This window comes from Actibacterium sp. 188UL27-1, assembly GCF_016901225.1.
Taxonomy (GTDB): domain Bacteria; phylum Pseudomonadota; class Alphaproteobacteria; order Rhodobacterales; family Rhodobacteraceae; genus 188UL27-1.
In genome coordinates, this window is record NZ_JAFEUL010000006.1 from 169,844 (window position 1) to 222,972 (window position 53,129).

The 53,129-nt window shown below is 60.8% G+C and carries 68 protein-coding genes (2 of these 68 running past the window's edge); 24 read left to right on the top strand and 44 right to left on the bottom strand.

All coding sequences use genetic code 11. The annotated features are described in order from the left end of the window. Positions 1-505, top strand: the 3' portion of a protein-coding gene (locus IU397_RS10395; protein WP_204413133.1) for a hypothetical protein. It extends 95 nt beyond the left edge of the window; 505 of the gene's 600 nt are visible here — the last part of the coding sequence; its start codon lies beyond the left edge, outside the window; it ends in the stop codon at positions 503-505. A 141-nt stretch (positions 506-646) separates the two neighbouring features. On the opposite strand, the gene IU397_RS10400 is transcribed toward IU397_RS10395, so the two are convergent. Beyond that, positions 647-1,393: an SDR family NAD(P)-dependent oxidoreductase gene (locus IU397_RS10400; protein ID WP_204413135.1), complete on the bottom strand. Its 747-nt coding sequence runs from the start codon at positions 1,391-1,393 to the stop codon at positions 647-649. 324 nt (positions 1,394-1,717) lie between these two features. Between IU397_RS10400 and IU397_RS10405 the strand changes: the two genes are divergently transcribed. Further along, complete coding sequence (locus IU397_RS10405) at positions 1,718-2,260, top strand: sigma-70 family RNA polymerase sigma factor (RefSeq protein WP_239479719.1); 543 nt, start codon at positions 1,718-1,720, stop codon at positions 2,258-2,260. Further along, positions 2,257-2,892, top strand: a complete 636-nt coding sequence (locus tag IU397_RS10410) for an anti-sigma factor domain-containing protein (RefSeq protein ID WP_204413139.1) — start codon at positions 2,257-2,259, stop codon at positions 2,890-2,892. Before IU397_RS10405 ends, IU397_RS10410 begins: the two co-directional genes overlap by 4 nt. A gap of 50 nt (positions 2,893-2,942) precedes the next feature. Here the strand turns inward: IU397_RS10410 and IU397_RS10415 are convergent, their stop codons facing one another. The 9 genes from IU397_RS10415 to IU397_RS10450 form a co-directional block, all read right to left on the bottom strand. After that, positions 2,943-3,758 carry a substrate-binding domain-containing protein gene (locus IU397_RS10415; protein ID WP_204413141.1) on the bottom strand — a complete coding sequence of 272 codons (816 nt, stop codon included), beginning with the start codon at positions 3,756-3,758 and terminating at the stop codon, positions 2,943-2,945. Further along, positions 3,755-4,468: an ATP-binding cassette domain-containing protein gene (locus tag IU397_RS10420; protein WP_204413149.1), complete on the bottom strand. Its 714-nt coding sequence runs from the start codon at positions 4,466-4,468 to the stop codon at positions 3,755-3,757. Before IU397_RS10420 ends, IU397_RS10415 begins: the two co-directional genes overlap by 4 nt. After that, positions 4,462-5,166, bottom strand: coding sequence for an ABC transporter permease (locus IU397_RS10425; RefSeq protein ID WP_204413151.1), 705 nt, complete (start codon positions 5,164-5,166; stop codon positions 4,462-4,464). Before IU397_RS10425 ends, IU397_RS10420 begins: the two co-directional genes overlap by 7 nt. Positions 5,167-5,178: 12 nt before the next feature. Further along, positions 5,179-5,304 carry a hypothetical protein gene (locus tag IU397_RS23610; protein WP_255569791.1) on the bottom strand — a complete coding sequence of 42 codons (126 nt, stop codon included), beginning with the start codon at positions 5,302-5,304 and terminating at the stop codon, positions 5,179-5,181. 41 nt (positions 5,305-5,345) lie between these two features. After that, complete coding sequence (locus IU397_RS10430) at positions 5,346-6,620, bottom strand: c-type cytochrome (RefSeq protein WP_204413153.1); 1,275 nt, start codon at positions 6,618-6,620, stop codon at positions 5,346-5,348. Positions 6,621-6,623: 3 nt separating this feature from the next. Beyond that, complete coding sequence (locus IU397_RS10435) at positions 6,624-7,835, bottom strand: formate dehydrogenase subunit gamma (RefSeq protein ID WP_204413155.1); 1,212 nt, start codon at positions 7,833-7,835, stop codon at positions 6,624-6,626. 347 nt (positions 7,836-8,182) lie between these two features. Beyond that, positions 8,183-8,704: a phosphoribosyl-AMP cyclohydrolase gene (locus IU397_RS10440; protein ID WP_204413157.1), complete on the bottom strand. Its 522-nt coding sequence runs from the start codon at positions 8,702-8,704 to the stop codon at positions 8,183-8,185. A 386-nt stretch (positions 8,705-9,090) separates the two neighbouring features. After that, the gene (locus tag IU397_RS10445) at positions 9,091-9,867 is read right to left on the bottom strand and encodes a gamma-glutamyl-gamma-aminobutyrate hydrolase family protein (protein WP_204413159.1); all 777 of its coding nucleotides are present in this window, start codon (positions 9,865-9,867) and stop codon (positions 9,091-9,093) included. A gap of 182 nt (positions 9,868-10,049) precedes the next feature. Next, positions 10,050-10,478, bottom strand: a complete 429-nt coding sequence (locus IU397_RS10450) for a heme-binding protein (RefSeq protein WP_204413161.1) — start codon at positions 10,476-10,478, stop codon at positions 10,050-10,052. A 277-nt stretch (positions 10,479-10,755) separates the two neighbouring features. Between IU397_RS10450 and IU397_RS10455 the strand changes: the two genes are divergently transcribed. The 4 genes from IU397_RS10455 to IU397_RS10470 all read left to right on the top strand — a co-directional run bounded on the left by IU397_RS10455 (position 10,756) and on the right by IU397_RS10470 (position 12,058). Beyond that, positions 10,756-11,421, top strand: coding sequence for an FkbM family methyltransferase (locus IU397_RS10455; RefSeq protein ID WP_239479720.1), 666 nt, complete (start codon positions 10,756-10,758; stop codon positions 11,419-11,421). Positions 11,422-11,511: 90 nt separating this feature from the next. After that, positions 11,512-11,679, top strand: a complete 168-nt coding sequence (locus IU397_RS10460) for a hypothetical protein (protein ID WP_204413165.1) — start codon at positions 11,512-11,514, stop codon at positions 11,677-11,679. Continuing rightward, a complete protein-coding gene (locus IU397_RS23845; protein ID WP_204413167.1) occupies positions 11,631-11,858 on the top strand; it encodes a LysE family transporter in 228 nt (75 codons plus the stop codon). The genes IU397_RS10460 and IU397_RS23845 overlap by 49 nt, the downstream gene beginning before the upstream one ends. Next, positions 11,765-12,058, top strand: coding sequence for a LysE family transporter (locus IU397_RS10470; protein ID WP_204413389.1), 294 nt, complete (start codon positions 11,765-11,767; stop codon positions 12,056-12,058). The genes IU397_RS23845 and IU397_RS10470 overlap by 94 nt, the downstream gene beginning before the upstream one ends. 162 nt (positions 12,059-12,220) lie before the next feature. Here IU397_RS10470 and IU397_RS10475 read toward each other — a convergent pair whose 3' ends face one another. Beyond that, on the bottom strand, positions 12,221-12,784 hold the full coding sequence (locus tag IU397_RS10475; protein ID WP_204413169.1) for a peptidylprolyl isomerase: 564 nt from the start codon (positions 12,782-12,784) through the stop codon (positions 12,221-12,223). Next, positions 12,777-13,277, bottom strand: coding sequence for a peptidylprolyl isomerase (locus IU397_RS10480; protein ID WP_204413171.1), 501 nt, complete (start codon positions 13,275-13,277; stop codon positions 12,777-12,779). The genes IU397_RS10475 and IU397_RS10480 overlap by 8 nt, the downstream gene beginning before the upstream one ends. Positions 13,278-13,398: 121 nt before the next feature. On the opposite strand from IU397_RS10480, the gene pgk reads away from it, so the two are divergent. The 3 genes from pgk to IU397_RS10495 all read left to right on the top strand — a co-directional run bounded on the left by pgk (position 13,399) and on the right by IU397_RS10495 (position 16,477). Beyond that, positions 13,399-14,601, top strand: coding sequence for a phosphoglycerate kinase (gene pgk, locus IU397_RS10485; protein WP_204413173.1), 1,203 nt, complete (start codon positions 13,399-13,401; stop codon positions 14,599-14,601). Then, complete coding sequence (locus IU397_RS10490; RefSeq protein ID WP_204413175.1) at positions 14,594-15,364, top strand: SDR family oxidoreductase; 771 nt, start codon at positions 14,594-14,596, stop codon at positions 15,362-15,364. Before pgk ends, IU397_RS10490 begins: the two co-directional genes overlap by 8 nt. Before the next feature lie 183 nt (positions 15,365-15,547). Beyond that, on the top strand, positions 15,548-16,477 hold the full coding sequence (locus IU397_RS10495; protein ID WP_204413177.1) for a class I fructose-bisphosphate aldolase: 930 nt from the start codon (positions 15,548-15,550) through the stop codon (positions 16,475-16,477). A gap of 80 nt (positions 16,478-16,557) precedes the next feature. On the opposite strand, the gene IU397_RS10500 is transcribed toward IU397_RS10495, so the two are convergent. Next, positions 16,558-17,169: a hypothetical protein gene (locus IU397_RS10500; protein ID WP_204413180.1), complete on the bottom strand. Its 612-nt coding sequence runs from the start codon at positions 17,167-17,169 to the stop codon at positions 16,558-16,560. A gap of 187 nt (positions 17,170-17,356) precedes the next feature. On the opposite strand from IU397_RS10500, the gene IU397_RS10505 reads away from it, so the two are divergent. Continuing rightward, entirely contained in the window at positions 17,357-17,659 is a 303-nt protein-coding gene (locus tag IU397_RS10505; protein WP_204413182.1) for a septum formation initiator family protein, read from the top strand. Here IU397_RS10505 and IU397_RS10510 read toward each other — a convergent pair. Continuing rightward, on the bottom strand, positions 17,656-17,976 hold the full coding sequence (locus IU397_RS10510; protein WP_204413184.1) for a hypothetical protein: 321 nt from the start codon (positions 17,974-17,976) through the stop codon (positions 17,656-17,658). The two genes, IU397_RS10505 and IU397_RS10510, sit on opposite strands and share 4 nt — an antisense overlap. A gap of 189 nt (positions 17,977-18,165) precedes the next feature. Between IU397_RS10510 and pdhA the strand changes: the two genes are divergently transcribed. From pdhA to queF, 6 genes are all read left to right on the top strand, one after another. After that, complete coding sequence (gene pdhA / locus IU397_RS10515; RefSeq protein ID WP_204413186.1) at positions 18,166-19,182, top strand: pyruvate dehydrogenase (acetyl-transferring) E1 component subunit alpha; 1,017 nt, start codon at positions 18,166-18,168, stop codon at positions 19,180-19,182. Next, the gene (locus IU397_RS10520) at positions 19,182-19,583 is read left to right on the top strand and encodes a hypothetical protein (RefSeq protein WP_204413188.1); all 402 of its coding nucleotides are present in this window, start codon (positions 19,182-19,184) and stop codon (positions 19,581-19,583) included. The genes pdhA and IU397_RS10520 overlap by 1 nt, the downstream gene beginning before the upstream one ends. A 17-nt stretch (positions 19,584-19,600) precedes the next feature. Next, positions 19,601-20,965: a pyruvate dehydrogenase complex E1 component subunit beta gene (locus IU397_RS10525; RefSeq protein WP_204413190.1), complete on the top strand. Its 1,365-nt coding sequence runs from the start codon at positions 19,601-19,603 to the stop codon at positions 20,963-20,965. A gap of 8 nt (positions 20,966-20,973) precedes the next feature. After that, the gene (locus IU397_RS10530) at positions 20,974-21,396 is read left to right on the top strand and encodes a hypothetical protein (RefSeq protein WP_204413192.1); all 423 of its coding nucleotides are present in this window, start codon (positions 20,974-20,976) and stop codon (positions 21,394-21,396) included. Positions 21,397-21,410: 14 nt separating this feature from the next. Next, complete coding sequence (locus tag IU397_RS10535; RefSeq protein WP_204413194.1) at positions 21,411-22,721, top strand: pyruvate dehydrogenase complex dihydrolipoamide acetyltransferase; 1,311 nt, start codon at positions 21,411-21,413, stop codon at positions 22,719-22,721. A gap of 74 nt (positions 22,722-22,795) precedes the next feature. Next, entirely contained in the window at positions 22,796-23,260 is a 465-nt protein-coding gene (gene queF / locus IU397_RS10540) for a preQ(1) synthase (RefSeq protein WP_204413196.1), read from the top strand. Between the two features lie 121 nt (positions 23,261-23,381). Here queF and cysE read toward each other — a convergent pair whose 3' ends face one another. From cysE to fabD, 26 genes are all read right to left on the bottom strand, one after another. Further along, positions 23,382-24,203 (bottom strand): serine O-acetyltransferase, encoded by an 822-nt coding sequence (cysE, locus tag IU397_RS10545; protein ID WP_204413198.1) that lies wholly within the window; start codon positions 24,201-24,203, stop codon positions 23,382-23,384. A 166-nt stretch (positions 24,204-24,369) separates the two neighbouring features. Beyond that, positions 24,370-24,765 carry a hypothetical protein gene (locus IU397_RS10550; protein WP_204413200.1) on the bottom strand — a complete coding sequence of 132 codons (396 nt, stop codon included), beginning with the start codon at positions 24,763-24,765 and terminating at the stop codon, positions 24,370-24,372. Continuing rightward, positions 24,765-25,472, bottom strand: a complete 708-nt coding sequence (locus tag IU397_RS10555; RefSeq protein WP_204413202.1) for a DUF2793 domain-containing protein — start codon at positions 25,470-25,472, stop codon at positions 24,765-24,767. The genes IU397_RS10550 and IU397_RS10555 overlap by 1 nt, the downstream gene beginning before the upstream one ends. Next, complete coding sequence (locus IU397_RS10560) at positions 25,465-29,379, bottom strand: glycoside hydrolase/phage tail family protein (protein WP_204413204.1); 3,915 nt, start codon at positions 29,377-29,379, stop codon at positions 25,465-25,467. The genes IU397_RS10555 and IU397_RS10560 overlap by 8 nt, the downstream gene beginning before the upstream one ends. Further along, entirely contained in the window at positions 29,379-29,816 is a 438-nt protein-coding gene (locus IU397_RS10565; RefSeq protein WP_204413206.1) for an NlpC/P60 family protein, read from the bottom strand. Before IU397_RS10565 ends, IU397_RS10560 begins: the two co-directional genes overlap by 1 nt. Continuing rightward, a complete protein-coding gene (locus tag IU397_RS10570) occupies positions 29,813-30,703 on the bottom strand; it encodes a DUF2163 domain-containing protein (RefSeq protein WP_204413207.1) in 891 nt (296 codons plus the stop codon). Before IU397_RS10570 ends, IU397_RS10565 begins: the two co-directional genes overlap by 4 nt. Continuing rightward, a complete protein-coding gene (locus IU397_RS10575) occupies positions 30,700-31,332 on the bottom strand; it encodes a DUF2460 domain-containing protein (protein ID WP_204413209.1) in 633 nt (210 codons plus the stop codon). Before IU397_RS10575 ends, IU397_RS10570 begins: the two co-directional genes overlap by 4 nt. A gap of 178 nt (positions 31,333-31,510) precedes the next feature. After that, entirely contained in the window at positions 31,511-32,176 is a 666-nt protein-coding gene (locus IU397_RS10580) for a phage tail tape measure protein (protein WP_204413211.1), read from the bottom strand. Beyond that, on the bottom strand, positions 32,176-32,346 hold the full coding sequence (locus IU397_RS10585; protein WP_239479721.1) for a rcc01693 family protein: 171 nt from the start codon (positions 32,344-32,346) through the stop codon (positions 32,176-32,178). The genes IU397_RS10580 and IU397_RS10585 overlap by 1 nt, the downstream gene beginning before the upstream one ends. Positions 32,347-32,363: 17 nt before the next feature. Further along, entirely contained in the window at positions 32,364-32,684 is a 321-nt protein-coding gene (locus tag IU397_RS10590) for a gene transfer agent family protein (RefSeq protein ID WP_204413215.1), read from the bottom strand. Beyond that, a complete protein-coding gene (locus IU397_RS10595) occupies positions 32,684-33,097 on the bottom strand; it encodes a phage major tail protein, TP901-1 family (RefSeq protein ID WP_204413229.1) in 414 nt (137 codons plus the stop codon). The genes IU397_RS10590 and IU397_RS10595 overlap by 1 nt, the downstream gene beginning before the upstream one ends. Before the next feature lie 49 nt (positions 33,098-33,146). Then, positions 33,147-33,557 (bottom strand): DUF3168 domain-containing protein, encoded by a 411-nt coding sequence (locus tag IU397_RS10600; RefSeq protein WP_204413231.1) that lies wholly within the window; start codon positions 33,555-33,557, stop codon positions 33,147-33,149. Then, on the bottom strand, positions 33,554-33,892 hold the full coding sequence (locus IU397_RS10605; RefSeq protein ID WP_204413232.1) for a phage head closure protein: 339 nt from the start codon (positions 33,890-33,892) through the stop codon (positions 33,554-33,556). The genes IU397_RS10600 and IU397_RS10605 overlap by 4 nt, the downstream gene beginning before the upstream one ends. 8 nt (positions 33,893-33,900) lie before the next feature. Further along, positions 33,901-34,482: a hypothetical protein gene (locus IU397_RS10610; RefSeq protein ID WP_204413235.1), complete on the bottom strand. Its 582-nt coding sequence runs from the start codon at positions 34,480-34,482 to the stop codon at positions 33,901-33,903. 158 nt (positions 34,483-34,640) lie between these two features. Next, the gene (locus IU397_RS10615; protein WP_204413237.1) at positions 34,641-35,834 is read right to left on the bottom strand and encodes a phage major capsid protein; all 1,194 of its coding nucleotides are present in this window, start codon (positions 35,832-35,834) and stop codon (positions 34,641-34,643) included. A 41-nt stretch (positions 35,835-35,875) separates the two neighbouring features. Beyond that, complete coding sequence (locus IU397_RS10620) at positions 35,876-36,445, bottom strand: HK97 family phage prohead protease (RefSeq protein WP_370541652.1); 570 nt, start codon at positions 36,443-36,445, stop codon at positions 35,876-35,878. Positions 36,446-36,448: 3 nt separating this feature from the next. Continuing rightward, the gene (locus IU397_RS10625) at positions 36,449-37,636 is read right to left on the bottom strand and encodes a phage portal protein (protein ID WP_204413249.1); all 1,188 of its coding nucleotides are present in this window, start codon (positions 37,634-37,636) and stop codon (positions 36,449-36,451) included. A 269-nt stretch (positions 37,637-37,905) separates the two neighbouring features. Beyond that, positions 37,906-39,249, bottom strand: a complete 1,344-nt coding sequence (locus tag IU397_RS10630) for a DNA-packaging protein (RefSeq protein ID WP_204413251.1) — start codon at positions 39,247-39,249, stop codon at positions 37,906-37,908. Beyond that, a complete protein-coding gene (locus tag IU397_RS10635; protein ID WP_204413253.1) occupies positions 39,179-39,535 on the bottom strand; it encodes a hypothetical protein in 357 nt (118 codons plus the stop codon). The genes IU397_RS10630 and IU397_RS10635 overlap by 71 nt, the downstream gene beginning before the upstream one ends. 158 nt (positions 39,536-39,693) lie before the next feature. Next, entirely contained in the window at positions 39,694-40,848 is a 1,155-nt protein-coding gene (gene mltG / locus IU397_RS10640) for an endolytic transglycosylase MltG (RefSeq protein ID WP_204413262.1), read from the bottom strand. Beyond that, on the bottom strand, positions 40,848-42,110 hold the full coding sequence (fabF, locus tag IU397_RS10645) for a beta-ketoacyl-ACP synthase II (protein WP_204413266.1): 1,263 nt from the start codon (positions 42,108-42,110) through the stop codon (positions 40,848-40,850). The genes mltG and fabF overlap by 1 nt, the downstream gene beginning before the upstream one ends. A 395-nt stretch (positions 42,111-42,505) precedes the next feature. Continuing rightward, positions 42,506-42,739 carry an acyl carrier protein gene (locus IU397_RS10650; RefSeq protein ID WP_204413267.1) on the bottom strand — a complete coding sequence of 78 codons (234 nt, stop codon included), beginning with the start codon at positions 42,737-42,739 and terminating at the stop codon, positions 42,506-42,508. A gap of 308 nt (positions 42,740-43,047) precedes the next feature. Continuing rightward, entirely contained in the window at positions 43,048-43,785 is a 738-nt protein-coding gene (gene fabG / locus IU397_RS10655) for a 3-oxoacyl-[acyl-carrier-protein] reductase (protein WP_204413269.1), read from the bottom strand. Positions 43,786-43,891: 106 nt separating this feature from the next. Further along, entirely contained in the window at positions 43,892-44,614 is a 723-nt protein-coding gene (locus IU397_RS10660) for a bifunctional 2-polyprenyl-6-hydroxyphenol methylase/3-demethylubiquinol 3-O-methyltransferase UbiG (protein ID WP_204413271.1), read from the bottom strand. 231 nt (positions 44,615-44,845) lie between these two features. Then, positions 44,846-45,403: an ankyrin repeat domain-containing protein gene (locus IU397_RS10665; RefSeq protein WP_204413273.1), complete on the bottom strand. Its 558-nt coding sequence runs from the start codon at positions 45,401-45,403 to the stop codon at positions 44,846-44,848. Between the two features lie 68 nt (positions 45,404-45,471). Beyond that, a complete protein-coding gene (fabD, locus tag IU397_RS10670; RefSeq protein WP_204413275.1) occupies positions 45,472-46,401 on the bottom strand; it encodes an ACP S-malonyltransferase in 930 nt (309 codons plus the stop codon). 176 nt (positions 46,402-46,577) lie between these two features. Between fabD and IU397_RS10675 the strand changes: the two genes are divergently transcribed. Genes IU397_RS10675 through IU397_RS23285 form a run of 4 tightly spaced genes read left to right on the top strand, consistent with a single transcriptional unit; the run spans position 46,578 to position 48,863 of the window. Continuing rightward, a complete protein-coding gene (locus IU397_RS10675) occupies positions 46,578-47,786 on the top strand; it encodes a cytochrome b/b6 domain-containing protein (RefSeq protein ID WP_204413276.1) in 1,209 nt (402 codons plus the stop codon). A gap of 26 nt (positions 47,787-47,812) precedes the next feature. After that, a complete protein-coding gene (locus tag IU397_RS23850; RefSeq protein WP_370541655.1) occupies positions 47,813-47,905 on the top strand; it encodes a ubiquinol-cytochrome c reductase iron-sulfur subunit N-terminal domain-containing protein in 93 nt (30 codons plus the stop codon). Between the two features lie 15 nt (positions 47,906-47,920). Beyond that, positions 47,921-48,436, top strand: coding sequence for a ubiquinol-cytochrome c reductase iron-sulfur subunit (locus tag IU397_RS10685; protein ID WP_204413278.1), 516 nt, complete (start codon positions 47,921-47,923; stop codon positions 48,434-48,436). 55 nt (positions 48,437-48,491) lie between these two features. Beyond that, the gene (locus IU397_RS23285) at positions 48,492-48,863 is read left to right on the top strand and encodes a GFA family protein (RefSeq protein ID WP_239479722.1); all 372 of its coding nucleotides are present in this window, start codon (positions 48,492-48,494) and stop codon (positions 48,861-48,863) included. An 81-nt stretch (positions 48,864-48,944) separates the two neighbouring features. Here the strand turns inward: IU397_RS23285 and IU397_RS10695 are convergent, their stop codons facing one another. From IU397_RS10695 to IU397_RS10705, 3 genes are all read right to left on the bottom strand, one after another. Further along, positions 48,945-49,343, bottom strand: coding sequence for a hypothetical protein (locus IU397_RS10695; RefSeq protein ID WP_204413279.1), 399 nt, complete (start codon positions 49,341-49,343; stop codon positions 48,945-48,947). Positions 49,344-49,457: 114 nt separating this feature from the next. Beyond that, complete coding sequence (locus IU397_RS10700; protein WP_204413285.1) at positions 49,458-50,288, bottom strand: B12-binding domain-containing protein; 831 nt, start codon at positions 50,286-50,288, stop codon at positions 49,458-49,460. Positions 50,289-50,506: 218 nt separating this feature from the next. After that, positions 50,507-51,079: a YceI family protein gene (locus IU397_RS10705; protein WP_204413287.1), complete on the bottom strand. Its 573-nt coding sequence runs from the start codon at positions 51,077-51,079 to the stop codon at positions 50,507-50,509. Between the two features lie 249 nt (positions 51,080-51,328). Between IU397_RS10705 and rpsF the strand changes: the two genes are divergently transcribed. Genes rpsF through rplI form a run of 3 tightly spaced genes read left to right on the top strand, consistent with a single transcriptional unit; the run spans position 51,329 to position 52,595 of the window. Next, entirely contained in the window at positions 51,329-51,688 is a 360-nt protein-coding gene (rpsF, locus tag IU397_RS10710; protein WP_204413289.1) for a 30S ribosomal protein S6, read from the top strand. Between the two features lie 28 nt (positions 51,689-51,716). Next, positions 51,717-51,944: a 30S ribosomal protein S18 gene (rpsR, locus tag IU397_RS10715; RefSeq protein ID WP_011569173.1), complete on the top strand. Its 228-nt coding sequence runs from the start codon at positions 51,717-51,719 to the stop codon at positions 51,942-51,944. 12 nt (positions 51,945-51,956) lie between these two features. Further along, positions 51,957-52,595, top strand: coding sequence for a 50S ribosomal protein L9 (rplI, locus tag IU397_RS10720; protein WP_204413290.1), 639 nt, complete (start codon positions 51,957-51,959; stop codon positions 52,593-52,595). 100 nt (positions 52,596-52,695) lie between these two features. Here rplI and IU397_RS10725 read toward each other — a convergent pair whose 3' ends face one another. Next, positions 52,696-53,129, bottom strand: the 3' portion of a protein-coding gene (locus tag IU397_RS10725) for a hypothetical protein (protein ID WP_204413291.1). Its footprint extends 94 nt past the window's final position; the window shows 434 of its 528 coding nt (coding positions 95-528); its start codon lies beyond the right edge, outside the window; its stop codon occupies positions 52,696-52,698.

The following is a 53,129-nucleotide window of genomic DNA, read 5'->3' on the forward strand; positions in this document are numbered from 1 at the left end:
CGATGCCGATGACGTGCCTGAAGTCGTGCGGAAATACGAAAACCCCGAAAGCCCGGATGCCCTGCCAGGCGCCATCAGCCTGGCCCGCCATGACTGCTTGCATGTGATCCTGGGCCGGGGCCTCCATGTCCAGGACGAGGCGTTCATCATTGGCGTCACCATGGGCGCCGACACGACGATGACCGGCGCAATCACCGAAGAATTCATCCACATCTCCACCACGCTCTACCCAAAGGTCTGGCGCTTTCAGCCCGATCATATTGCCAGCTACCGCCTGGGCGTGGGCTTCGGGATGGACAACCTCAAAGGCGCAGACCTGCACCTCACGGCGTGGGAGGCAGAGCCCCACCAAAGCCAAACGATCGCGGCCCTGCGCCGTGACCTAGGCCTGAGCAAGCCCGAAATGCGCGCCTATTACCGCAAAGAAGAACTGCTGGTTCCCGGCACCCGCGCGACCCGTCGTCTTGACACATCCGGCCACCGCCAAGACCGTGACCTGACCTGACGGACCACACCCAGCCCCTTCTTATTGTTGCAAATATTCCCGCCGGAGGCCCAAAATCAAACAGGCGCGCCGCGCCTGCCCGGCCCAATGCCTTGGGCCAGCGGCTATGCCGCTTCGCCCCAGGGGGGGGGCACCCCCGTCTCAGTATGTGGCACGCCCTCCGGACAGGTCGAACACACCGGCCGTCGTAAAGGAATTCTCGGCACTTACCAGCCAGACAACCATACTGGCCGCCTCCTCCACTTCCAAAAATCGGTTGCGGGGGATTTTCGACAGCATATAGGTGATGTGCTCTTCACTCATCTGATCAAAGATCGGGGTGCGCGCCGCCGCCGGTGTTACGCAATTCACGGCGATATCATGGCCCGCCAGCTCCTTGCCCAGGGATTTCGTGAAGCCGATTACCCCGGCCTTGGACGCGGAATAGGCACAGGCATTTGGATTGCCCTCCTTGCCGGCAATGCTTGCAATATTCACGATCCGCCCGTAATTCCGGCCCTCCATGCCCGGCACCATGGCCCGATTCACCAGAAACGTGCCCGTCAGGTTCACGGCGACGATCTGCTCCCACGCCGTCAGTTCATAGGCGGCCACCGGCGCGTTGGGCCCGGCAATCCCGGCGGAGTTGACCAGGATATCGACCCCGCCAAACTTAGCCTCGGTCGCGGCAAGCGCATCGGCCACGGATCCGGCATTCGCCACATCGCACGGTACCGCTAACAGGTCGGGCCCGAGCTGCGCACAGGTCACCTCATTTCGCGCAAGATTGGCATCCCAGCTGGCCACACGGGCCCCAGATAGGTACAGCCGCCGCAACACCGCCTCCCCCAATCCCTGGGCCCCGCCCGTCACCACGGCCACCTTGCCTGTCAGGTCATACGTGTTCATCGCGATCCTCCCCGCCATCCCCCTCCTTGGATACCGCGTGAACCGATCATCCGCCACCATTGGCGATCAGGCCCAACCCAATGCCTGCCAAAGGCGCACCCCGATGGCGCGAGCGGAGCATCAATCCAGGACCGTCAGGCGTGCTAAGCGGTTAAAATCACGCCAAAATGACCAGACGATTGGCGCATTTTGCAATCCAGTGCTGCCCAAACTCCACGCGTCGGCCCGGTTACCGGCCGCGCCTCTTGCCCATTCGCCAGACATGCGTCACCTATGATCCCGCCGCGTTCGCGATCCTGGAAACCGGCAAATGGGGCGCTGGTTTTGACACCAACCGATGAGATTTCCGAGCTGTTGACCCGCGTGGCCCTGCAGGATCGTGGCGCATTTGACCGGCTTTATGCCACGGTTTCAGCGAAACTCTTTGGCGTTCTCATCCGTATGCTCAAAGATCGCGAATTGGCCGAAGACACTCTGCAGGATGTGTTTATCAAGATCTGGCAAAAGGCAGACAGGTTTGTGGGCGCCAACGCGGATCCGATGGCCTGGCTGATCGTTGTGGCCCGCAATCAGGCCATCGACAAGCTGCGGGTCAGACGGGAACAGACCACCGATCTGGGCACCGCAGAACGGATGACAGATCCCGACCCGTCCCCTGAACAGCTGGCCGTGGCATCGGGCGAGCGGGCCCGGCTGGCCAATTGCCTGGCCCGTCTGGAACCACGGCGGGCCGAAGCGGTACAAGCCGCCTATATCGAAGGATACACTTATCAGGAGCTCGCGGATCGCTACGGCACGCCCCTGAACACCATGCGAACTAGGCTGCGCCGCAGCTTGCAAACGTTGAAAGATTGCCTGGCCGAATGACGGAGCCGACGCCCCCCGAAGATGACAACACGCTGGCCGCAGAATATGCGCTTGGCGTGCTGGACGCGGCTGGCCGCGCCCAGGTCCAGGCGCGCATCAAGGTCGACAGGGATTTCGCCGAACTTGTGATGGATTGGGAGCATGAATTTGCGCCACTCAACGAGACCTACGCGCCCGTCGAACCACCCAACCGCATAAAGCGGGCCATCGATGAACGGCTCTTTCCCAAAAAAGATGACCGGATCTGGATGTGGCGGGGTCTGGCCTGGGCTGCAGTGTTTGCCGCTGTCATCGCCCTGGCGATCCTGCCCCGGATCGGAGGGGACAATGCAAGCCATGTCGCCCGGCTCACCGGCGATGACTTTGCAGTGACCGCCCGCCTCACCGGGGACCGGATCACGATCGCCGCGCGCTCCGGCGTTGTTCCCACGGGCCGCTCCCTGGAATTGTGGGTGATCGCGGGGGATGCCGCACCCGTCTCGCTCGGCCTGGTCGGGCAAAACCTGCACTCCCTGGCGCTGCCAGTGGTCGATGGCACCACGCTTGCCGTCAGTTTGGAGCCAACGGGCGGATCGCCCACCGGTGCCCCGTCTGGCCCCGTTGTCGCCACAGGCCCCCTGATCGGGCTTTAGGTTCGCTGTCTGGGTGTGACGCGGTTCTGCCCTGCCGGATTATGGGGGCTCTATTCCCGCGCCCTGGCATTTGGAACAAACAACCGCGTCCCCGCGATCTGATAATCGCCGATCATGGTCTGGCCCGCTGCACTGGTCAGCCACTCCTCAACCCGCTGGGCGCTGTCATGGGCAACATGGGCGTGAAGCTGTGGTGAAACCGGTAGATAAGCATATTGATTAAAAAGGGCGGCATCGCCCTCAAACAGGATCGCCTGCCCCGCCTTGTTACCGAATTTCAGCCAGGTGGCGCGGTCCGACAGGACATAGGCGCCCATCCCGACAGCGGTGTTCAGCGTGGCACCCATGCCCGCCCCGGCCGCGCGATACCAATCCGGCGAGGCATCGGTCACGTCCACACCCGCCGACGCCCAAAGCGCCAATTCCCGGCGATGGGTGCCACTGTCATCGCCACGGCTGACAAAAGCTGGACGGGTCTGGGCGATCTTTTGCAGCGCCTCGGCCACAGTGGCAGCATCCTTGACACCCGCCGGATCATCCTCCGGTCCGATCAGGACAAAGTCGTTATACATGATCTCTCGCCGATGCGTGCCATAGCCCTTCGCCACGAACACCTCCTCCGCCGCCTTGGAATGCACCAGGATGGCGTCGACATCACCCGCCTGCCCCAGCTTCAGCGCCTGTCCCGTACCAACGACAAGCAACTGAACCTCGATCCCGGTCTCCTGCGTAATCCGCGGCAACAGCACTTCGGCCAGACCCGAGTTATGAAAGGACGTGGTCACGGCCATCCGCATCGTCTCGGCCTGGGCCGCGCACGTCATCAACACCGCCACCACCGCAAAGATCATCCAGCGCAAGGTCATTCCAGAATATCTCCGTTCAAAAAGGCGGCCGCCTCGGGGGTGACGGGGGCATCCAAGAACCCGGATGCGGGCCCGTGCTCATGTATCCCTTTGTTATATATAAAGATCACATCGCCTGCCAACCGCCGCGCCTGGCCCAGATCATGGGTTGCCATGACAACTTTTGTCCCACGGGCGACGGCGGCCATCAACATCTCTTCGATCTCCCGGACGGAGCGGCCATCAAGGTTCGTCGTCGGCTCGTCCAGGAACAACACTTGCGGCTCGGTGATCATGGCCCGCGCAATCGACAGCTTTTGCCGCTCCCCCCCGGACAAGACATGGGCCGGGGCTTCCAGATGCGCGCCAAGGCCAACGGATTGCGCCGCCTCAGACGCCTGGCGCCGGGCCGCCCGCCGCGCCACACCGCGCACGATGAGCGGATAGGCGATGTTGTCCTGCACCGATCGACGCATCAGTGTCGGCGTTTGAAAGACATAAGCCTGCGCCAGATCGGCCTGCGGCATGTCAACGGCCCAACTGACCTGCCCGGAAGAGGCGCGCACAAGACCGTGAAACAGTTGCAGCAATGTCGTCTTTCCGGCTCCGTTCGGGCCCAGCACAATTGTCGGCGGCCCGGCTTTCACCTGCAGGGTGACCGGACCGATGATGTGACGTCCGCGCCGCCGCACAGTCGCAGCCTTCAGATCCAGGGGCAGAACCGCTACCATCGGCCTGCCCGCTCGGTCCGGGACAGGGTGTGGATGGCGAGGTTTGCCGCTATGGCCAACCCGATCAGCACGAAACCCAGTCCCAACGCCAGGGCAAAATTACCCTGGCTCGTCTCCAGACTGATGGCGGTGGTCAGAACACGGGTCAGATGATCGATATTGCCACCCACGATCATGATCGCCCCGACCTCTCCGATGGCCCGGCCAAAACCCGCAAGCGTGGCGGTCAAAAGCGACCGGCGCGCATCCCAGATCAACGCGCGGATCCGCTGCCCTTTCGTGGTGTTGAGCGAAATCAGAAGGTCATGGTAATCCGCCCACAGATCCCGCAGGGCCTGATGCGCGATAGAGGCAATCAGAGGCGTCACAATGATCACCTGCGCAATCACCATGGCCGTGGGCGTGAAAAGCAGGTTCAACACCCCCAGCGGCCCCGAACGCGACAGCATGATGTAAACGACCAGCCCCACCACCACGGGCGGCAGGCCCATCAAGGCATTCAGAACCGCAATCGTCAGGCGGCGAAACCGGAACCGGTTGATGGCCAGCCACGCGCCCATGGGCAGACCCAATGCCGCGGCGATCACCACGGCCGTCAGGGTCACCTGTAACGACCGGGCGGTGATCTCCATCAAATCGGCATCCAGCATCACGACCAGCCAAAAGGCCGCCGCCACCCCTTCCCAAAGGTCGTTCACAGGATCAGCGTATCATGGCAGGCGCACCGCGTCGCCCGATTGCCGGTCCGCCGCTGAAAACCCGGCCTGGTTCAGCCCGTACCACGCGCCGACGGTGATGATGGCGATGGCCAGAAAAGCAAGCAGCATGGGGCGCATAAGGTCTCCTCCCGCGGGGATGTCGGGCAGCGGCCCGTCCCCTAACCTTTTGTATTCTCTTTTAGATAGGTGATCAAATCCTGCCGGTCGGTGGACTTGGTGATGCGTTGCATCGGCATTTTGGTGCCTGGTACATAGTGATCAGGGCCCTCATCAAACAGCCGGTCGATGGTGTCGTCTGTCCAGACGATCCCCTTTGCCTTCAGGGCTGGACTGTAGGTGTAGCCCGGCACGCTGGCGGCCTTGCGTCCGAACAATCCATGCAAGCTGGGCCCAGCCCGCCGCTGGCTGTCAGGAGTCAGGCTGTGGCAGATCGCACATTTGCGTTTGAACTGCCGTTCACCGTTTTCCATCTGGTCCGGATCCATCAGAAAAGCGCGCTGGATCTGGCCCAGGCCCGGGCCGCCCTTGGCCGCGACAGGCCACAGGACCGCCGTATCGTCGATGCCCCCGATCAACAGTTGCGTCCCGTCCGGCGTGAAAGACAGCGCCCAGATCGGGCCTTTAGCGCTGGCTTTGATATCGCGCTGGATCGTCCAGTTTTCCGTATCGACAAGGGTCACATGCCCCTCCCCATCCCCGATGGCCAGGATCGATCCAGCGGGATCGGTGGCGAGGGCCAGGATCGGGCGTCGCCCGGCGGATAGATCCGCCACGACCTCCCCATCACCGCGCACCTGAACAGTTCCGTCGACCCCACCAAAGGCTGACCATGTGCCCGTGGGGCTCACCAAGACCTGCGTAATGCCCAAGCCGTGTTCATGCATGACGTCCTGTCGGGCCGCATCAAAGCTGCTGGTGCGCAAGGTGCCATCGGCAGAGGCGCTGACCACCCCGCCATCGCGAATGCTGACATCGTTCACCGCCCCATCATGGTGGCCCAGCATGGCGAGGTTCTGTCCGGTCATCGGATCCCATACCCCAACCGTACCATCCCAACTGGCCGACACCAACATGCTGCCATCAGGTGTGATATCCAACGCATTGATCGTGCCCTGATGGCCCGTCATTCGATGCAGCGCCTGTCCGGTCGCAAGATCCCAGATGATGATGGTGAAGTCATCCCCGGCGGATGCGGCCCGATCCGGCCCCAGATAGATCACGGACTTTACGGCGGCCTCATGCCCGTCCAGCCAGGTTGGTTGACCGTCCGGCAGGGTCCAGAGACCGACGGAATTGTCAAAACTCGCCGTCAGAGCGCTGCGCCCGTCAGGGGCCACTGCGGTTGCGTGGATCGGCCCGCCATGCCCCTCCAGACGCACCGGCTCCGCCAGAGCCGCACCTGCCCATAACAGCAGAATCACAAGGGCGCGCATGTGCTATTCCGCCGGTGTCGCCCGCGCGGTTGTCTCGGGGGTTTTTCCTTTTTCCTCTAGCTCTTCCACCCAAAGCCCATGGTGCTCTTTGGCCCATTGCAGATCAACCTGACCCGAGCCCATGGCGGCATAGGCACCCTCCATTCCGACCGATCCCAAATAGATATGCGCCAGGATGATGACCATCAGAACAAAGCTGACAATGGCGTGCCAGGCCTGCGCCAATTGCATCTCCCCATGGGGCGAAAGGACCTCTGGCAGCGGCGCAAGACCGACCCAACCCGGCGCCCCGGTCGCGTTGATCAAGGCAAAGGTCTTGGCAAACATCGGCAGTTCAAACGGGAACAGCAGCGACAGGCCGGACAGCGAGATCGAGCCCCCCAGCAGGATCACCGCCCAAAAGATGATCTTTTGCCCCGCATTGAACTTGCGTGCCGGCGGGTGGGAATGTTTGGAGAAAAGCCCACCGGCCTTGGCCATCCATTTCAGGTCATGGCGGTTGGGTATATTTTCCAGGACCCACATCACGAACACCATGGCCAGACCAAGCATGAAGGCCCAGGCGACGTTGTTGTGGATCCATTTGCAGGCCATGGCGGTCGTGGCGAACATTTCCTTGCCGAATAACGGGATGAAGGCCACCCGACCGAACAAGGAGATCAGGCCAGTGATCCCCAACACGATGAAGGAGCCGGCGAGCAACCAATGGCCAAAGCGTTCGACCGCCTTGAACCGTTCGATCGTGGCATCACTGCGCCCCCCTTCGATCCGGATACGGCCACGAAACAGGTAGAACAGCGCCAAAAGCCCCAGCATGCCAAGCAGGCTATATCCCCCCCAGCTTCGCAGCGGCCCATCGCGAAATGTCAGCCACGCCATACCGCCATCCTGCACCAAAAGGGTGGCCCCGGGGGAGGTGGTGGTGGAGGTGATATCAGCAGTACCAAAGCGCAGGGCGCGCCATAATTCGGGGTCGGACACGCCACCAAGAGTGCCCAATTGCCCCGACATTTCAGCGGCTTGACCGGGATCGCCGGTGGCGTTGCGGCGGAAATCAAGATCCACCTCCTCACCGCGCTGACGCGCCATGATATCTTCGAGGGTTTGCGCCCCGCCCGTCACGCTTCGATCCGGCGCTGGGGTGTCCTGCGCCACGACCGATCCAGCAAAGACCAGAAAAATCAAGGTGTTGATCAAGATACGTGCGAATTGCATCAGGCGGTCCTCCCCATGGATACCGAGAACTTATCGAAGCCTCTGCCGCAAAGGAAGGCTCACTAACGTCGTAAATCGAGACTGGGCACAGGCCGTACACACCCCATGCACAAGGCATACATATCCCATACATACGCACCGGACGGTCTGTTAACTGCCTGAAATCAAAGATTTCAAAGCGGCAAGTGATGCTTGATGTTCAGGTATCTCGTCAGACGCAATAAAGGGGCCCGCTTACGACGCGCTGTGACACCCTGCAAAACGACAATAGCCGATCTGCAATATGGGAGACCTCGTGCCATGTTCGCGCGTGACATGTCAGGTCACGCGCGTATGTCAGAACCTCTTCAGCTCGGGTCGTATGGCAGCGACGAATGGTGAAGGTTGATGAGCAAGTTACCTTCATCATCCGTCACATAGCCAAAGGAATACTCCACTTTCGTCTCGGCCCCATCTGGACCTGTGAAAAAGTAATTTCCCATGGCAATGGCGGCGTCATCGGTCGTGAAAATACCATTGCTTTCGAAGCGGACGTTCGTCCAGCCCTTGATGGCAAACCCGGTATCTTCGCTGCCTTCGGTCCCAACAAAATAGCTCAAGGCCTCGTCGAAGCTCTCGCGAAATTGATCCTCGGCAGCCAATGTCGGCTTAAACATGACCGCGCCGTCGCCATAGGCATAGAGCGTTTCGATATGCTCCCTGGCGCGTTCCACGTAATCTCCACCCGTCGCATGCGCGCTCGCAATGGCCACGATGCCGTCACCCCAAGCAGTCTGAGCGTCAATGACATCTTGCTCTGAGATACCTTCCGCAGAGGCAGTGCCTGCGGCCATCATTGACAATATGACTGCTATTTTCTGGATTTTCATCTTTTTTCCTCTTTTAAAGACAGCTTTTCCAACTGCTCGGGATGGGTATGCATCCATCATCAACCGGGCAATTTTGAGATCACAAACAATAGGTTCAATCGCAACTTTCCAGCTTGACTGCAGACAAAACCAGCCTGGCAAAGGTCCAGTTTGGCGATGTTCCAGACAAGCTGAAGAAACTGATAAGCGAAGCCCCGGGACTGTCAATGTGGGCGCGCGCCGGGCCTTGGTGACACGCCCCATGATTGGTAATATTTGTTAGGTCGGGTGTCGTGTTGGAGCGATGCCGGATTGTTTTGGACAATCGGGCCGGCATCGCCGCAGCGAGAGGGCTGACGCGCGCCCCCCCTTTGGGCTTGATTGCAGACCGCGAGATAAACCCCGGGTCAGGCGGAGGCGCGCAAGGGCGTTGTCTGGCCCTGGGACCATGCACGGCAGGCTTGGCCGAATGCCTCAAACAAAGGACGAGAGACCGGGTCAGCTGCAGCGTTCCATTCGGGATGCCATTGAACAGACAGGGTAAAGCCGGGCGCGCCGCGCACATAGATCGCCTCGGGCGTGCCATCGGGGGCGTGACCGTCCAGAACAATGCGGTCACCCGGCACCTTGATGCCCTGCCCGTGGAGCGTATTCGTCATGACCTCCGTCGTGCCCATCAACCGGGCAAACGGTCCATCGGGGGTGAACGTAACGGCATGGCGCAGCTCAAACTTCTCCTCCAGCGTGCCATCTGGCGGCATGCGGTGGTTGGACCGACCGGGCAGATCGCGAATCTCTGGATAGAGCGAGCCGCCCATGGCCACGTTCACCTCCTGAAAGCCGCGACAGACCCCCAGGAAGGGCTGGCCGCGGTCGACGAGCGCCCGGATCAAAGGCAGGGCGACCCGATCGCGATCACGGTCGAACTCGCCATGGGCCAGTGTTTCGGGTTCTCCATATTCCTCGGGATGCACATTGGGACGGCCACCGGTGAACAGGAAACCATCACAGACCTCCATAAGTTCTGCGATATCAAGCAGATCCGGATCGGTCGGGATGATCAGCGGCAAGGCTCCGGTCACCAGGGACACCGCCTCGGCATTCATGGTGCCACCGGCATGGGCCGGGTATTGATCGTTGATCAAGTAGTGATTGCCGATGATCCCGACGACTGGCCGTGCCATTGAAACTCCAACATCTTAACGCCCCTCACGGGGACGATAGCTTTACGCCCCTCACGGGGACGATAGCTTTACGCCCCTCACGGGGACGATAGCTTTACGCCCCTCACGGGGACGATAGCTTTACGCCCCTCACGGGGACGATAGCGCGGGATGGTTGAAAGGTCGATAAGCGGCGGCGCCAATCACGGCTCTGGCGTGTATCCAGCCGCTTCAATCCCCGCGATGGCGCATATCTCGTCGTTTTCGGAACTGTCGCCGGTAATACCGACCGCCCCGATGACCTGGCCGCGCCCGTCGCGGATCAGCACACCACCTGGCACGGGGACCAGTTTGCCACCGAAAGCCGCATTGGCAGCATTGATGAAGTAGGCCTGAGCCTCGGCCCGGGCCATCTGGGCCTGCCCCCCCAACCCGAGCATGACCGCGCCATAGGCCTTGCCGCGTGCGATGTCGAACCGGCCGGGGCTGGCCCCATCCGCCCGTTCGAACGCCACGACATTGCCACCGGCATCGAGGATCACGATCGATAGCGGCTTGAGATCAAGCTCCTTGCCCTTGCTTTCGGCACTGCGCAGAATCTTGCGGCATTTGGTGAGGGTCAGTGCGGCCATGGCGGGTGTCTCCTTCGGGTCGTTTCACCCGTATAAAGCGGGACATACGCAGAAGGTAAAGGGCAATAAATGTTGACCTATCTGCCATCTATCGCACGGCAATGGGGTGCATTCATCGCCCTGCCCGTCCGTTACCGCGTGACGCGGGGCGCAATTTCAGGCAGATCACCGAGGTGACGCGGGAGGATGACCAATGTGGGCAGGTGCAAAATCGGGGGCAGCGGCTATCGGGCGGTCGCTTGATGTTTATTATCGCGACGCAGCGCGCACCCGGAGGATGGACTTATTGAATGCGCGTTTCGTGCCCAAGGACGGCCTGGCTTTTGACATCGGCGCCCATGTCGGCGACCGCACCGCCAGCTTTGCCCGGTTGGGCGCACGGGTCGTTGCGTTGGAGCCCCAGCCCCGTGTCTTTCGCGCGCTGCGACTGATCCACGGGCGCGATCCCCAGGTGACATTGACATGTGCGGCAGCCGGGGCAGCGGCCGGCGAGATGGAGATGTTCGTGAATTCCGGCAATCCCACAGTCTCGACAATCTCCGGTGACCTTGTCGCCGCTGCCAAATCAGCAGAGGGGTGGGACGATCAGGTCTGGGACCGGACGATGCGGGTGCCCGTCGTGACCCTGGACGGGCTGATCGCCAAGCATGGCCAACCCGGTTTCATCAAGATCGATGTTGAAGGCCACGAATTAGAGGCGTTGCGGGGATTGAACATACCGGTCGCGGCATTGTCGTTTGAATTCACGACCATCCAGCGGGACATCGCCGCGGCATGCCTGAGCTATCTGAACGATCTGGGCCGCTATGAATTTAACCTCAGCCTGGGCGAGGATCATGATCTGCGCCACGCGACCTGGATCAGCGCGGCCGACATGAAATCCGAGATCGCGGGCCTGCCCGCCGCTGCCAATTCCGGCGATATCTATGCAAAACTGACATGATCGGCGACAATCGGGGCGTTGATTGACGGCTGCCCCATAGTGATGCACCGATGGATCCCGGCGCCCCGACACTGATGAAAGCAGACGGACATGCTTGATTTGATCGCCCTTGGCACGGTGATGGCCGCATTTCTGGTCGTTGCCGCCTCTCCAGGGCCCGCGACGATTGCCTTGGCGACGGTCGCATGGGGGCCGGTCGCCGACACGGCATGCTGTTTGGCGCGGGCCTTTCCGTTGGGCTGGCCTTTTGGGGGGTGATCGCGGCAACGGGCCTGGGTGCGACCCTGAAAGCATCGGCCCATGGCCTGACGCTGCTGAAACTGTTGGGCGGATTTTACCTGCTATGGATGGCCTATGGTGCGGCGCGGTCCGCCAGGCGCCGACAGGATCCAGCTCTGCCAGTGTGGCCGATGGTGCCTGGTTCAGACGTGGCGTGATCCTGAACCTGTCAAACCCCAAGGCAGTTCTGGCCTGGATGGCGACCCTGGCCCTTGGTGCCAGTGATGCGGGTAGCCTGTGGCAGGTCGGCTTGGCGACACTGCTATGCATCGCTGTCGGATTTGTCATCTATGGGGTCTACGCGATGGCGTTTTCGACATCCGGCGCGATGCTGGCCTATGGCAGGTCGCGCCGGTGATCGATGGTGTGGTTGCTGGGCTGTTCGCCAGCGCCGGGCTGGGCCTGATCCGAACGGCTTTTGCACAGCAGGGCTGAACCAATCACGCAAAACGGTCGCATCACGGTTCAGGATCACGCAGGGGCAGCCGAACGCATGGCCCGGCTGCCCATATGATATGTTTCAGCGAATGACTTTGACCGAGCTCATCACATCGGGTTCGCCGGGAACGGCGCCGCCTTGGCCTTCACCGCGTTTGATGGCGTCAACCACATCCATCCCTTCGATCACGCGACCGACGACAGTATATTGACCGTTCAGGAAATGACCCTCCTGAAACATGATGAAGAACTGCGAATTGGCGCTGTTCGGGTTTTGCGCCCGGGCCATGCCGACAACACCGCGGTCAAATGGCGTTTCAGAGAATTCCGCCTGCAGGTCGGGGCGTTCAGACCCGCCGGTTCCGGCGCGACCGGTGCTTTCCCCCGCCTTGCCGTATTGCACATCGCCGGTCTGGGCCATGAACCCTTCGATCACGCGGTGAAAGACGACATTGTCATAGGCGCCTTCCTCGGCCAGGGCCGTGATCTGTGCCACATGCTGGGGCGCCAGATCCTCGGCCAGATCGATGATGACGGTCCCGTTGGCCTCACCGGTCACGGTGATCTCAAGGTTGGGACCGGGGCCATCTTCCTGCGCCATCACAGGCGTGGCCAGGAGGGCCAAGGCGAAAGCGATTTTACGCATCAGACGCTACCTTCATGCTGATCATCTTGTCGGGGTTTGCAGGGGGTTCACCTTTGGTGATGGCGTCGACCAGATCCATCCCTTCGATCACGCGGCCATAAACGGTGTATTGACCGTTCAGGAAGTGATTGTCCTTGAAGTTGATGAAAAACTGCGAATTGGCGCTGTCGGGGTTTGAGGCCCGCGCCGCGCCGATCGTGCCGCGGTCATGGGGCAGTTTTGAGAACTCTGCCTTCAGGTCCGGCAACTCGCTGCCACCGGTGCCCGCGCGGCCCGTTTTACCATCCGCCTTGCCATGCTGAACATCGCCGGTTTGCGCCATGAAACCATCGATTACGCGATGGAAGACCACATTGTCATAGGCACCGGAGCGGGCGAGCGTCTTCATCCGATCCACATGGTTCGGGGCCACATCTGCCAACAGCTCGATGGTGATGGTTCCACTCTCCAACTCTATCAGAATGGTGTTTTCGGGGTCTTTGATTTCGGCCATTTGTGGTCCTTCTTGACTATTTGTGTGGAACCTAGACCGCGGGACGGTGAAGGAAAACCCCACCTGTGGCCAAGCGGACCTGCGCGCGGTAAAGCGCGGTGAAACCATGAAAGGGGACGCCATGACCTGGAAGACATTGGACGACATGGATCTGAACGGAAAGCGGGTGCTGACCCGTGTCGACATCAATGTGCCCATGGAAAACGGGCGGGTGACAGACGCCACCCGGATCGACCGGATCGTGCCAACCGTAAAGGACATCCAGGCCAAAGGCGGCTTGCCGATCTTGCTGGCCCATTACGGGCGACCCAAGGGCCAAGTCGTGCCAGAGATGTCTTTATCTCATGTTTTGCCCGCTTTGGTTGAGGCGCTGGGGCAAAAGGTGGCCTTCGCCGATGGCGATTATGCAGCGGCCTCTGGCGCCATGACCGCCGGTGATGTGCTGCTGGTCGAAAACCTGCGCTTCGCCCCGGGGGAGGAAAAGAATGATCCCGGTTTCGCCGGGCGGCTGGCCAGCCTGGGAGACATCTATTGCAATGATGCCTTTTCGGCGGCCCACCGCGCCCATGCCTCTACGGAAGCGCTGGCCCGGCTGCTTCCCGCCTGTGCCGGACGGCTGATGCAGGCGGAACTGGCCGCCCTGGAAAGCGCGTTGGGCGATCCGACCCGACCGGTGGCAGCGGTGGTGGGCGGGGCCAAGGTCTCGACCAAGCTGGATCTGTTAGGTAACCTGGTATCCAAGGTCGATCACCTGATCATTGGGGGGGGCATGGCCAATACGTTTCTGGCGGCCCAGGGGGTGAATGTCGGAAAATCCCTGGCCGAACACGACATGACCGGCACGGCGCAGCAGATCATGGCCAAGGCCGATACCGCGGGTTGTGCGATCCATCTGCCGGTGGACATCGTCGTGACGCGGGACTTTGCGGCCCATGCCGCCAATCAGACCCTGCATGTGGAAAGCTGCCCGGACGATGCCATCATCCTGGATGCCGGCCCTGCGACAGTCGCCCGGATCAGCGATGTCTTTACAACTTCCAAAACGCTGATCTGGAACGGGCCCCTGGGCGCGTTCGAATTAGAGCCGTTCAATGCCGCCACCAATGCCGCTGCCGTACAGGCGGCAGAGTTGACGGCGGCGGGGGCGCTCGTCTCGGTCGCAGGCGGAGGCGATACGGTGGCCGCGTTGAACGCTGCAGGGGCGGCGGACCGGTTCACCTATATCTCAACCGCCGGGGGCGCCTTCCTGGAATGGATGGAGGGCAAGACCCTGCCCGGCGTCGCGGCGTTGGGCGGCGAAACGAAGGGAGAGACAGATGGATGACTATACCCTGGTGACCGGTGCCTCTGACGGGATCGGGCGCGCCTTGGCCCGGATTGCCGCAAAGCGCGGGCGCAACGTGATCCTGACGGCGCGGTCAAAGGACAAGTTGACCCAGCTGGCAGAAGAGCTGAAGGCGGCCCATGATGTGGAGGCCATCGTCATTCCCACCGATCTCAGCCAACCGGGGGAGGCCGCACGTCTGTGGTCGGAGGCCAGTGACGGGCGACGGATCGAGATCTTGATCAACAATGCCGGATTGGGGCGCAACGGCCCCTTTGCCGAAGGCGAGTGGGCGCGCGAAGAACGCTCCATGGCGGTCAATATGACCGCGCTGACCGTGCTGATGAAACAGGCCGTGCCCCATATGATTGGCCATGGCGATGGCCGTATCCTCAACGTAGCCTCTGTAGCGGGCTTCCTGCCAGGGCCCAACATGGCGGTCTATCACGCGACCAAAGCCTATGTCCTGAGCTTGTCGGAAGCCGTGGCAGAGGAGTTGCGCGGCACCAAAGTGTCCGTCACGGCCCTGTGCCCCAGCGCGACCAAATCTAACTTTTTCAACGATGCGGGCATGCATGACATCATGGTGGTCAATTCCGGCATGGTGGCCAACGCCGACAAGGTTGCGATGGCTGGCTGGAACGCCATGGTCGCCCGCCAGCGGATCGTCGTGCCCGGTGCGCCGAACGCCATTTTGGCTGCCCTGCCCCGGATCACGCCGCGGGCCGTCGTCACCCGGATTGCGGCCAAGTTTCTGAGTTGAGCCCCCCATATTGGCGCGCCATGGATCCAAGATCTGCCAGTCATCCGGGTGATCCAAGCTGCGGATCGGCGAAATGGCGGTGGAATGGCGCTTTTGCCAGCGTGTTTGCGCAAACGGCGTTGAAGTTGCCCGATGCGCCGCTTACGCAGCGGCAAAGCTATTTTACGTCATATGAGGTTCCCGATGAAAGCCACCCGCACCGTTCAACGCATCCTTGCCAATTACGAAGGCGAAACCCCCGGCGTGAAGGCCAAGCTATGTTCCATGTTGATGACGGGCAAGCTGGGCGGCACCGGCAAGATGATCATTCTGCCTGTCGATCAGGGGTTTGAACACGGGCCCGCGCGCAGCTTTGCGCCCAATCCGGCGGGCTATGATCCGCATTACCATTACCAACTGGCGATCGATGCCGGGCTCAACGCCTATGCCGCACCACTTGGACCGTTGGAAGCGGGCGCCGATACATTTGCCGGTCAGATTCCGACAATCCTAAAGGTGAACTCGGCGAACTCGCTGATGTCGGGCACGGCCGGCAAAAATCAGGCGGTCACGGGCTGCGTCGATGATGCGTTGCGCCTGGGTTGCGCGGCCATCGGATTTACAATCTATCCGGGCTCTGACCTGGCGCTCGACATGATGGAAGAGATCCGCGAGATGCGCAACGAGGCCGCCGCCAAAGGCGTGGCCACGGTGATCTGGTCCTATCCCCGCGGCGAAGGCATCACGAAGGAAGGGGAAACTGCCATCGATGTGGCCGCCTATGCCGGTCATATGGCGGCACTGCTGGGCGCCCACATCATCAAGATCAAGCTGTCCACCGATCATCTGATGCTGCCCGAAGCCAAGAAGGTCTATGAGGCCGAGAATATCGACATATCGACCCAGGCCGCGCGCGTGGCCCATTGCGTGCAATCCGCTTTTGATGGTCGCCGCCTAATCGTCTTCTCCGGTGGGGCCAAGAAGGGCACCGACGGCGTCTATGATGATGCCCGTGCCATCCGCGATGGCGGCGGCAACGGCTCGATCATCGGGCGGAACTCCTTCCAGCGCTCCAAGGAAGACGCGCTCGACATGTTGGGCAAGCTGATTAACATCTACAAAGGCAAGGAATAGCGTTTCCCTGCCCCATTATGCGTTTAAAGATATCCCCGCCGGAGGCACAAAATCAAATGTCACCGGCGGTGCCTTACAAATTACGCAGCCGGGTTATGCCGTCGCCACATCCCGGCCCAGCCGATCACGACAAGGACCGCGCCGAATACCGGCGCAGTGGCCGGTAAGGGCACTTCTGCAATTTCCTGCACATCTACCGTGATCTCATAATCCCAGCTTAGAACGCCCTGTTCGGCAGTACGCCCCCGTCCAAAAAACGACAGGATGGTGAAATCTTCCTGTGGAAACGGCTCCCCGCGCAGACGCTGTTCGAAAAGCGTTTCACGCCCTTCGACATCAAATTGCCATCGCCGCAATGTGTTGGTCCCGGATCGATCCGTACCGGTCAGCGCATAGATCACGCGGTAGCTGTCATCGGGTTGTTCCCCGGACACAATATCGATCTCCACCCCTGCGATCCGCAGTGGTGCGATCACGCTCAAGCCGATCTTGTCGCTGTCACGAAATCCACCGATGCGGGTATCCGAAAACTGCGAGCCGCGAATGATATACGTACCCACACTGAACAGCCGCAGGGTTGTACCGCTGCTGGCAAAGTCACCGTAATCCGCTTCGTCAAAGACGACTGTCCGCGCCTGGCCCGGCATCGACAACACCGCCCAGGCCAGCATCGCGAAAACGCATGCTTTCATCACCAACAGTCCTCCTGCATCCCAGCATGACCCGCGCCGGTGATACGTGGCGAACGTTAACACTTGGTTGCATCATATAGGCGACAATCCGGCAGAGCATGGAAAAACCACTATTAAGGGATTCCCAAATCGAATCAGCTATGACACGGTCTTGGCTAACGGTCCGTCAGAGGCCAAAGAGGCAGATATGAGCAGATCTGAAAAACGCCCCGCCCTTGCGGTCGTGCTTTATTTCGCGGTGACATTTTCATTAGCGATGTATTTTACCTTTGCCGCCGTCCAGGGCGATTTCGGGCTATTCCGCCGGGTAGAGATTAACGCCGAACTGGTGGAATTACGGGCAGAACGCGCACGCCTGCTGGCCCAGGTCCGGGACATGCGCAACAAGACACACCGCCTGTCAGACGACTACCTCGACCTTGATCTGCTCGATCAGCAGGCTCGTGACGTTCTGGGCCTCGTCCGCTCTGACGAACTTGTCTTCCGTTAAGCCTCCGCCATGCGTTGCAAACCCATGCCAATCATCAGCGCAGCAAAAAAGATCATGAAAACTATTCCAAACCCAATCCGGTAGGCGTTTGCCAACGGGCTCAGCAAATGCCGCTTTTCGTATAGATCGCTGAAAGGGAGGTCCTTCGGCTTGCTTAAAAGAAGCCCGATCAGGAACGGAATCATGATCAAGAGCAGAAAGCCAAAAAGCTGATCCATGTAATCGGGCGCGCGGACAAACCCATAGTCGAAGGCATATGATGTGTTCGCAGTCATCATGACCGACATGATCAATACGGCAAGTCGCCTGGAATCCATGATTGTCTCTTTCGTCACCTAGGCTGCCGGGATTGTCGCGTCCTGACGGCAGTTGTGTGGCCGGTAGTGGGTGAAATCATGTGCAGCCCAACAGCCTTGCGCCGGAGGGCAATTTTTCCGGTAGGATTGCGGAACCATCTTCGCTAGGAATGGTTCAACGTTAAACTATCGTAGCTCAGGGGGATGGCGATGGCCGCGCGCAGGACGACGAAAAAGCCCAATGTCTCAAAAGACGAGCTTTTGCATTACTACCGCGAGATGCTGCTGATCCGCCGGTTCGAGGAAAAAGCCGGGCAACTTTACGGGATGGGGCTGATTGGTGGGTTCTGCCACCTCTATATCGGTCAGGAAGCCGTGGTTGTCGGGCTCGAAGCCGCCGCCGATGAAGGGGACAAGCGTATCACCTCTTACCGCGATCACGGCCATATGCTGGCCTGCGGCATGGATCCCAAGGGCGTCATGGCCGAGCTTACGGGTCGCGAAGGCGGCTATTCCAAGGGCAAAGGCGGCTCCATGCACATGTTCTCGAAGGAGAAGCATTTCTATGGTGGCCATGGCATCGTCGCGGCCCAAGTGCCGCTTGGGGCGGGCCTTGCCTTTGCCGACAAGTATCTGGGCAATGACCGCGTGACATTCGCATATTTCGGCGATGGTGCAGCAAATCAGGGCCAGGTTTATGAGACCTATAATATGGCGGAACTCTGGGATCTGCCGGTGATTTTCGTCATCGAAAACAACCAATATGCTATGGGAACAAGCGTCAAACGCTCGACCAAATCGCCCAGCCTATGGGAACGCGGCGCGGCCTACGGGATCAAGGGGGAAGAGGTTGACGGGATGGACGTGCTGGCCGTCAAGGCGGCCGGCGAAAAAGCCGTGGCCCACTGCCGTGCGGGCAAGGGCCCCTACATCCTGGAGGTCATGACCTACCGCTATCGCGGGCATTCCATGTCAGACCCCGCCAAATACCGCACCCGCGAGGAGGTGCAGAAAATGCGCGAACAGCGCGACGCCATCGAACATGTCCGCGAACTGTTACTGACCGGCAAACACGCCACCGAGGATGAGTTGAAAGAAGTCGACAAGGAGATCAAGGGCATCGTGAACGAGGCTGCGGAATTCTCTAAGGAAAGTCCTGAACCCGCGCTCGACGAGCTTTACACCGACATCTACGCGACCGAGATCCCGCAAGAGGCCGCCGTGTAATGCTTGCGAGTGTCCTTCGCGAGGACGAGATAGGCTTTCTGACCGGTCTTGCCTTTATCTCGGGATTTTCGGTCATATCCGCCCTCGTCCTGCACTCATCTGCCGTCTTGGATCAAAAGGTGGAACCCTCGCTTCTGGGTCTTCTATTCTTGACCCTGATCAGCAATACGCTCGCGATGTTGCTGGGCATCGGGACCAGTAACTTGGTCGGCGGGGTCGGCTCACTGTTTCTGGTCATTCTGTTGGTCCTGGGCATTCGCCTGGTCTTCGATACGCTGTGCGTCATCGCCGCTGGACGGTCGGAAACGCAACGGATCAGCACTGGCGCCGCAATCGGCGCCGCTTTCCTAAACCTATTTTGGGTTCTTGCGGCGATCATCGCAGCAGGCCTCCTTTTTTGAAAACCGGAGCACTCCAAATGGCAACCGAAGTTCTGATGCCCGCCCTCTCCCCCACGATGGAGGAAGGCACGCTCGCCAAATGGCTGGTCAAGGAAGGCGATACCGTGGCCTCCGGCGATATCCTGGCCGAGATCGAAACCGACAAAGCCACCATGGAGTTCGAAGCGGTGGATGAAGGGATCATCGGCAAGATCATGGTTGCCGAGGGCACCGAAGGTGTGAAGGTCAACACGCCCATCGCCGTTCTGGTCGAAGATGGCGAAAGCGCGGACAATGTGACGGCCACAACACCGACCACCGCCACCAATGACGCAACAACCGATGCAGTCCCCACACCGGCGGTGCCAAAGCCGGTCAATAGTGCGCCCGTGGCCGAACCGGACATTCCCGCGGGTACCGAGATGAAATTGACCACAGTCCGCGAAGCGTTACGAGATGCAATGGCCGAAGAGATGCGCCGCGACGACACGGTATTCCTGATGGGGGAAGAAGTCGCCGAATATCAAGGCGCCTACAAGATCAGCCAGGGCCTGTTGGACGAATTCGGGGCCAAACGCGTTATCGACACGCCCATCACCGAACATGGCTTTGCCGGGATCGGGGTCGGCGCAGCCTTCGGTGGGCTAAAGCCAATAGTTGAATTCATGACTTTTAACTTCGCCATGCAAGCCATTGATCAGATTATCAACTCTGCCGCCAAAACACTCTACATGTCCGGCGGTCAGATGGGCGCTCCCATGGTCTTCCGCGGCCCCAACGGTGCCGCCGCCCGCGTGGGCGCCCAGCACAGCCAGGATTATGCCGCTTGGTACGCCAGCATTCCCGGCCTGAAAGTCGTCATGCCCTATGCTGCCTCGGATGCGAAGGGTTTGCTCAAAACCGCCATCCGCGACCCAAACCCGGTGATCTTTCTTGAGAATGAGATCCTCTACGGGCGCAGCTTCGACGTGCCGGTCATGGAGGATTACACCGTCCCCTTCGGTAAGGCGCGCATCTGGCGCGAAGGCAGCGATGTCACCATCGTCAGCTTCGGGATCGGCATGACCTACGCGCTTGAAGCCGCGGACAAACTCGCCGAAGAGGGCATCTCGTCCGAGGTCATCGACCTGCGCACCCTACGCCCGCTCGATTATGAAACCGTCATCGCAAGCGTCCAGAAAACCAACCGATGCGTGACTGTTGAGGAGGCCTTTCCGGTCGGCGCCATCGGCAACCACCTGTCGGCCTATATCATGACCCACGCCTTCGATTACCTCGACGCGCCCGTCCTGAATTGCACCGGCAAGGATGTCCCGATGCCTTATGCCGCAAATCTCGAAAAACTGGCCCTGACGACGACGCAAGAAGTGATCGCCGCCGTCAAGCAAGTGACCTATCGCTGATCAGATCGATGGGCCCGCAGGCAGAACCCACCAAAACGCCGCAAAACTGGCTGTTTGACCGCTCGATCGGTCGGATGCCGGCTATCGGAAAACAGGTCGGCCTTGCAGGCGTGGTCATTCTTCTGGGGGCAATCATCTCGCTTCTCATCAACGTCGACGCCGAATTGAAAAATGTCGTGCCATGGAAAGGTGCCATGTTTTTCATAGTGATCGTATCCTGCGTGATCTTTGCTGTGCTGCAAAAGACCACCGACTTTCCCACCGAAAACGATCTCCCCCGCGCCGGGGAATTGAACAACTCCATGACCTGGGCCGCGAAACATCATTTGACGATGCCGACCCGGATCCGGGCCTTACCTGTTCCAGTCGTTGTGCTGTCCTGCCTCATCCTGTTGCTGCCCCCGGCAACCTTCATCCTCTCACTCTCCTGATTGGAACCTACGCCATGCCTACCGAAGTCCTGATGCCCGCTTTGTCTCCCACCATGGAGGAAGGCACCCTCGCCAAATGGTTGGTCAAGGAAGGGGACACCGTGTCATCCGGCGACCTCCTGGCCGAGATCGAAACAGACAAGGCAACCATGGAGTTCGAGGCGGTGGATGAAGGCACCATCGGCAAGATCCTGGTGGCCGAAGGTACCCAAGCCGTCAAGGTCAACAGCCCCATCGCCGTCCTCCTGATGGATGGCGAAACAGCCGACCAGATTGACACCACATCTCCACCCTCTCCGAAGGTGCCAAAGGCGTCCGACGCGGCCACGGAAGCGGCTCCCGGCGGGAGCCCTGACAAAGCCGCCCCTCCGCCGCCGGCAACGGCAGCGCCGACCACAGCCCAGAGGGTCCGTATCTTCGCCTCCCCCCTTGCCCGTCGCATCGCCGCCGACAAGGGGCTCGATCTCGGCCACATCAAAGGCTCCGGCCCCCATGGCCGCATCGTCAAGGCGGATGTTGAAAACGCCACCGCAGTGGCCCCCAAAGTCGCAGCAGCGGCCCCCACACAACCAACGGCTTCGGTCGCAGCCAGCGGTCCCCCCACAGATACCGTCCTCAAAACCTATGCCGACCGCGACTATGAGGAGGTCGCCCTTGACGGCATGCGCAAAACCATTGCTGCACGCCTGACCGAGGCCAAGCAATCCATCCCGCATTTCTACCTGCGCCGCGACATCCAGCTTGATGCGCTCCTCGCCTTCCGATCCCAGCTCAACAAGCAACTGGACGCGAAAGGTATCAAGCTCTCGGTAAATGACTTCATCATCAAGGCCTGCGCCCTCGCCCTTCAGGACGTGCCCGATGCCAATGCCGTCTGGGCTGGCGACCGGCTGCTCAAACTCCAACCATCCGACGTCGCCGTGGCCGTGGCGATCGAAGGCGGTCTCTTCACCCCCGTCCTGCGCGATGCTGAGATGAAGTCCCTCTCCGCCCTCTCGCGCGAGATGAAAGACCTCGCCACTCGGGCCCGGGACCGCAAACTTGCCCCGCACGAATACCAAGGCGGCACCTTCGCGATCTCGAATCTCGGCATGTTTGGGATCGACAATTTCGACGCCGTCATCAACCCGCCCCATGGCGCGATCCTTGCTGTCGGTGCAGGTGTCAAAAAACCCATCGTCGGTAAAGACGGCGAACTTGCCGTCGCCACCGTGATGTCGGTCACCCTCTCCGTCGATCACCGGGCCATCGACGGGGCCCTCGGTGCCGAATTGCTCCAGACCATCGTCACCAACCTCGAAAATCCCATGATGATGCTCGCCTGAAACGATAACGTTTCTTAAGAAAGACAGCAGACGACAGTGTCGCCTGCGAGGCCCGACAACAAAGAGGCAGCCCCATGAGCGCCGATATCTATCAAGATCTCAAACAGTTGGGCAGCAACGCAGCACTGCCCAACAATCCTGAAGAGGCGCAACTCGAACGGGTCCAAAATCCCCAGGCCGATGTCAGCTACAATGTCAGGTTCACTGCACCCGAATTTACGTCACTCTGCCCCATGACCGGCCAGCCCGATTTTGCCCATCTGGTGATCGACTATGTTCCTGCCGCCTGGCTGGTCGAAAGCAAATCGCTCAAGCTCTATCTCGGGGCTTTTCGCAACCACGGCGCCTTCCACGAGGATTGTACCATCTCCATCGCACGCCGCCTGGTCTCGTTTCTTGAACCACATTGGTTGCGTATCGGTGGCTACTGGTATCCCCGTGGAGGTATACCCATAGACGTTTTCTGGCAAACCGGGCATCCGCCAGACACCACTTGGATCCCGGACCAAGGTGTACCGCCTTACAGGGGCCGTGGCTGACGACGATACAACATCATGTGTCGTAAAATATCCCCGCCGGAGGCATAGAATTTAATGCCTCCGGCGGGGATATTTTTGAACACATGATGGAAGTTCCCGCACGCGCAAAACCAACGGATTGTTAGCCTGCTGGAGTGGCACCACCCCTAAGCAACTGGTCCATCGTGATCGAGGGTTGGTCGCATCCGGCCTCCCCCACGATCTTCGCGGGAACACCGGCCACCGTCTTGCACGGCGGCACGTCATGCAAAACGACAGAACCCGCGGCGATCCGGCTGCAATGGCCAATGCGGATATTGCCCAACACCTTGGCGCCAGCGCCGATCAAAACACCATTCTCGATCTTCGGATGCCGGTCATCGTCTTCCTTACCGGTCCCACCCAGGGTTACCGAATGCAGCATCGAGACATTGTCACCCACCACCGCCGTCTCACCAATGACAATCGAATGGGCATGATCAATCATGATCCCACGGCCCATCCGGGCAGCCGGGTGAATGTCGATCCCAAAGATCTCCGAAATCCGCGCCTGGAAAAAATGCGCCAGATCGCGCCGCCCTTCTGTCCACAACCAATGACCGACCCGGTAAGCCTGCACAGCCTGGTAGCCTTTGAAATATAGGATCGGCTGCATCAGGCGCAGGCAGGCGGGGTCGCGTTCATAGACGGCCACCAGATCAGCCCGCGCCGCCTGACCCAGATCCGGGTTCGCCAGATACGCTTCATCTGCAATCTCACGCAGGATCTGCTCAGACATCTCGCCAGAGGACAGCTTCATGGAGATCCGGTAACTCAGCGCCCGCTCCATCGTGGGATGGTGCAGGATGCTCGAATGGACCAGCCCGCCAAGGAGCGGCTCATCCGCCACGGCGGACCGTGCCTCATCCGAAATGCGCGCCCAAACCGGATCGACCGCGGCGATCTTTGACTGTCTCTCGGCCATTTGACGTCCTCCGTCCCGTTGCGCTCACATTAGGCGACGTAAGACCCCGACGCCACTTGGAAAACGCCCCAACGGTAAAAATGCCCCTCGCAGGCACCCAGATTGCAGCGTTCCTGAGAAGGGCCAATGACTTGTTCACCGAAGCAAGCGAGCTCGATACCGCCGATCAGGCCACTTTGGCGGGCCGGGCCGATGGCACCTCCGGCTTAGACACGAATTGGGGCTGAGATGGCCCGCCTAAGCAACAGGATCCTGACCCCGTCGGCGCGCGTTGCGTCGCCGGATAACCGTGCGCCACCAAGGCTTGCAATACCATCGCAAAACAGGCGCAAAATCCCGGATCCCCAAAGCTTTCGATCGGTGATCGCGGCAGGCGCGCTGCGGCCCCCATCAGACTGCCATTGCCCCAGGCCGGATGCGCCTTGCCAAAGCGGCGGCGATACCGGTCCGCCACCGCCGCCTGCCGCACCAGGCGCGCTGCCCGTTCCTCTCGCAGATCAGCTGGCAGGGCCAGCAAGGCCCGCGCGGCAAAAGCGACATCCGTGAACACAACCGGTCGCATCAGATCTGCGGCAATGCAAATCGGATGTAATGCAGGGCAATCCGAACTGTCCCACCACCGAAATTTCCGCCCAGGGCCGTCAGCGTCAGCGGTGTGTCCGCATAGTAAGTCGTGGGCCCAGACAGAATACCGCTTGCAAATGACCCTGCGGCCAAACCCAGGCCCGATCCGAACCGATCCGTGGCCGCACCTGTGCCCAATTCCCACGCACTCAGCGTGCCGGAAATCGTGTCGGTCACCCGGGCGGATGCGGCAAGGACCATGGCATTGGCCGGGATCACCGATGCCGTCGTATCGCTCGCCCCCGGGGTCATCACATGGTCGAACTCTTCGATCGCAACTTGTGTAGCGGCTCCGCTCGGGGACACTGCCAACGGCATGGCAACCCACGCTGTGCCCTCCCAGCGCACCGCGCGCGCCTCACTGGCCAGCCAGGCCATCCAACCGACATCCGGCGTGACAAAGTCCCATCCGCCCCCCACCGCAATGGCCACCTGGCCCGCTCGCCCGGCCCAAGCATCCGTCGCGCCGGCCGGCACGGCATAGGCCACACCATCATCGGCAACAGGCGGAGTGGCGATGCTCTGCGACACCAGCCTGAGTTGCACCAGGCCGTCCAGCCGGGACAGAGCCTCGTTCACTGTCACGTGTTTCTGCGCCTGCGCAGCCTGCACCAACGGCAATCCGAGCCGAGTTGTCTTAGTCATTGATCACGATCCTTCTGAACGGGCCAGGACCGAACCGGTCCGACACTTGTGCGATACGAAGCTCAAAGGGGGCGGTGACACCGTCGGCCAATTGATCGGCCGCGGCATAGGTCCAATCGGCGCTGGCAACCAATGCGCTGCGCAGCTCCGTGTCGTCCGACCAAATGCTGACCTGGTAGACCTCGCTGCCCTCGCCTAGCGGCACGTCAAGTCCCGCCCAACTGTCACCGTCGATCCGCGTCCGCCGCAACCAGCGCACGGCCAGATCGCCATTGGGCTGGCGTGTCGCGTTCAGGTGAACCGGTGCATAGGGCCGCAAGCCGATCCCATCAAATGCCGACTTGCCATGCTCATAGGACGGTGCGTCATAGGGCAAGGCCGCTGGACCCACGCGGTAATGGCGCTCCAACCCGCGAGCCGATACGGGCAGGTCGATCTGCTGCGGACGCCCGTCCAGCAACACCACCCGACTGCCCACGGGCCAAACCGACGGCATGACAGCATCCGTGCCCGCCTGCCCACGCAGCAAGTTGCGCAGCTCATAGGTATCGGGCGCTATCAGATCGGCTTCGGCGAACTGGAAAATCTCCCACCCGGCCGGGCTGCCATCGCCAATGGCCATGGCATTGATACCGTTCAACACATCGCCGGGTTCGGCCGATGAAAGTGTGCCGCCCACGACCTCCACCCGCACGGTGTTGCCGCGATCCCAGATGGCAACGGGCCCTGCAGGCAGATCGGTCAACGTCTCTCCAATCAGGGACGGCGTCTCGATCACGGTATTGAGCGCATAACCGTTGTCGGCCAGGCCCTGATACACCGCCACAGGCCCGGTCCAAGGAACGCCGGCCGCCGCTACATGGGGCGCATGCTCGACCTCGTTCCCGGTAAGCAGCGGCAGATCCAGAAACTGGTGGAGCACTGGCATCACGGGGGTAAAGGGCCGCGGTGTGACCTCTTCCTCCAGGCCGGGTTGTGGATCATAGATGTGATCCTCGACCCGTACGGCATCGACAATCCGGGCGTCGGCCAGCTCAACGGCATCGATCCGGTAACGCTCGCCATCCGCGCCGATCCGCACCACATCACCTGCACCCAAAGCGGTATCTGACGGTGGCAAAGCAAACCGTGCCGTATCCCGCGCGATCCGCGATTCCGACAGCCAACGCTCGACCACCGCCCGCGCCTCGGCCCGGTTCAGCACAATGGGCAAATCCGATTGCGAAACGGCCAACGATTGATCATCCGGAAAAATCGCCTCCGTAGCGCGCGCTTCGAAATCTCCATCCGCCTCGACATAAGACAGCCGGACCCGGCCTGCCGTCTCGGCCTCGGGCGCGCGAACCGTTTCGATATCCGCGCCGATATCAGACACATAGGCCAGCTGCCCGGTATCTCGCTCGGCAACCGGCTTGCCGTTCCGCATACGGAACTGCAAAATGCCATCGCGCTCAATGGCCTGGAACCCATAGGCCAACATCAACGGTTGCAGCGCAGCCCGTCCCCCGCTCAAATCCGCAACCGAATATCCACGCACCAGCCGATAAAGCTCGCGCACATCAATATCCGTCAATCCGACCCGACCGCAGATCTCAGCCACAACAGCACCCAGAGTCTCGTTCGAGGTGCGCCCGTTCAGCCAATGCCCGCGGGCATAATTCGCCCCATCGGACCAAAGCGCGGTATTGCCCGGAAAGTTTGGAAAGGGTCGAGCATCCCAAGCCCAGACATGGGCGTTCGACATGTCGACCATCGCAGCACCATATTGAGCCGATACCGGGTTATTGTCTGCATCCGCCCAAAACGTATCCATCGCTCGCAAGTACTGCGCCTGGATCAGATCATCCCGCCCTCCGTTCGAGAAATGCGGCAAGCTGCTTTCTGATGATTTTGGATCCAGAAACTTGTTCGGCTGGTTCGTGGCCTTATCGATCGCTGCACTCCCCAATTCCGTAAACCAGAAAGGCTTGGATTGCGGTATCCAACCGGTTGGGGCGACCTGCCGGACGCCACCAATCCGCTCATGGTGCGGGTTGTTCCACCAGCCGTACAAATCCTTGTAGCGGTAAATCCACGGCTCTCCATGGGCGCCATCCGTGATGGGTGTACGTGCCTGGGCCAACCGATCCGCATCGCTGGCATAGAACCAGTCATATCCCTCGCCACCATCTATGTTGGCCGTCAGGTATTCCAGGTCGTAGATCGAGTCCCAGACGGCATCCAGATGCCCATCCTTGTCCCGCCAATCCGAAAGGGGCATGTAATTGTCGATCCCAATGAAATCGATATCCGGGTCGGCCCATAGCGGATCCAGATGAAAATACACATCCCCTGACCCGTCCTCGGGCCGATAGCCGAAATATTCCGACCAATCCGCGGCATAGCTGATCTTTGCGTCGGGCAAGATCTGCCGCACGTCACGCGCCAATTGCCGCAATGCCTCAACCACCGGAAAACCAGCCGCCCCCCGGATCTGCGTCAACCCACGCAGCTCTGAGCCAATGCAAAATGCCTCGACACCGCCTGCGGCCGCACAAAGATGTGCGTAATGCAAAATGAACCGGCGAAACGACCATTCAGCCGGGCCGGAATAGGTCACGCTCGATCCCGATACGGAAAAATCCGACACCGAAGCCTGGCCCATAAACGCCGCCACCTCGGCATCGGCTTGCGGCGTCTGGTCAGGCGACCCCGCCTGCCCCGGCGCGGCCGACAAGGTAATCCGCCCGCGCCACGGCAGGACCGGCTGATCGAGTTCTCCGGTCCAGGGATCGCTCAACCCGTTTTCGGCCAACTGCTCCATCAGAATGAATGGGTAGAACATCACCCGCTGGCCCGCCTCCTGCGACGCGCGAATGGCTTGAATGATCGAGGCATCGGTCGGCGTCCCTCCGTAAACCGTCCGTCCGTCGACCTGAGCCAACACCTCCGCCTGGCCACGGGACACGCCCGACACACGCCAAGGCATCTCAACCCCATCGACCTTGCGCTGCTCGACCTTGGGCCGCAACTGGCACGCACCACAGCGCAGATCATCTCCAAACCATGACACGATCAACGACACAGCACTGCAATTGGGCAACTCGCTGGTCAGCTGATCCAACGAGGTCGCAAAATCGGTCTTGCCGCTGGGCGCATTCAAATTGGCTGAACGCACATCGCCCAACCGCGCCTTGTACCGCACCGGCGTTGTGGCCAGAGCATATTCTCCGGTCCCGGGCATCAGCGCGACGGCCTGAACCAGCCGCGACATGCTCTCAGTCTCCTCCGGGACAAAGGTCGGATCGGCCGGACGGATCACCTCGAACGAAAACTGCGGCACCCGGTTGCCATAGGCGCTCAATGCCAGATCCTCGATCACCACATAAGCAATCCCGCGATAGGCAGGCACCAACCCGGTACCCTCCACGGCTTCCATCTTGGAATCCGGCAGTTGATCCTCGGTCCCGGTATAGACCCGCATGTTGATGCTATCACGCGCAATCTCGACCCCATCGGCCCAGACCCGGCCAACGCTGGTGATCTCCCCCTCGCACAGGGCCACAGCAAGGCTCACCGAATAACTGAAACTCCGTGTCTTCGGTTGCGGTGGCGACCCCTTGCCGCCTCCCCCACTTTCACTGATCCGCTCCTGGAAACGGGAGGCCCAGATAACCTGACCGCCCAAACGCACCCGGCCAAAAACCTGGCCCAATGCCTCGCCTTCGCCGGCACCGCTGACCCGGAACCGCTCGACCTTGCCGGTCTCAACGACTTCGCTACCGGTTCCCAAAAGTCGCTGGTCAATCACCTTTCCAAGGGTCGCACCAACGGCCTTGCCCAGTACCGTCGCCGACAGCCCAAGGAACGATCCCCCAAAGGCTGATCCGGCGGCCGCCCCGGCGGCTGAAAGCAATATCGTCGCCATCACTCAATCCCTTCCGGAAAGGCAAACCGCGCCACAAGGCGGCTCTGCCACGGTGTGCTCAGCGCACTTTCCACCACTCCATGGCCTGAATAGGCGTGGATAAACGATGCCTGTGTGCCAACACGCCCAACGATCCCCAGATGCTTGGCCACCGATCCAGCCCGCATCCGAAACAGCAGCACATCCCCCGGTGCCACCCCATCGGCCAAGGCCTGGGGCCGCAAGTGCCGCGACGCCGCGCGCCATAACCGCTCCTCGCGCTCCGCCTCCGACCAGTCGGGCGTATATGGTGGTACAGGTTCCGGCTCCTCACCATGGACGGCGCGCCAGACCCCGCGCAACAAACCCAGGCAATCGCACCCTGCCCCTATGGCAGAGGCCTGATGTCGATAGGGTGTTCCAATCCAGCGCCGCGCCTCATCAACAATAGCGCTCATGTATCCCCCTTCAGGCTACCGCCCGTATTGGGTCGCGCCTGGCTCGGATAACTCATCAGCCAGTCTTCCCCCGGAATATCCGGAAATCCGCGAAAATTCAGATAGTTGTCGAATTTCAGGCGGCAGGTCACAGCCCGGCGGTCACAACCTGCTTCGACACGCACCCGATCTCCCACGGCAATCTCGGCCTGCAATTCCTGCCAAACGGCGATCTGTCGCAAACCGTTATCCGCCTCATCAGACTTGATCAGCCCGCTCAACCCGGCCGCCGCACCGGTCGAAATCTCCAACCGACCCCGGTCAAACCATCCCGCAGCAAAGCCATCCAATCCGCTCAACTGAAATACCCGCGCATCGGTGACCTGCATCACCTCTGCCTCCGCGGCATAGCCAGGTGTCTCCAGATCAAACCCGCATTGCCCATCGCCCAACACAGCCGAACAGGGCTTCTGGTATACCCGACCATTCGGCTTGTTCAGCGCCTCGGTCAATCCGCGCAACTCAGCGGTAAAAGCCCCGCTGCCCCGGCTGACCTCACCGATAGAGCCGCGAAATTGCACCACCCGCTCGGCAGGTGCCGCCCAGTTCACCAACCAGGCCACAACCTCAGCCTCATCAAACCGACCCGCAAGAATGTCAGCCTCGGTGACAGAGGCATCGCTCAACGCCCCCAGGGCCTCGGTATTGTCCACCGATAATCCCGTGCTCTGGGCCAAGGCCTTCGCGGTCAATCCGGTATCTGCATTGAAAATGATGCCATCAAATTCCAGCGGTAAATCATGGTCGGTAAACCCAAACCGCCGCCCGTCCCTGCGGGTAATCGCCCAACACCGGCACACCGTCGTGTGCCCGGTCGCCAGGTGCGTATGCAGACCGGCGGCACTCATACCCGCACCTCGACCACCGGCACCGACGGCACATCGCCTGCCTCGAAACTCGCAACCGAGCTCTGGATCCGGTCCGTATCAAACCGTACCGGCACATCGAACTCGAACCCGGCGGTAATCACAGAACCCGCCACCGGAACATCGACCAGGGTCACTGCCCCGCCAACCAGATCCAGCGCGTAATCCACATCCTCGACCAGCGCGACGCCATCCACGGCCACCCGCACACTCTCCGCCACCGGCTTTGCGATGGGCCTGGTGTAGCTGTACTGCCCCGACACATAGGTCTTCGATAGCTGAAAGACGTCCGCCACGCCGTCCCCCAACCCAATCTGCTGATCGGTCGCGCCCACATCATCCGACGCCGCACCAGATTTGAAATCCGCCCAGTCCTTCCAGCGAAACCCGTGCAACTGCCCCCGCCGCGCCTCAAAGAAGGCCAGCAGGATGCCCACATCATCCAATGACCGGACCCCCATCCCGGCATCATACCGGCGGCGCGAATGGGTCCAGGGCGTGTTGCGCTCTTCAAAGCCATTGGCAAGCGTCACCACTTCCGTGCGCCGCTCCGGTCCACCGGCCGAGCCAAAGCTCAGCGAGGCCGGAAACCGTACTTCGTGAAAGCCCATCGAATATCCTCCAAAACCAAGCCGCCCGAACAGTATCGCTCAAGAAACCCACCGTTGCGGGATCATGACAAAGACCGCGCGTTGCAGCTGCCGTCCCCATTATATGTTCGGAAGTATCCCGGGGGGGCCGGGGGGGCTGGCCCCCCGATCGGTCGGATCGCCTGCGATCCGAAACCCCTCACCGGTTCCGCTGCCCCTTGCCCAATGCCCGGCTCATCCGCGCGGCAATCTGCGCCTCACTGCGTTGAAAGCTCTCCGCATCCCGGGTCGAGATATTCATGACCACCTGAACAGGCCGCGCTGAACCACCCTCGGTCCGCACGCCAAGCTTGCCATCGGCCCCTCGGCTCAGGGGCATGATCGCCTCCGGCCCTGCCTCTCCCATCAACCCCAAACCACCGCGCATCGGGAAATGGGTCGGTCCCGTCACAACGCCACCCTTGGCAAAGGGGGTCACCCGGCCTTGGGTGAACGCACCACCATTGGCAAAGCCCGCAGCGCCACCAATCAACCCATTGATCCCTTGGGAGATGAGACCCCCAAAATGGCTGGTCACCGGCTTCACGGCCGCCGAAAACGTCGCATTCACAACGGAATTGGCCACCTGACGCAACGCATCGGACAGCTTCATGCCGTCAAACACCAGCCCCTTGAAAGCCCCGTGCAACCCCCGGCTGATGCTCCCCGACAGCTGCCCCGAGGCTTTGCCAGCATCGGCCAAACTGACCTGCATCCGCTGCAACTCACCGTCAAAAGCCGACAACATGCCACCAGCGCCACCCAGGCTCTCTTCCAAGGCATCCAACTGCGCCTCCAGGCCATCGGCCCCGTCGATCTCCGTCATCACGCATCTCCTCTTGGTCCATCGGGAAAGGCCGCAGCCAAGGCGTCAAGCCGCGCCCGCGTCAGCGGCGGCTCCGTCGCTTCCTGCCCTAACATCATCAGCAGCTCCACCGGCGTCAGCCGCCAGAACTGCTCCGGCGGCAGGCGCAACACATGCAGTCCCAACCGCATCAAACCGGCCCAGTCCATCAGGCACCGGGCGGCAAGGCAAAGGCCCGCGTCAACAGCAACGCAGCAACCCGCGCCGCCTCCACCAGCCCGCCACCAATCTCGACGGTGCGCAGGTCCGCGGCCTGGCCATCCCAACCGCCACCTCGTAACCCGGCCACGATCAAGGCAAGCACATCGCGGGTGGAATAGCCTCCACCCTCAAACCGCTGGACCAAGTCAATCACCGAACCGGCCTCCATTGCCTCCTCAAGCTCCGCCAAGGCACCCAGGGTCAGCTTGCAGACATGGCGCTGCCCATCCAAAACCAGCGCCACTTCCCCCGCCCAAGGATTGGCCATCATAGCGCCGTAAAGCTCAGGGCACCGGCAGAGGCGAGCGACAGCTCATAGGTCGCCTCGCCATCATGGCTGCCGGAATATTCCAGACTGGTCACCTGAAACGGCCCCTCAATCAGACCGAAATCCGGGATGATCACCTGAAAGGCCGGGGTCACACCGTCGAAAAAGATCTGCCGCGCCCGTTCGTCGGTCGTGTCATCCTTGAACACACCAGACCCACTGATCGATGCAGACTTGACGCCAGCGCCAGACAGCAATTCACGCCATCCCCCCTGACTTTCGACGCTGGTCACATCCACCGTCTCGGCATTGAAACTGATCCGCGTCGCCCGCAAACCTGCCGCCGTCACAAACGCGCCGCTGCCATCCATATCCAGCTTGACCAACAGGTCCTTGCCGTTCTGAGCACCCATTTCGCTCTCCTCGTTTTAAGATTATTGTCCACCTGCCGCGCTCAAACGCTCAGGCATCCTCGACCCGCGCGGCAAAACGTAAATTGATCTGGCGGCGTTGCTCCGGCCCCGTTCGCCGCGCCCGCGCCCGCTCGAAATTCATGGAAACGATGCGCCCCCGCGACATCACCGGCTGCGCGCCATGCAACGCATCCGAGATTGCGGCGGCCAGCACCTTGCCCGATGCAAAGCCCGCCTCGTTCGACACCACGCCCACGGTAAAGCGATGCAGTGCCCCGGTGCCAGTTTTGTCATTACGCGCAAACACATCCTCTATGCCCAACACGGCATAAAGCTGGGGCTCAGCACCGGCGGGCGCATTGTCGAAAATGGCATCGCCGACCAGCCCGCTGACAGCGGGATCCTGGGTCAGCGTTTCGTACACCGCAGCCTGCAACGCGGCTCCCAAAGTGTAACTCATGATACGGCCTCCTCTTCGGCCATGCATGTCAGATACCGGCTGGACACATCGCTGTCGGCGACCGACATGATGCGAAACGCCTGATTTCCAACGCGAAACCGTTGCTCCGGTCTTGGCCGCGCCAGTGATCCGACCGGGGCTGCCCGCACAATGATGCGGCACGGCACGGTCGAGAATGTCAGCGCCGCCCGGATCCGCTCACGCCCGCGCCCGGCATGGATCTCGGCCCAGACCGTGCCCACCGTGGTCCAGGTGGTGATGTGACCGCCACACCCGTCCGGAGCACGCTCTGGCGTCTGCAACTCCAACCGGTGGCTCAGATTTGGAACACCCATGCGCCGCATCACCGCGCCCCCACGGAAAGTTTCGTCCACGGGCGCAACAGCCGCCCGATGTTTTCCGCCGCCACCTTCGTGTCCAACGCGGTGCCTGTCCGATCTTCGTAATGGCGCGCCGCAAGCTGCATCACGGCCAAAGCCAGGTCAGGCGGCACGTCGGCCCAATCCGGGCCAAAGCCCGCCTCTAGATCCAGCAACAGTGCCCCACCCCGGGGCACAGCGGGAAATGTCCCGCCAACGGCAGTCACCGTCGGGCGATGCCGGTCATATCCCAGCGCGTAATCACCAGCGCTCAAGTCAGCAAAGCTCCCGTCCGCAGCCTGAAGCCGCGCGCGCACAACGATACCAACCGGGGCGATCGGCAGCCGCGCCACTGACCAACTCGCCAGTTTAAGCTGGAAAATACGCTCCAACAGCGCCTTGCCCGTATGCTGTTCAACCTCGGCAATGGCCGCGCGCAGAAAGCGTTCCAACAGCCCATCCTCACCCCCGGCATCCGCGAAACCGGTGCCCAACCTCAAATGCTCCTTGAAGCTGGCAATCGGCAACGAGGCCACCGGGACCGGCGCCAATTCCTTCAATTCCATCTCGTCTCTCCGGTTTCAGCTCCCCAAAAAGATGGATCGGCGGACATGTCTCTTGCGTTGCTCGGGCGGAGGGGGAGCAGCTGGACAACGCAAATATCGTGAAACACGCCCGCCACCCTGCGCGCTTGCTGGCGCGCAGGATCATTCCCGGGCTCGTTTTAAGAGGCCGAGAATTTCAGCAATTTGATTGCAGCAAAGTCGCTCACATCGCCGCCCACACGCTTGGTTGCATAAAACAGAACATGCGGTTTGGCAGAGAACGGATCGCGCAGAACGCGCAGATCAGGACGCTCGGCCACGGTGTAGCCCGCCGTGAAATCGCCAAAGGCAATCGCATCGGCGCCGGTCGCAATGTCCGGCATATCTTCGGCAACTAGAACAGGGTAGCCCAGCAAACGAGCAGGCTCACCTGCGGCCAGACCGTCGGACCACAGGAAACGGCCGTCATTGTCCTTCAGACGACGCACCGTTCCGGCTGTCTTGGAGTTCATGACGAACGTCCCGTTGGCGCGGTACTCAGCCTCCAGCGCATAGACCAGTTCGACAATGGCATCGGCACTGCCAAAATCGCCAGCCACACCGGTGGGGATGTAGCCGATATTGCCCCAGGCCCAGCTGTCATTGTCGATGGTCGGATAGGTCAGGAAACCGGTCGGCTTGTCAGCACCATCACCGTTGATGAATGCATCCGACTCGGCGCGGGCGAACTTCGTCGCGATCTTGCCCGCCAGCCAAGCATCGATGTCAAAGGCCGCATCGTCCAGCAAACGTTGACTCGCCTTGGGCAGCGCGCTCAACTCATGGACGGGGATCACGATCCGCTCGATCTGCGGGGTCGTCGTCTCAGTCAGCGTACCGGTCTCGCTGGCCCAGCTCGATCCCATGTCGCCGCGGTCGATCAGCACATCGTAAGATGTCGCCTCAACGGTCACCACATTCGCAATCGCCCGGATCGACGCGGTCGAGGTCAAAACGCTCTGCACACTGATCGATGTCTGGGGATCGACCAGAAAACCGCCATCCGCATCAACTGCGGTGCTCAGCGATTTGCCGTCAAGAGCCAGCCCGCGCAGGCCGTCATCATTGCCCGTACGCAGATAGGCCTCAAACGCCTTCTGGTGGGGGGCCTCAACCTCAGCCGAGGTCGCAAGGGCGGGACGCCCAGAGATCATGGTTTTCCGATCCAGCATGGTCAGTCGCTCTTCCTGTGTTTGAAACTTTGCTTTCATGTCGTCCTGAAAGGCTCTGAAATCGCTCAGAAACCCCGTCAGCGCTGATGTGACATCAGTGCCAGAACCTTGTCCGCCGGGCACATCGCTCCCGGCCCGAGCCTTCGTCTCGGGTGTGCTCATCTGCTATTTTCCTTTTTCGGGTGGTCAGTCTCGATACAGGCTCAGCCCTGCATCATTTCCCGACGGGCCGCCTGCAGCGCCTCCGCCAATTCGCGCAGCACCGGCGTGTCGGGATCTTCGCCCTTGGCCCCGACCCGCGCCTCGGGAAGCATCGGGAAGGTCACAAGCGACACTTCCCATAGCTCCAATTCGTGCAAAAGCCGCGCACCGCCTGTGGCCTTCTCAGCCCGCTTGGTGCGATAGCCAATCGACAGACCGTCAATCGCACCGGCTTCCACTAGCGCGCAGGCTTCCCGAGCCCGGGCGACCTCAGGCAGCAACCGGCCTTTGACGTAAAGGCCCCTCTCATCCTCGCGGACCTCGTCCCAGACCCCGATGGGCTGCGCCGGATCGTGCTGCCACAACATCTTGACCCGGATCCCGGCTGCACCCAACCGGTCAAGGGAGGCCTGATAGGCCCCCGCCTGCACCAAATCGCCGCCCTTGTCGCGCAGCCCGAACAGGGAGGCATAGCCCGCGATCACAGCCCCGTCGATCACCTCAAGCGTGCTGTCGGCCTGGCAGAACTTCCGCTCCAAGGCAGGCCCGTAACCCTCTGTAATCATGCTCATCTCCTATTCCCCGCCTTCTACCAAGGGCGGCAAACCCAGCAGGGCCCGCTTTTCAGCATCCGTCAGGAAACCGGCGTCAGAGACCCTTCGCCATTGCGCCTCCCGCTCCACCGACAACGCCGGGATCTGGTCCAGATCCGGCTTCAGCACCACGTTCGAACCGTCAAACCGCCCCAACCAATCGGAAACAGACGCCAGCACCCGCGTCACCAGGGGCAGCACCGTCAGGCGATAGAAGGCCCGGTTGGCCTCCTGATAATTGGCAAAGGTCGCCTCGCCCGGAATGCCCAGCAGCATCGGTGGCACCCCGAAGGCTGTCGCAATTTCCCGCGCCGCCGCCTCCTTGGTCTTTTGGAACTCCATGTCGGAGGGGCTGAAGCCCATCGGGCGCCAGTCCAGCCCCCCTTCCAACAACATCGGGCGCCCTGCATTGCGTGCGCCTTGGTGGTTGCTCTCGATCTCGCTCAACAGACGATCATACTGTTCGGGAGTCATCGCTGCCTGACCCTCACCACCATTGTAAATGATGGCTCCGGAAGGCCGGGCCGCATTGTCCAACAAGGCCTTCGACCAACGCGACGCGCTGTTATGCACATCAATCGCGCTGGCCGCCGACTGGATCGGGCTTAAACCATAATGATCATCCTGCGGATGAAAGCTTTTTATATGACAGATCGGCACCACATCACCGGTCATATCAAACCGATGTTTGCGCGTGCCAACCGCATATTCATACGCGATGGGCCACCCGTCACTCCCCGGCACGACACTCATCCGGTCGGCGCGCAGAACATGCAGTTCCAGCGGCAACCCCTCCAGACCCACGGCCTCAAAGTAGAGGTTGCCCGACAGCAAAAGCTGCCCATAAGCCGCCTCCAGCAACTCCGCCCGCCCCTGCGCCCCGTTTGGCCGCGCAAGTAACCCAAGCACAGGATGCGCATCGTAGCGCCGTGTGCTGTCCTGGCAGGCAAGGGGCACAGCCGCGGCCGCTTCGGCGATCAATTTGACCGCACGAAAACCCACTGGGTTACCAGCAAATCCCGCTTTGGTCAGAGATACCGTATCGCGCGGCGACCACACCACCCGACCCGAGCCATGATAGGATATGCCCGGCCCGGCTGTTAACGGACCGGTGGCCGAAGCTTTGGCCTCCGGCACCTCCCGTCCCCGCCGCATAAACTCGAATACCATCTGGTTCAGCTCCTTTTCACCGCGACATGCCGATAACTCACCCATCCCCCTGCCGGTCCAATCGGCAGGGGGCGGGCACAAAAGGGGGCCGCGCCGCAGCCCGCACCTTTTTCATTCCGATGTAGTGATCTCGACCGGCTCTCACGAGAGCGCCTCGAAGCCCACATTATGTGTTTCCAGATATCCCCGCCGGAAGCCGTAAAATCTTACAACCCCACAGCAAGATTTGTGCCTCCGGCGGGGATATTTTTGAACACATAATGAAGCAATTACAGCAACCTCACCCGGGGTCTGCGCCATTGCCCGGCAGGCTCGATCAAAAGGTGGTGGATGGCCCAGACCAGCGCATCGACGCGGTCGGGGCTGCCTTTGCCTTTGTAGCCTTGCGCCGTCATCCGGCACATCTGATCTTCCAGCGTATCCAGCCCAGCCAAATGAGCCACGCGCCCTTGTTCATAAAGCGCTGCCACAGGCTCGGCCCGGGCGACTTTGCTGCGGGATGCGTGGACCGCCTTATAAGGCACCGTCGGATCGATTTGCCGGATTACCGTTTCCACCAAATCACCGCCCTGGTTGACCTCTGCCACCAGCCGGTCAGCCTTGTGTCGCGCCATCGCGTCCAAGGCCGCTTGCGCCCATTCCAGAGGCGAGGCGCCCGCCACAGTCGCATCTTCCAAAACCACCGCGCGCCACTCTTGCGGGGGGCCATCCACCACGGCCCCGACCACAATGATCCCGCATTCATCCGAATTACTTTTACCCGTCACCGGGGGATCAACCGCAACGACAATGCGCATCGGCTCGACCGGTTCGCGCAACCGTGCCGCCTCCATGTCGGCAAGACCCCAAAGCGCGCCTTCGGCATCCTCCAACAATACGCCGTCCAATTCCTGCCGCGCCAGCCGCGTCCCGGAATACCGGTTGCGGATCTCTTCCAGGAAGGAAGCTGCCAGATTGGCGCGGTTCGCCTCCGTTGGGGCCGTGCTCACAACCGTCGAGCCGGCATTCAACAAAGCTTTCAACACACCCACATTACGCGGCGTCGTCGTCACGCATTGCTGCGGTCGGTCGCCCAACCGCAGCGAAAACTGCAACATGTCCCACGCCTCTTCCGCGCGTTTCCATTTGGCCAATTCGTCGACCCAGGCCGCATCAAACTGCGGCCCACGAAGGGACTCGGGATCATGGGCCGAAAAGACCTGTGCCACCGCCCCGTTCGGCCAGACCAACCGCTTGCGCGTGGCCTCCCAAACCGGACGGCGATCCGGTGGGCTGCAGGCCAGGATACCGCTTTCACCAAACACCATCACCTCCCGCGTCTGCTCGACAGTTTCACCCACCAGAGCAACACGCTGCGCCTCTCCGGTGTCCTCCGGCCGGGGCCCCTCAACCTTTGATCTGACCCATTCGGCACCGGCGCGGGTTTTCCCCGCGCCGCGCCCCCCCATGATCACCCAACTGCGCCAGTCGCCTTCCGGCGGCAACTGATGCGGCATCGCCCAGAACTCAAACAGCCAGGGCAACGCCATCACTGTTTCCGGCTCAAGACTGTCCAGAAACTCCTCCTGCACCTCGGGCGAGGCGCAGGCGAGCCAGGCGGCATTCGACCTCATCGCGTGCCTTTTCGAGATCGAGCGCAGGGCTGAGACCATCCCCTGCGCTTCCTTTGCCAAGCCTTTGCTCATGTCGCCGCCTTTCCTCTACCACCAGGAACGTCGCCTTGCGCAAATCACCCGCGACCGAAGACAGCTTCTTCGCACGCCCCGATTCACCCCGGCGTATTTCCTTAACAATTTCAGCAATTTCTGCCCGCATGTCCGCCAACATGCTTTCCGTGATTTCCATTTCATCGCGTTCGCGCTGAATGGCTTCTTCCCCAAGTGTCGTATCGATTTTCATTGTTTGACCCGCTTTCCCATGCCTCCGCACGATCGAAACAAAAAACCGCCAGACCCATCGGTCGGCGGTTTGCCCATTTCTTCCAGCTTGACTAAGTTCTACTTTGGACCGTGCGCCCGGTCAATGCGTTGCGCAGCGGCCCCCACCGTACGGTGGTGTCATTCGGACTGCCGCTGCGCTTCAATCTCGCGCCAGCGAGAGACGTTTTCGTTATGCTCTGCCAGCGTCTCGGCAAAGGCATGACCGCCCGTGCCATCGGCCACAAAGAACAAGTAGCTGGTGCTGTCGGGGTTCAACGCGGCGCGGATCGCCTCTGCCCCTGGATTGGCAATCGGGGTCGGCGGCAAACCGTCAATAACATAAGTGTTATAAGGGGTTTCACGGCGTAGCTCACTCTGTCGCAACCCCCGGCCCAACGCGCCTTGGCCCTTGGTGATCCCATAGATCACGGTTGGGTCCGTCTGCAGGCGCATCCCCTGGTTCAGACGATTGACAAAGACGCTGGCAACCCTACGACGCTCATCTGCGATGGCAGTCTCCTTCTCCACGATCGAGGCCAGAACCAGTGCTTCCTCGGCGCTTTGCAACGGCACATTTGTATCGCGCGCAGCCCATAGATCGGCCAAGATGCGAGACTGCTTTTGTTGCATCTGGGAGAGAATCTGTGCCCGGTCGTCGCCGCTTTGCACATCATAACTGTCGGGCGCCAGCATACCTTCGGCAGGAACCTCGGCAATATCGCCTTGCAGAAACTCCGCCTTGCGCAGCGCATCGACCACTTGCCAGCTTGTCGCCCCCTCGGCCAAGGTCACCCGCAGCCGGGCGTCGGCGCGTTCCAGAACCTGTTCATATTCCGCCGGCACCTCGTCCTCGCCCGGTGCGAAGGACAGCAGCTGCCGGTAATCATTCGTCGCCGGATCCAGTTCGCGCACGACGATGCTGGTCCGCAAAACCCCAATCCGGTAATTCACATCCGTTCCGCAGGTATTTCGCCCTCCGCGGGTGATGGTATCTACAATCTCTTCCATGCTGCTGCCGGGTTGCACAAGAAAGCTTCCGGCCTTCAGCAAACCGGTCTTGTCTGTATAATCTGCCCCCATCCGAAAGATGGCACCATTGGCGACCGCCCCTTTCTCCACCAGATCACGCGACACGACAGTCATATTCGATCCAGGCTCAACCTGAAGGCAAATCGCCTCAACCAGCGGACCAGACCCGCGATAGGTGCTTTGGGCCCAACCGATGCCGATGGCCGCCCCGATCAAGGCCACCACAAAAACGGTCAATGCGTTCGATGCCAGCGCTCTCCACATCAGTCAGCCACCTGTCCCAGAACCAGGGACGCATTGGTGCCACCAAACCCAAAGGAATTGGACAGGGCCACCTTGATCTCCCGTTCATGCTTGGCATTGGCCGCCAGATTTAGGGCACTGTCGACAGCCGGATTGTCCAGATTGATGGTAGGCGGTGCCACCTGATCCCGCAGGGCCAGGATGCAGAAAATCGCCTCGACCGCGCCCGCCGCACCCAGCAGATGCCCAATGGCAGATTTGGTCGAACTCATCGTCGCCCCGCCCGCCGCATCGCCCAACAAACGCTCAACCGCGCCCAGCTCTATCGTATCGGCCATGGTGGACGTGCCATGGGCATTGATGTAATCCACGGCGCTCGGCTCCAGCTGGGCCCGTTTCAACGCGGCCTTCATCGAACGTTCGGCCCCGTCGCCCGTCTCATCCGGTGCAGTGATATGAAAGGCATCGCCCGACATGCCATAGCCCAGCACCTCGGCATAGATCTTGGCCCCGCGGGCCCGCGCATGTTCCAACTCTTCCAGAACCACAACTCCGGCGCCCTCGCCCATCACAAACCCGTCGCGGTCGGCATCATAAGGGCGGCTCGCCGCCTCCGGATCATCCCCCCGCTTGGTCGACAAAGCCTTGCAGGCGTTGAACCCGGCGATGCCGATCTCCCCGATAGGGCTTTCCGCGCCGCCTGCGATCATCACATCGGCATCGTCCCACATGATCAGCCGCGCCGCGTCCCCAATGGCATGGGCGCCCGTCGAACAAGCCGTCACCACGGCGTGGTTGGGCCCCTTGAACCCATAGCGAATGCCCACCTGCCCCGAAACAAGATTGATCAGCGCGCCCGGCACAAAGAACGGCGAGACCCGCCGCGGTCCCTTGTCCCGCAATGTGATCGAGGTATCGGCGATGGAGTTGAGCCCGCCAATCCCGGATCCAATCAACACGCCCGTACGCAACCGATCCTCAAGGTCCTCGGGCATCCAGCCTGCATCGCGCACGGCCTGATCCGCCGCCGCCATGCCAAACAGGATAAAGGTGTCGACCTTGCGCTGCTCCTTCGGCTGCATCCAATCATCGGGATTAAACGTTCCATCGCTGCCATCGCCGCGCGGCACCTCGCAGGCATAGGTCGTGGCCATATGGCTCGCATCGAACTGCTGGATCGTGCCTGCTCCGGAGTGCCCCGCCAAAAGCCTGCTCCAGGTCTCTTCGACACCGCAAGCCAGCGGAGACACAATGCCCATACCCGTGATTACCACACGCCGCATCAACCCACCCTCATATCGTTTCTTGTTAGCGTTGTAATACACGCCTCACCAAGCAAGGAGCAAGAGCGCCCGCACATCAGGCGGCAACGCCCCGCTCTGAAATCAGATGTCGCTCGGCGCCCACAGCACGTTCTCCCCCAACTTCGCTCGTGGTGTTGGCCTGATATGCCGACTGCAGCTGGCTAGTCAGCAAAAACGCAAGCAGAACCCTACGAGACACACACACATAAGAGCCGACCATCGCCCCCATCATGTGTTCCTAAATATCCCCGCCGGAGGCAAATACCTTTCACAAATCACCAAGTGCCCCCAAGTGATCGCCACCCAGCGCACCAAAACGCAAAAAGCGCCCCCAAGGGCGCTTTTTGGCAGTCTATCAGAAACGCGATCCGCAGTCAGGCGGCTTCGGTGATGAACTTCACGGCGTCGCCAAAGGTCTGGATGGTTTCAGCAGCATCATCCGGGATCTCGATCCCAAATTCTTCTTCGAACGCCATGACCAACTCAACGGTGTCCAGGCTATCCGCGCCCAGGTCGTCAATGAACGAGGCAGATTCAACAACTTTATCTTCGTCGACGCTCAGGTGCTCGACAACAATCTTTTTAACGCGATCCGCGATGTCGCTCATGGTCTTATATCCTCATAGATGGGTGGAGCAGCGCTCCAATTCCGTGTCCCTCACTCCTTGCGGAGCTGCTCATAAACGCTCTTGCCAGCGCCGTTTGGTGTGCTCCGTCACCGAAGCGGTTTATCCCGTCTGTGGCGGGGTTTCGCCCGACGTTCCGGAAGACCGGGGCCGAAATCTGCGCCGCCTATAGCATAGTCCTTTCGTAAGGCAAACGCTTTCGCTGGTCCCCGCATCTGGAGCATCAGACATGGGAAAGCGCGGCCAGAACTGCAAGATCGGGTCAGGAATAGCCAACCCGAACGCCCCGTTTAAACCATCGCCATGCCGCCATTCACATGCAGAACGGTTCCCGTCACATAGGCTGCCTCTGGGCTCGCCAGGTATAAAGCGGCGGCGGCAATCTCGTCGGCCTGTCCCATGCGACCGGCCGGGATCTGGGCCAGGATCTTGGTCTTTTGGTCATCGATCAGCTTGTCGGTCATGGCAGTGGTGATAAAGCCGGGCGCCACGGCGTTTACGGTGATGCCCCGGCTCGCTACCTCATAGGCCAAGGATTTCGACATCCCGACCATCCCCGCCTTTGAGGCTGCATAATTGCCTTGCCCCGGATTGCCCGTGGCCCCCACGACAGAGCTGATATTGACAATCCGCCCCCAGCGCGCCTTCATCATGCCTCGCAACACTCCGCGGCACAGACGCATGGTGGAGGTCAGATTGACCTCGATCACGCTGGCCCATTCCTCATCGGACATACGCATGAACAGGTTATCCCGCGTGATGCCTGCATTATTCACCAATATATCGACGCCGCCCATGACCTCCGCCGCCTGTTTGGGTAGCGCCTCCACCGCATCCGCATCGCTCAGATTACACGGGGTGACATGGGCCCGGTCGCCCAGATCCGCCGCCAACTCCTCCAGCGGCCCGGTCCGGGTGCCCGACAGCGCGACAGTGGCCCCCGCGCCATGGAGCGCCCGGGCAATCCCTGCGCCGATCCCACCGGACGCTCCGGTGATCAGGGCGCGCTTTTCAGTCAGGTCAAACATGGGGGCTCCTCCGCGATTTTGGTGCACACGCCCATGACACGCCCCGTCAAAAGGCGCAATGTCTCGTCGCGTGCAACCAACCGACGACATGTCCACCGATCAGGTGCTAAGCGCGGGCCAGCAACGTGAAGGTCCCCGGTATCGCCCTGTCGCCCATTTCAGGATGCTCGTCCAGGCGGGTGATCGTAAAGTTGTTCTCCACGATGGCAGTCACAACCTCTCCCAGCGTCCAGAAGCGATAAGCGCACATACCAAGGGACGGCCCATCGGCATTCGGATTGGGGACATCGCCCTCGACCAGCCCATCGAAAAAATAGTCATGCGGTCCCTCCGGCCAAAATAGCTTGCGTTGGACGGGATGAAACTCATTCAGAAAAAGCATCCCGCCATCCCTTGTCAGGCGGCGCAGGACACCGAAAAACGCGCTCAGGTCCTGATGATAGTGCAGAATACCAAGTTCCAGGACGAGCACATCAAACTTGTGCGGCAAATCAAGGCGTTCAACCTCCAGTATATCGCAGACATCGTAGTCGATTGAGACATCCGCCGCCTTTGCAAGATCCATGGCAAATCGCTCGTTCTCCTCAGAGAAATCGATGACCTGCACCTTGGCGCCCAGAAGGGCAAGCGCAACGGCAATGCGGCCATGTGAGCCTTGAACATTGCAAATGCGCTTACCCCCAACCTCGCCCAGATAAGGCGAGAGGCGCCGCACCACATGTTGAGGATCTGATACGATCCGATCTGCGGCCTCGGCGGCCTCACCAAAGGCAAATCGCCAGGCGTCGTAACGACCTGCAGTCCAGGCTTTTCGATTTGCCTCAGTCATCTTGCGGCTCCTATCCAAGGTCACTTTTGTCGCCCAGGGCCGCAAAGGTGATGCGCAAAAATCAACCCCTCAATGGCCAATCCTGCAGCATGGATGTCTGCGCCAGTCGCGACAAACCGGCGATAACTCCCGCCCTGCGTCAGATGCAGGCCCAATTCAAATCTGCGGCGGTTGATGATCTTTCACCAGCGGTCTTGAGCAACGTCTGCCACCTGACCTGGTTTGAGGTCGCTACTCGGTTGCGCCGGCACTGACGAGCAGATCAACGATTTCGGGATCGACCTCCAGCGCCTTGGCGACAGCCAGTACGGTTTGGCCAGCGGAATTGCGGGCGTTGGGATCGGCGCCCGCCCCCAGCAGCGCGGCAATCATGTCAAAGCTGTCCGCTTCGGCAAGAAACAGCATCAGTGGTGTGCGCCCCTCATTATCCCTGACGTCGGGATCCGCGCCCGCAGCCAAAACCACCGGAACAAACTCGGGATCGATCAGGATGTGCAACAGCGCGTGTCCCTGATCGTTTCGGGCATTCACATCGGCACCATGGTCAATCAGCAGCGATAGCTTGGCCGCAAAATCGCTGTAATCCAGCACATGGATTGCCTGAAACCCGTAGCGATCCTGTACCGTTGCTAGGGCCGAGTTCTGCGCCAGGGCAGCTGCAACCTCAGACGCCGCGCCGGTCTGAACCAAGGCGTGAAATTGGGCAACCTCATCTGCACTGGGGTCCGCCGCGACGGCAGATACCAACCCCATGAAGATCTTGGTCAGCAGAACTCGAAATGTTGTCATCGGTTCAAATGCCTTTGCCTAGGTCGCCGATCGCAGGCGAGCCCTGGGCCCGCCGATCTCAAGTGCCTCTATCCCGCCAGCACGGCCTTGATGTCGTCAGGTGTGCCGATGGCGCGGGTGGCCACGGATCTGTCGATACGGCGGATCATGCCGGACAGGGCTTTGCCTGCGCCCAACTCCCACATTTCCGTCACGCCCTGACCGGCCATCCAGATCACGGTTTCCCGCCAGCGGACGGATCCTGTGACCTGATCGACCAACAGGGACCGGATCGTGGTCGGGTCGGTTTCAGCGCGCGCCTCGATATTGGCGACGACCGGCACGCTAGGTGCTCTGATTTCCACACCGTCCAGAGCCTGGGCCATGGCCCGTGCTGCGGGCTCCATCAACGCACAGTGGAAGGGGGCGGAAACCGGCAGCAACATCGCACGCTTGGCGCCTTTTTCCTTGGCGATCTCAACGGCGGCATCGACCGCGGCCTTGGCACCAGAGACGACAACTTGGGCGGGGTCATTGTCATTGGCGGCCTGGCACACCCCGTGGGAGGCGGCCTCGTCCGCAACCTCTTTGACAGCGGCCAGATCCAGCCCCAGGATCACGGCCATCGCCCCTTCGCCCACCGGCACGGCAGCCTGCATCGCGCGCCCACGCACGCGCAACAGCCGCGCCGTATCGCTGAGCGTGAAAGCCCCCGCCGCACATAACGCCGAGTATTCCCCCAGTGAATGACCGGCCACAAAAGAGGCGCTGTCGATTCCGATCCCGTCGGCCTGCAAAGCGCGCAGAGCAGCCATGGATGTGGCCATCAGCGCAGGTTGGGCATTCTCCGTTAGGGTCAATGTAGCGATATCGCCGTCCCAGATCAGGGTTGAGAGCTTTTCCCCCAGCGCGTCGTCCACTTCATCGAAGACGGCCCGTGCGGCCGGATAGGCCTCGGCCAGCGCCTTGCCCATGCCAATGGTCTGTGCGCCCTGCCCCGGAAATACGAATGCCCGCATCGCGATATCCCTCCCTTACTGCCGGGTCGGTCTAGCCCCTGTGCCGGGCCTTGCCAAGCGGTCGGGCCCAGCGCGGGCACCAAAGCGCACAGAATCTGTGCGGACGAATTTATGACAAAACGGGAATAGACCCCTATCTTACCGCGTAACGCAGTGGACCATTTTAGGAGTGTCCCATGGCCCTGACCAATTCTCCCGCCTTGTATGGCGGCGTCACGAAAACACTGCATTGGCTGACCGTTCTTTTGATCTTTACCGTGATCCCGCTGGGTATCATCGCGCATAACTGGTCATTCGACACGTCAGAGGCACTGGCGACCAAGGCCATTTTATTCTCGTTTCACAAGACGGTGGGGGTCACGATCTTTTTCGTGGCATTGGCGCGGATCGCCTGGGCGGTGAGCCAGCCCAAGCCCGGGCTGCTCCATGCGGATCGCAAGGTCGAAAGCTGGCTGGCCGAGACGGTCCATTGGACATTGTATGCGGCCCTTGTGATCGTCCCACTGACCGGTTGGATCCACCATTCGGCCACGACCGGATTTGCGCCGATCTGGTGGCCCTTTGGCCAGACACTGCCATTCGTGCCCAAAGATGAAGGGGTGGCCCAAACGTTTGCCGCCTTGCATATCGTGTTTGAGCGGGTCCTCGTGATCTCCCTGCTGTTGCATATCGCAGGCGCGCTGAAACATCATTTCGTGGACAAGGACGTGACGCTCAAGCGGATGCTGCCCGGCGACGTCGATGCCCCTGCAGTGGGCAAGCATTCGGCCAGTACCGCACCGATGATCGCCGCGGCCGGAGCCTATGGGTTGGCTGTCATCGTGGGCCTTGGCCTTGGCGTCTTTGCCCAGAAAAGCACGGCGTCGGATGTGGCCGCGCTGGCAGAGGTTGAAACCGGGTGGGACGTTACCGAAGGCACCCTTGGTATCAGCGTCACGCAGCTGGGATCAGCGGTCGAAGGGAGCTTTGCCGATTGGACCGCCGCCATCGAATTTGCCGAGGAACCGACCGATGGCAGCCACGGCACGGTCGAGGTGACCATCGCCATCGGCAGCCTGTCCTTGGGTTCTGTCACGGATCAGGCCATGGGGGCGGAATTCTTTGACGCGGGCAATTTCCCCACGGCAACCTTTACCGCAGATATCCTGCCAGGCGACGGGGACGGATATGTGGCGGAGGGCGTGTTGAACCTGCGCGGTCAGGAAAGCCCCGTCACCCTGCCCTTCACGCTGACCCTCGATGGCGACACGGCCACGATGGAGGGCACCACGACGCTCGACCGTCGCAACTATGAGATCGGGATCCCCAGCTATTCCGACGAAAGCTCTGTCGGGTTCCCCGTCCCGGTCACCGTCACCCTGACGGCGCAGCGGGTCAGCGAATGAAGGAAACCCCGCCCTGCGGCGCTGCCATGGCGTGCCTTAATAGCCACCCGTCACGCCGCAGCTTTCTGCATTACGCCACCGCCAGTTTCGGGGCCGTGGCGGTCGGTGCGGGGCTTTGAGGAATATTGCAAAGCATGGCCCCCGATGCGACCGTAGCCGGCAGACAGGGCCCTGTTATCCGGTTGGACAAGATCGCTCCGGGCACCCAACAAACGGTCATCTCCGAAAACGAACCTGTTTTTGTGCGCCACCTGACACCCGCCCAACGGGACGAGGCCAGGGAGCAGATTGCAGCCGAAAACCTGTATAATCCGCTGGCCCGCAATGCCAACCTCTCTGCCGGTCTGTTGGCGCACCAAGACACCCGCATGGTTGCAGGCCATGCCATTGTCATCGTGACCGGACGGTGTACGCGGCGAGGCTGTGTGCCCATTCTGGATAGCGGGGATTTTGATGGCTGGTTCTGCCCCTGCTGCGCGGCGCATTATGACGTGCTGGGCCGTATTCGAAAGGGTATCGCCCCCCGCAACCTTGCCATTCCGCGCTACCGCGTTTTGTCGGATCATCAGGTGCGCTTGCTGCCGCATGGGGCCGGGCCCAACCGCCACAAGATCGATGATCTGCTGTTCGGGCCAAGCGACCGAGGCTGACGGCCACCGCCAGACCATGCTAAACCACGCCCTGAATATTCAGGGAGGACCGACCATGCCAATACAGGGATCCTGCCATTGCGGTGCGGTGACCTACGCCTTTGATGATCAACCGACCGCGGCCACGCGGTGCAACTGTTCGATCTGCCGCAAACTCGGCGCGGTCTGGATCTATGCCGATGCCGCGCGGGTCACCTTTACCGCAGCGGAGGATGCGTTGGTCAGATATTCCCACGGCGACCGCGCGCTGGCCTTTCACTCCTGTGCGACCTGCGGTGCGACGACCCATTGGGCGATGCGGGTTGATCCGGGTCAGGGAAAAATCGCCGTTAACCTGATGCTGGCCGATCCGGAGGTGATCAATCAGGTGCCTGTCCGGCATTTCGATGGCGCAGAGACCTGGACCTTTCTGGAGGATGACGACTGAACCCTGCCGCGCAATCTTTGTCACGCGCCATTCATTTGACGGACCAAGATATGCCCGGGAGACGGCCAGCCCCGCTCCGGCCTATCCGAAATTGCGTAACGAGCGCAGGAACAGGCCGATCCCGCCCACCAGCAGGATCAGGATCACCAGCAGATCAAAGGCCGTCATCGACACCAGTCGCAAATCGATACTGGTGATCACACCAAAGATGAGCGCCACGATGGATCCGACCGCCAAAAGCCAACCGATGATATTGCGGCCATTGTAAAAGATCATGCCGACGCCAAACATGAACGGGACCAGCACCATGCCGCTGGTGATGGGAAACTGCCCCACCGCAAAGACCGGCGTGCCAAAGCCAAAGTTCGGGCGCACGACGATGCCGCGTAACAACAGGTACCCCCCCGCGCACATCATGATAAGGCCCAGCAGAAAGCTGCCTGTCCCACCTTCTGTTCCACCTGCTCCGTGTCGTGCCATCGTCGGTCCTGTCCCATTGGTCTGAACGATGGTCTATCGAGGATGGGCGGTCATGGCCAGTTCCTCGCGGCCAGATGTGGCTATGGCGGTTGGGTCATTTCGCTGGTGCAGAGCTTACGGCTTGGCCAGTTGCGCCCACAGGCTGTCCATCACCTCAAACGCGTCAGGCACAGTCGTCGCCGTGCCATCGGGCGCAAGGTCGCGCACCAGGTCAGGCGCGTCGTTGACCAATGCACCCCCGACAAAGATCAGCGCATCGGGCTGGTTGATCCGAAGGGCCATCACCAGACGCGCCAACGCCGGAACGGCATGTTGCCCCGCAGCCGACAGCCCGATGATGCGAAAACCGGCCCCACTGATCCGGGCGACCAACTCGGCATGGCCCAGATCCATCACCAGGTCGATCTCCCATCCGTGTCGTCGAAACAGATCGGCCGCCATCCGAACCCCAAGCGTATGGGTGTCATTTGGCGTCGAAGCAAAGAGGGCGCATTTCTGCGTATGCATGACCGGGCCGCCCTGAACTTTGTCCAGCACGCGCAGGATGCCATAGATCCGCGCCGTCCCTTGCGTGACATCCAGAAACGAGACGTGGTTGTCGGTCCACCATTCCCCCAACCTGCGGGCGGCCCCGCCGAGATATGACAGATAGATCTCCTCCACCGGCATCCCGCGCGCGCTCAAGGCAGTGACAAAATCCAGCGCCGCCTCGGCCTCCCCGTCGATCAGGGCATAGGCCAGGTGATCGACCTGATCCAAAGACGACACACCGTCCTGCACCCCTGCGCCACCGCCCGCCCGGGCGGCGACCCGCTGTATCACCTCTGCCGCCAGGGCATGAACCGCCTGTTCCGGCAGGTGTGATTTTAACGAAATGAACCGGGACGACGCCTCTTGATAGGCCGCCCGGTCGAACTGATCACCCTTCAACGACTTTCCCGCCATAGCGTAGCTCCTGAACGAAGACGTATTTTCGGCATGTCGTGGTGTACCGATACGCTGACACAGGGATCCTGTTGTCGCAAGGAGCGAGGGGGCCCAATCCTTGGTCAGCGACAAAAAACTTTCATTTGTCCAAACAAATGAAGGGCCAAGCCGGTACGACCCAACAAGAAAGGCCGCCCGAAACCGGACGGCCCTGGATCCTGCGGCTGGATTTTGAGTTATTCGGCTTTGCCAGCCTCGATCGAGATCACGACCTCAACCTCGTCACTGACAGCCGGTGCAAAGGCGCCAACACCAAAATCGGACCGCATCAATGTTGTGGTCGCATCAAAGCCAACCCATGCCTTTTTCTGCATCGGGTGTTCGCCAATCGAATTCATGCGCGCATCAAGCACTACCGATTTGGTGACGTCATTCATGGTCAGGTCGCCCGTGATCTTGGCCGTGTCTTCGCCGGTCACTTCGATCGCGGTTGAGGTGAAGGTCACCAGATCCTCATCCGTGGCGCCAAAGAAGTCGGCATCCATGAAATGCGCGTCGCGCTGTTCCCACCCGGTAAACATGGACTTGACGGGCATCGAGACGTTCACCGTCGAATTGCCGGGCTCTTCCTTGTCGAACATGATCTCCCCTTCAAAGCCGGAGAACATGCCATAGGTCGTGGAAAACCCAAGGTGGTTATATGAGAACAGGATCTGGCTGTGGCTCGCATCCAGGTCGTACTTTTCGGGGGCGGCGACAGCGACGGTGGCAGCGGTGGACAGGGCTGCGGCAATCAGTAGGTGCTTCATTGGCTCAAGGGCTCCGTGGTTTGTAAGCATCGGTGTGTGGCAAGATGACGCGAACAGGCCCCAAAGCAACTCATCACAGTTGAACAGAATGTGTTCACCGATGCTGAGGTACCCGGGATGCTTGCAATGCGATCTTGCATCGGTATAACGCGCCATCCTTCGCATTTATTCTGTCAGCGGAGCCCCTCGGGACCGGGGGCGAAGGATTATCCGGTCGGTGAAGCCCGCTATAGCAAAAGGAAACCGCGCATGCCGCTCTATGAGCATGTCTTTATTTCCCGTCAGGACCTGTCGAACACACAGGCCGAGGGATTGATCGAACATTTTGGCACCGTTCTGGCTGACAACGGCGGCACCGTCGTTGAGCACGAATATTGGGGTGTCAAAACGATGGCCTACAAGATCAACAAGAACCGCAAGGGCCACTATGCCTTTCTCAAAACCGATGCGCCCGCACCCGCCATCCAGGAGATGGAGCGCCTGATGCGCCTGCATGATGACGTGATGCGCGTGCTGACCATCAAGGTCGACGCACATCCCGAAGGTCCGTCCGTGCAGATGCAAAAGCGTGACGACCGGGATCGTGGCGACCGCCGCGACCGTCGCTGAATTTCGGTTTAAGAAAGGATTGTAAGATATGGCATCAAAACCATTTTTCCGCCGCCGCAAGGTCTGCCCATTCTCTGGCGACAATGCGCCCAAGATCGACTACAAGGACACACGTCTGCTGCAACGCTACATCAGCGAGCGTGGCAAGATCGTGCCCAGCCGTATCACCGCCGTATCCGCCAAAAAGCAGCGTGAGCTGGCCCGTGCCATCAAACGCGCCCGCTTCCTGGCGCTACTGCCCTACGCCGTGAAGTAAGGAGACAGACCAATGGACGTTATCCTTTTGGAACGCGTGGCCAAACTGGGCCAGATGGGCGAAGTGGTGAAGGTCAAGGACGGGTATGCCCGCAACTTCCTGTTGCCCCAGGGCAAAGCGATGCGCGCAAACGAACACAACATCGCTCAGTTCGAAACCCAGAAAGCACAGCTTGAAGCGCAGAACCTGGAAACCCGGAAAGAGGCCGAGAAGATGGCCGAAACTCTGGATGGTCAGCAGTTCATCGTGATTCGCTCCGCCTCTGACGCGGGGGCTTTGTATGGTTCGGTCACACCCCGTGATGCGGCCGAGGCCACTACTGCCGGTGGGTTCACGGTCGACAAAAAGCAAATCGCGTTGGGTCGCCCGATCAAGGATCTGGGTTTGCACGATGTTGAAGTGCGCCTGCACCCCGAGGTCGAAGTGACGATCATCCTGAACGTCGCCCGGTCCGAGGAAGAGGCCGAGCTGCAAGCGTCGGGCAAATCCATTCAGGAACTTGCCGCCGAAGCCGAAGCTGAGGCAGAGTTCGAGATTGCGGAACTGTTCGACGATATCGGTGCAGCTGGCATGGATGACGATCTGCGGGCCGATGCGCCGTCAGAGAGTGGCCCCGACCAGGACGCCCCGAACGAACCCATCGAAGACTAAACAGGTCTTCTGACGAAACCATCGAGGCCGCGTCATCAGATGCGGCCTTTTTAATGTGATATCGCTCTGTCCAACCCCGCCAGAGTTCAGTTGTGTGACGTCAAGCCGTGGTCTCTGTCGCCTCTTCCGCAGGTGGCTGATCCACCTGATCCGGGGTCTCGACATCGGCTGGCATCAGCTCATCAACATATAACGGCTCAACAGGTGCGGCGGCCTGGAACAGCACGGCTATATCGACCATCATGTCGGAAAACTCGACCTCCTCCACAGTTCCAATCCGGAACGGCAGGAAATCAAAGTTCTCGGCAGAGGCCATGACCGCCAGCCCCTGTTCCCCCGTTAACAGCAAGTCGAGCGAGACAGCCACGCCAACGGTCACCATTGCCCGGGCCCCCTCGCTGCCGGTTCGAGGGTCAGCCCCCCGGTGTTCTGTCGTATCTATCGGAACGGTTTTGTCGCCGTCGTATACGGCAGCGTCGCGGGCCTGATCCTCCTCAAAAAGGATCTGATTGCCGTCATCCGGCGGCAGATCGT

Coding starts and splice junctions, on each gene's coding strand:
- IU397_RS10400 (WP_204413135.1), bottom strand. CDS start 1,393: ATGAACACGTATGACCTGACAGGCAAGGTGGCCGTGGTGACGGGCGGG.
- IU397_RS10410 (WP_204413139.1), top strand. CDS start 2,257: ATGACGGAGCCGACGCCCCCCGAAGATGACAACACGCTGGCCGCAGAA.
- IU397_RS10415 (WP_204413141.1), bottom strand. CDS start 3,758: ATGACCTTGCGCTGGATGATCTTTGCGGTGGTGGCGGTGTTGATGACG.
- IU397_RS10420 (WP_204413149.1), bottom strand. CDS start 4,468: ATGGTAGCGGTTCTGCCCCTGGATCTGAAGGCTGCGACTGTGCGGCGG.
- IU397_RS23610 (WP_255569791.1), bottom strand. CDS start 5,304: ATGCGCCCCATGCTGCTTGCTTTTCTGGCCATCGCCATCATCACCGTC.
- IU397_RS10430 (WP_204413153.1), bottom strand. CDS start 6,620: ATGCGCGCCCTTGTGATTCTGCTGTTATGGGCAGGTGCGGCTCTGGCG.
- IU397_RS10435 (WP_204413155.1), bottom strand. CDS start 7,835: ATGCAATTCGCACGTATCTTGATCAACACCTTGATTTTTCTGGTCTTT.
- IU397_RS10440 (WP_204413157.1), bottom strand. CDS start 8,704: ATGAAAATCCAGAAAATAGCAGTCATATTGTCAATGATGGCCGCAGGC.
- IU397_RS10445 (WP_204413159.1), bottom strand. CDS start 9,867: ATGGCACGGCCAGTCGTCGGGATCATCGGCAATCACTACTTGATCAAC.
- IU397_RS10450 (WP_204413161.1), bottom strand. CDS start 10,478: ATGGCCGCACTGACCCTCACCAAATGCCGCAAGATTCTGCGCAGTGCC.
- IU397_RS10455 (WP_239479720.1), top strand. CDS start 10,756: ATGGACTTATTGAATGCGCGTTTCGTGCCCAAGGACGGCCTGGCTTTT.
- IU397_RS10460 (WP_204413165.1), top strand. CDS start 11,512: ATGCTTGATTTGATCGCCCTTGGCACGGTGATGGCCGCATTTCTGGTC.
- IU397_RS23845 (WP_204413167.1), top strand. CDS start 11,631: ATGCTGTTTGGCGCGGGCCTTTCCGTTGGGCTGGCCTTTTGGGGGGTG.
- IU397_RS10470 (WP_204413389.1), top strand. CDS start 11,765: ATGGATGGCCTATGGTGCGGCGCGGTCCGCCAGGCGCCGACAGGATCC.
- IU397_RS10475 (WP_204413169.1), bottom strand. CDS start 12,784: ATGCGTAAAATCGCTTTCGCCTTGGCCCTCCTGGCCACGCCTGTGATG.
- IU397_RS10480 (WP_204413171.1), bottom strand. CDS start 13,277: ATGGCCGAAATCAAAGACCCCGAAAACACCATTCTGATAGAGTTGGAG.
- pgk (WP_204413173.1), top strand. CDS start 13,399: ATGACCTGGAAGACATTGGACGACATGGATCTGAACGGAAAGCGGGTG.
- IU397_RS10490 (WP_204413175.1), top strand. CDS start 14,594: ATGGATGACTATACCCTGGTGACCGGTGCCTCTGACGGGATCGGGCGC.
- IU397_RS10495 (WP_204413177.1), top strand. CDS start 15,548: ATGAAAGCCACCCGCACCGTTCAACGCATCCTTGCCAATTACGAAGGC.
- IU397_RS10500 (WP_204413180.1), bottom strand. CDS start 17,169: ATGAAAGCATGCGTTTTCGCGATGCTGGCCTGGGCGGTGTTGTCGATG.
- IU397_RS10505 (WP_204413182.1), top strand. CDS start 17,357: ATGAGCAGATCTGAAAAACGCCCCGCCCTTGCGGTCGTGCTTTATTTC.
- IU397_RS10510 (WP_204413184.1), bottom strand. CDS start 17,976: ATGGATTCCAGGCGACTTGCCGTATTGATCATGTCGGTCATGATGACT.
- pdhA (WP_204413186.1), top strand. CDS start 18,166: ATGGCCGCGCGCAGGACGACGAAAAAGCCCAATGTCTCAAAAGACGAG.
- IU397_RS10520 (WP_204413188.1), top strand. CDS start 19,182: ATGCTTGCGAGTGTCCTTCGCGAGGACGAGATAGGCTTTCTGACCGGT.
- IU397_RS10525 (WP_204413190.1), top strand. CDS start 19,601: ATGGCAACCGAAGTTCTGATGCCCGCCCTCTCCCCCACGATGGAGGAA.
- IU397_RS10530 (WP_204413192.1), top strand. CDS start 20,974: ATGGGCCCGCAGGCAGAACCCACCAAAACGCCGCAAAACTGGCTGTTT.
- IU397_RS10535 (WP_204413194.1), top strand. CDS start 21,411: ATGCCTACCGAAGTCCTGATGCCCGCTTTGTCTCCCACCATGGAGGAA.
- queF (WP_204413196.1), top strand. CDS start 22,796: ATGAGCGCCGATATCTATCAAGATCTCAAACAGTTGGGCAGCAACGCA.
- cysE (WP_204413198.1), bottom strand. CDS start 24,203: ATGGCCGAGAGACAGTCAAAGATCGCCGCGGTCGATCCGGTTTGGGCG.
- IU397_RS10550 (WP_204413200.1), bottom strand. CDS start 24,765: ATGCGACCGGTTGTGTTCACGGATGTCGCTTTTGCCGCGCGGGCCTTG.
- IU397_RS10555 (WP_204413202.1), bottom strand. CDS start 25,472: ATGACTAAGACAACTCGGCTCGGATTGCCGTTGGTGCAGGCTGCGCAG.
- IU397_RS10560 (WP_204413204.1), bottom strand. CDS start 29,379: ATGGCGACGATATTGCTTTCAGCCGCCGGGGCGGCCGCCGGATCAGCC.
- IU397_RS10565 (WP_204413206.1), bottom strand. CDS start 29,816: ATGAGCGCTATTGTTGATGAGGCGCGGCGCTGGATTGGAACACCCTAT.
- IU397_RS10570 (WP_204413207.1), bottom strand. CDS start 30,703: ATGAGTGCCGCCGGTCTGCATACGCACCTGGCGACCGGGCACACGACG.
- IU397_RS10575 (WP_204413209.1), bottom strand. CDS start 31,332: ATGGGCTTTCACGAAGTACGGTTTCCGGCCTCGCTGAGCTTTGGCTCG.
- IU397_RS10580 (WP_204413211.1), bottom strand. CDS start 32,176: ATGACGGAGATCGACGGGGCCGATGGCCTGGAGGCGCAGTTGGATGCC.
- IU397_RS10585 (WP_239479721.1), bottom strand. CDS start 32,346: ATGCGGTTGGGACTGCATGTGTTGCGCCTGCCGCCGGAGCAGTTCTGG.
- IU397_RS10590 (WP_204413215.1), bottom strand. CDS start 32,684: ATGGCCAATCCTTGGGCGGGGGAAGTGGCGCTGGTTTTGGATGGGCAG.
- IU397_RS10595 (WP_204413229.1), bottom strand. CDS start 33,097: ATGGGTGCTCAGAACGGCAAGGACCTGTTGGTCAAGCTGGATATGGAT.
- IU397_RS10600 (WP_204413231.1), bottom strand. CDS start 33,557: ATGAGTTACACTTTGGGAGCCGCGTTGCAGGCTGCGGTGTACGAAACG.
- IU397_RS10605 (WP_204413232.1), bottom strand. CDS start 33,892: ATGGGTGTTCCAAATCTGAGCCACCGGTTGGAGTTGCAGACGCCAGAG.
- IU397_RS10610 (WP_204413235.1), bottom strand. CDS start 34,482: ATGGAATTGAAGGAATTGGCGCCGGTCCCGGTGGCCTCGTTGCCGATT.
- IU397_RS10615 (WP_204413237.1), bottom strand. CDS start 35,834: ATGAGCACACCCGAGACGAAGGCTCGGGCCGGGAGCGATGTGCCCGGC.
- IU397_RS10620 (WP_370541652.1), bottom strand. CDS start 36,445: ATGAGCATGATTACAGAGGGTTACGGGCCTGCCTTGGAGCGGAAGTTC.
- IU397_RS10625 (WP_204413249.1), bottom strand. CDS start 37,636: ATGGTATTCGAGTTTATGCGGCGGGGACGGGAGGTGCCGGAGGCCAAA.
- IU397_RS10630 (WP_204413251.1), bottom strand. CDS start 39,249: ATGAGGTCGAATGCCGCCTGGCTCGCCTGCGCCTCGCCCGAGGTGCAG.
- IU397_RS10635 (WP_204413253.1), bottom strand. CDS start 39,535: ATGAAAATCGATACGACACTTGGGGAAGAAGCCATTCAGCGCGAACGC.
- mltG (WP_204413262.1), bottom strand. CDS start 40,848: ATGTGGAGAGCGCTGGCATCGAACGCATTGACCGTTTTTGTGGTGGCC.
- fabF (WP_204413266.1), bottom strand. CDS start 42,110: ATGCGGCGTGTGGTAATCACGGGTATGGGCATTGTGTCTCCGCTGGCT.
- IU397_RS10650 (WP_204413267.1), bottom strand. CDS start 42,739: ATGAGCGACATCGCGGATCGCGTTAAAAAGATTGTTGTCGAGCACCTG.
- fabG (WP_204413269.1), bottom strand. CDS start 43,785: ATGTTTGACCTGACTGAAAAGCGCGCCCTGATCACCGGAGCGTCCGGT.
- IU397_RS10660 (WP_204413271.1), bottom strand. CDS start 44,614: ATGACTGAGGCAAATCGAAAAGCCTGGACTGCAGGTCGTTACGACGCC.
- IU397_RS10665 (WP_204413273.1), bottom strand. CDS start 45,403: ATGACAACATTTCGAGTTCTGCTGACCAAGATCTTCATGGGGTTGGTA.
- fabD (WP_204413275.1), bottom strand. CDS start 46,401: ATGCGGGCATTCGTATTTCCGGGGCAGGGCGCACAGACCATTGGCATG.
- IU397_RS10675 (WP_204413276.1), top strand. CDS start 46,578: ATGGCCCTGACCAATTCTCCCGCCTTGTATGGCGGCGTCACGAAAACA.
- IU397_RS23850 (WP_370541655.1), top strand. CDS start 47,813: ATGGCGTGCCTTAATAGCCACCCGTCACGCCGCAGCTTTCTGCATTAC.
- IU397_RS10685 (WP_204413278.1), top strand. CDS start 47,921: ATGGCCCCCGATGCGACCGTAGCCGGCAGACAGGGCCCTGTTATCCGG.
- IU397_RS23285 (WP_239479722.1), top strand. CDS start 48,492: ATGCCAATACAGGGATCCTGCCATTGCGGTGCGGTGACCTACGCCTTT.
- IU397_RS10695 (WP_204413279.1), bottom strand. CDS start 49,343: ATGGCACGACACGGAGCAGGTGGAACAGAAGGTGGGACAGGCAGCTTT.
- IU397_RS10700 (WP_204413285.1), bottom strand. CDS start 50,288: ATGGCGGGAAAGTCGTTGAAGGGTGATCAGTTCGACCGGGCGGCCTAT.
- IU397_RS10705 (WP_204413287.1), bottom strand. CDS start 51,079: ATGAAGCACCTACTGATTGCCGCAGCCCTGTCCACCGCTGCCACCGTC.
- rpsF (WP_204413289.1), top strand. CDS start 51,329: ATGCCGCTCTATGAGCATGTCTTTATTTCCCGTCAGGACCTGTCGAAC.
- rpsR (WP_011569173.1), top strand. CDS start 51,717: ATGGCATCAAAACCATTTTTCCGCCGCCGCAAGGTCTGCCCATTCTCT.
- rplI (WP_204413290.1), top strand. CDS start 51,957: ATGGACGTTATCCTTTTGGAACGCGTGGCCAAACTGGGCCAGATGGGC.